51 protein-coding genes, 1 tRNA gene, 2 pseudogenes and 1 riboswitch (2 of these 55 cut by a window edge) are annotated in these 55272 nt (G+C 62.9%); of the genes and pseudogenes, 25 read left to right on the top strand and 29 right to left on the bottom strand.

Annotated elements, in window-relative coordinates:
- From ACTJLC_RS03275 to ribB, 3 genes are all read left to right on the top strand, one after another.
- Window positions 1–1077, top strand: the 3' portion of a protein-coding gene (locus ACTJLC_RS03275; protein ID WP_073429075.1) for an MFS transporter. It extends 90 nt beyond the left edge of the window; 1077 of the gene's 1167 nt are visible here — the last part of the coding sequence; its start codon lies beyond the left edge, outside the window; the stop codon is at window positions 1075–1077.
- Window positions 1078–1263: 186 nt separating this feature from the next.
- Complete coding sequence (locus ACTJLC_RS03270; RefSeq protein WP_073429074.1) at window positions 1264–1953, top strand: helix-turn-helix domain-containing protein; 690 nt, start codon at window positions 1264–1266, stop codon at window positions 1951–1953.
- A gap of 126 nt (window positions 1954–2079) precedes the next feature.
- Window positions 2080–2264: riboswitch (FMN riboswitch) on the top strand.
- Between the two features lie 147 nt (window positions 2265–2411).
- Window positions 2412–3128 (top strand): 3,4-dihydroxy-2-butanone-4-phosphate synthase, encoded by a 717-nt coding sequence (gene ribB, locus ACTJLC_RS03265; protein ID WP_083083199.1) that lies wholly within the window; start codon window positions 2412–2414, stop codon window positions 3126–3128.
- Between the two features lie 105 nt (window positions 3129–3233).
- Here the strand turns inward: ribB and ACTJLC_RS03260 are convergent, their stop codons facing one another.
- The 4 genes from ACTJLC_RS03260 to glpD all read right to left on the bottom strand — a co-directional run bounded on the left by ACTJLC_RS03260 (window position 3234) and on the right by glpD (window position 8155).
- On the bottom strand, window positions 3234–3920 hold the full coding sequence (locus ACTJLC_RS03260; RefSeq protein WP_310131770.1) for an HAD family hydrolase: 687 nt from the start codon (window positions 3918–3920) through the stop codon (window positions 3234–3236).
- A gap of 191 nt (window positions 3921–4111) precedes the next feature.
- Window positions 4112–4825 carry an MIP/aquaporin family protein gene (locus ACTJLC_RS03255; protein WP_154874250.1) on the bottom strand — a complete coding sequence of 238 codons (714 nt, stop codon included), beginning with the start codon at window positions 4823–4825 and terminating at the stop codon, window positions 4112–4114.
- Window positions 4826–4934: 109 nt separating this feature from the next.
- Complete coding sequence (gene glpK, locus ACTJLC_RS03250; protein ID WP_310131773.1) at window positions 4935–6434, bottom strand: glycerol kinase GlpK; 1500 nt, start codon at window positions 6432–6434, stop codon at window positions 4935–4937.
- A gap of 182 nt (window positions 6435–6616) precedes the next feature.
- Window positions 6617–8155, bottom strand: a complete 1539-nt coding sequence (glpD, locus tag ACTJLC_RS03245; RefSeq protein WP_073429070.1) for a glycerol-3-phosphate dehydrogenase — start codon at window positions 8153–8155, stop codon at window positions 6617–6619.
- A gap of 200 nt (window positions 8156–8355) precedes the next feature.
- On the opposite strand from glpD, the gene ACTJLC_RS03240 reads away from it, so the two are divergent.
- A complete protein-coding gene (locus ACTJLC_RS03240; protein ID WP_176035727.1) occupies window positions 8356–8730 on the top strand; it encodes a hypothetical protein in 375 nt (124 codons plus the stop codon).
- A 260-nt stretch (window positions 8731–8990) separates the two neighbouring features.
- Here the strand turns inward: ACTJLC_RS03240 and ACTJLC_RS03235 are convergent, their stop codons facing one another.
- The 3 genes from ACTJLC_RS03235 to ACTJLC_RS03225 form a co-directional block, all read right to left on the bottom strand.
- Window positions 8991–9188, bottom strand: a complete 198-nt coding sequence (locus tag ACTJLC_RS03235; RefSeq protein ID WP_073429069.1) for a hypothetical protein — start codon at window positions 9186–9188, stop codon at window positions 8991–8993.
- 308 nt (window positions 9189–9496) lie between these two features.
- The gene (locus tag ACTJLC_RS03230; RefSeq protein WP_083083208.1) at window positions 9497–10276 is read right to left on the bottom strand and encodes a DeoR/GlpR family DNA-binding transcription regulator; all 780 of its coding nucleotides are present in this window, start codon (window positions 10274–10276) and stop codon (window positions 9497–9499) included.
- 48 nt (window positions 10277–10324) lie between these two features.
- On the bottom strand, window positions 10325–10558 hold the full coding sequence (locus tag ACTJLC_RS03225) for a hypothetical protein (RefSeq protein ID WP_310131777.1): 234 nt from the start codon (window positions 10556–10558) through the stop codon (window positions 10325–10327).
- Window positions 10559–10590: 32 nt separating this feature from the next.
- Here ACTJLC_RS03225 and ACTJLC_RS03220 point away from each other — a divergent pair, with 32 nt between their 5' ends.
- The 3 genes from ACTJLC_RS03220 to ACTJLC_RS03210 all read left to right on the top strand — a co-directional run bounded on the left by ACTJLC_RS03220 (window position 10591) and on the right by ACTJLC_RS03210 (window position 14034).
- Window positions 10591–12234, top strand: coding sequence for a gamma-glutamyltransferase family protein (locus ACTJLC_RS03220; protein WP_310131780.1), 1644 nt, complete (start codon window positions 10591–10593; stop codon window positions 12232–12234).
- Window positions 12235–12579: 345 nt separating this feature from the next.
- Window positions 12580–13407, top strand: a complete 828-nt coding sequence (locus ACTJLC_RS03215; RefSeq protein ID WP_073429149.1) for a ferritin-like domain-containing protein — start codon at window positions 12580–12582, stop codon at window positions 13405–13407.
- Between the two features lie 105 nt (window positions 13408–13512).
- Window positions 13513–14034, top strand: coding sequence for a pyridoxamine 5'-phosphate oxidase family protein (locus ACTJLC_RS03210; RefSeq protein WP_073429066.1), 522 nt, complete (start codon window positions 13513–13515; stop codon window positions 14032–14034).
- Window positions 14035–14080: 46 nt separating this feature from the next.
- On the opposite strand, the gene ACTJLC_RS03205 is transcribed toward ACTJLC_RS03210, so the two are convergent.
- The 4 genes from ACTJLC_RS03205 to ACTJLC_RS03190 all read right to left on the bottom strand — a co-directional run bounded on the left by ACTJLC_RS03205 (window position 14081) and on the right by ACTJLC_RS03190 (window position 18634).
- Window positions 14081–15628, bottom strand: coding sequence for a DEAD/DEAH box helicase (locus ACTJLC_RS03205; protein ID WP_073429065.1), 1548 nt, complete (start codon window positions 15626–15628; stop codon window positions 14081–14083).
- Window positions 15629–15839: 211 nt separating this feature from the next.
- Window positions 15840–16460: a PAQR family membrane homeostasis protein TrhA gene (gene trhA, locus ACTJLC_RS03200; protein WP_073429064.1), complete on the bottom strand. Its 621-nt coding sequence runs from the start codon at window positions 16458–16460 to the stop codon at window positions 15840–15842.
- A gap of 122 nt (window positions 16461–16582) precedes the next feature.
- A complete protein-coding gene (locus tag ACTJLC_RS03195) occupies window positions 16583–17881 on the bottom strand; it encodes a c-type cytochrome (protein WP_073429063.1) in 1299 nt (432 codons plus the stop codon).
- Between the two features lie 21 nt (window positions 17882–17902).
- The gene (locus ACTJLC_RS03190; RefSeq protein WP_073429062.1) at window positions 17903–18634 is read right to left on the bottom strand and encodes a c-type cytochrome; all 732 of its coding nucleotides are present in this window, start codon (window positions 18632–18634) and stop codon (window positions 17903–17905) included.
- Window positions 18635–19004: 370 nt separating this feature from the next.
- Here ACTJLC_RS03190 and copC point away from each other — a divergent pair, with 370 nt between their 5' ends.
- Together copC and ACTJLC_RS03180 are read left to right on the top strand one after the other, a co-directional pair.
- The gene (gene copC / locus ACTJLC_RS03185; protein WP_073429061.1) at window positions 19005–19382 is read left to right on the top strand and encodes a copper homeostasis periplasmic binding protein CopC; all 378 of its coding nucleotides are present in this window, start codon (window positions 19005–19007) and stop codon (window positions 19380–19382) included.
- Complete coding sequence (locus tag ACTJLC_RS03180; protein ID WP_440843250.1) at window positions 19379–20308, top strand: CopD family protein; 930 nt, start codon at window positions 19379–19381, stop codon at window positions 20306–20308. The genes copC and ACTJLC_RS03180 overlap by 4 nt, the downstream gene beginning before the upstream one ends.
- Window positions 20309–20508: 200 nt before the next feature.
- Here the strand turns inward: ACTJLC_RS03180 and dgoD are convergent, their stop codons facing one another.
- A complete protein-coding gene (gene dgoD, locus ACTJLC_RS03175) occupies window positions 20509–21657 on the bottom strand; it encodes a galactonate dehydratase (RefSeq protein WP_310131789.1) in 1149 nt (382 codons plus the stop codon).
- 198 nt (window positions 21658–21855) lie between these two features.
- Between dgoD and ACTJLC_RS03170 the strand changes: the two genes are divergently transcribed.
- Window positions 21856–22569 (top strand): FadR/GntR family transcriptional regulator, encoded by a 714-nt coding sequence (locus ACTJLC_RS03170; RefSeq protein ID WP_310131791.1) that lies wholly within the window; start codon window positions 21856–21858, stop codon window positions 22567–22569.
- Between the two features lie 83 nt (window positions 22570–22652).
- On the opposite strand, the gene ACTJLC_RS03165 is transcribed toward ACTJLC_RS03170, so the two are convergent.
- Together ACTJLC_RS03165 and ACTJLC_RS03160 are read right to left on the bottom strand one after the other, a co-directional pair.
- Complete coding sequence (locus ACTJLC_RS03165; RefSeq protein WP_310121073.1) at window positions 22653–23003, bottom strand: hypothetical protein; 351 nt, start codon at window positions 23001–23003, stop codon at window positions 22653–22655.
- A 349-nt stretch (window positions 23004–23352) separates the two neighbouring features.
- A complete protein-coding gene (locus tag ACTJLC_RS03160; RefSeq protein WP_083083217.1) occupies window positions 23353–23685 on the bottom strand; it encodes a hypothetical protein in 333 nt (110 codons plus the stop codon).
- A gap of 508 nt (window positions 23686–24193) precedes the next feature.
- On the opposite strand from ACTJLC_RS03160, the gene ACTJLC_RS03155 reads away from it, so the two are divergent.
- The 6 genes and pseudogenes from ACTJLC_RS03155 (at window position 24194) to ACTJLC_RS03130 (ending at window position 32057) form a co-directional block, all read left to right on the top strand.
- On the top strand, window positions 24194–27028 hold the full coding sequence (locus ACTJLC_RS03155; protein WP_310131795.1) for a type VI secretion system Vgr family protein: 2835 nt from the start codon (window positions 24194–24196) through the stop codon (window positions 27026–27028).
- Window positions 27025–28539, top strand: coding sequence for a hypothetical protein (locus tag ACTJLC_RS03150; protein ID WP_440843249.1), 1515 nt, complete (start codon window positions 27025–27027; stop codon window positions 28537–28539). The genes ACTJLC_RS03155 and ACTJLC_RS03150 overlap by 4 nt, the downstream gene beginning before the upstream one ends.
- Before the next feature lie 8 nt (window positions 28540–28547).
- On the top strand, window positions 28548–29552 hold the full coding sequence (locus ACTJLC_RS03145) for a PoNe immunity protein domain-containing protein (protein ID WP_310131800.1): 1005 nt from the start codon (window positions 28548–28550) through the stop codon (window positions 29550–29552).
- Window positions 29553–29771: 219 nt separating this feature from the next.
- Window positions 29772–30035 (top strand): annotated as a pseudogene (locus ACTJLC_RS03140) (hypothetical protein); the annotation flags it as partial.
- A 331-nt stretch (window positions 30036–30366) separates the two neighbouring features.
- On the top strand, window positions 30367–30705 hold the full coding sequence (locus ACTJLC_RS03135; protein WP_114163158.1) for a hypothetical protein: 339 nt from the start codon (window positions 30367–30369) through the stop codon (window positions 30703–30705).
- Between the two features lie 338 nt (window positions 30706–31043).
- Window positions 31044–32057 carry a phage integrase gene (locus tag ACTJLC_RS03130; RefSeq protein ID WP_440843248.1) on the top strand — a complete coding sequence of 338 codons (1014 nt, stop codon included), beginning with the start codon at window positions 31044–31046 and terminating at the stop codon, window positions 32055–32057.
- Between the two features lie 60 nt (window positions 32058–32117).
- On the opposite strand, the gene ACTJLC_RS03125 is transcribed toward ACTJLC_RS03130, so the two are convergent.
- From ACTJLC_RS03125 to ACTJLC_RS03100, 6 genes are all read right to left on the bottom strand, one after another.
- The gene (locus ACTJLC_RS03125; RefSeq protein ID WP_310129887.1) at window positions 32118–32609 is read right to left on the bottom strand and encodes a hypothetical protein; all 492 of its coding nucleotides are present in this window, start codon (window positions 32607–32609) and stop codon (window positions 32118–32120) included.
- Window positions 32609–33346, bottom strand: a complete 738-nt coding sequence (locus ACTJLC_RS03120; RefSeq protein WP_310129889.1) for an MFS transporter — start codon at window positions 33344–33346, stop codon at window positions 32609–32611. The genes ACTJLC_RS03125 and ACTJLC_RS03120 overlap by 1 nt, the downstream gene beginning before the upstream one ends.
- 145 nt (window positions 33347–33491) lie before the next feature.
- Window positions 33492–33568 (bottom strand) — tRNA-Met (locus ACTJLC_RS03115).
- Between the two features lie 86 nt (window positions 33569–33654).
- Window positions 33655–35313: an MFS transporter gene (locus ACTJLC_RS03110; protein WP_073429051.1), complete on the bottom strand. Its 1659-nt coding sequence runs from the start codon at window positions 35311–35313 to the stop codon at window positions 33655–33657.
- Window positions 35314–35540: 227 nt separating this feature from the next.
- Window positions 35541–37079 carry a sensor histidine kinase gene (locus ACTJLC_RS03105; protein ID WP_073429050.1) on the bottom strand — a complete coding sequence of 513 codons (1539 nt, stop codon included), beginning with the start codon at window positions 37077–37079 and terminating at the stop codon, window positions 35541–35543.
- Between the two features lie 10 nt (window positions 37080–37089).
- Window positions 37090–37872, bottom strand: coding sequence for a response regulator transcription factor (locus ACTJLC_RS03100; RefSeq protein ID WP_073429049.1), 783 nt, complete (start codon window positions 37870–37872; stop codon window positions 37090–37092).
- A 232-nt stretch (window positions 37873–38104) separates the two neighbouring features.
- Here ACTJLC_RS03100 and recA point away from each other — a divergent pair, with 232 nt between their 5' ends.
- From recA to ACTJLC_RS03060, 8 genes are all read left to right on the top strand, one after another.
- Entirely contained in the window at window positions 38105–39181 is a 1077-nt protein-coding gene (gene recA / locus ACTJLC_RS03095; protein WP_073429048.1) for a recombinase RecA, read from the top strand.
- A 7-nt stretch (window positions 39182–39188) separates the two neighbouring features.
- Window positions 39189–39944 carry a recombination regulator RecX gene (gene recX / locus ACTJLC_RS03090; protein WP_310129893.1) on the top strand — a complete coding sequence of 252 codons (756 nt, stop codon included), beginning with the start codon at window positions 39189–39191 and terminating at the stop codon, window positions 39942–39944.
- Between the two features lie 117 nt (window positions 39945–40061).
- Window positions 40062–40799: a DUF2889 domain-containing protein gene (locus ACTJLC_RS03085; RefSeq protein ID WP_073429046.1), complete on the top strand. Its 738-nt coding sequence runs from the start codon at window positions 40062–40064 to the stop codon at window positions 40797–40799.
- Complete coding sequence (gene sucC, locus ACTJLC_RS03080; protein WP_073429045.1) at window positions 40796–41965, top strand: ADP-forming succinate--CoA ligase subunit beta; 1170 nt, start codon at window positions 40796–40798, stop codon at window positions 41963–41965. The genes ACTJLC_RS03085 and sucC overlap by 4 nt, the downstream gene beginning before the upstream one ends.
- 126 nt (window positions 41966–42091) lie before the next feature.
- Window positions 42092–42973 (top strand): succinate--CoA ligase subunit alpha, encoded by an 882-nt coding sequence (gene sucD / locus ACTJLC_RS03075; protein ID WP_073429044.1) that lies wholly within the window; start codon window positions 42092–42094, stop codon window positions 42971–42973.
- 146 nt (window positions 42974–43119) lie between these two features.
- Complete coding sequence (locus ACTJLC_RS03070) at window positions 43120–43824, top strand: TerC family protein (protein WP_073429043.1); 705 nt, start codon at window positions 43120–43122, stop codon at window positions 43822–43824.
- Between the two features lie 179 nt (window positions 43825–44003).
- Entirely contained in the window at window positions 44004–44627 is a 624-nt protein-coding gene (locus ACTJLC_RS03065) for a pilin (RefSeq protein WP_310129895.1), read from the top strand.
- A gap of 137 nt (window positions 44628–44764) precedes the next feature.
- Complete coding sequence (locus ACTJLC_RS03060; protein ID WP_440843247.1) at window positions 44765–46549, top strand: PglL family O-oligosaccharyltransferase; 1785 nt, start codon at window positions 44765–44767, stop codon at window positions 46547–46549.
- A gap of 43 nt (window positions 46550–46592) precedes the next feature.
- Here ACTJLC_RS03060 and moaC (ACTJLC_RS03055) read toward each other — a convergent pair.
- The 3 genes and pseudogenes from moaC (ACTJLC_RS03055) to moaC (ACTJLC_RS03045) form a co-directional block, all read right to left on the bottom strand.
- A pseudogene (gene moaC, locus ACTJLC_RS03055) lies at window positions 46593–46685 on the bottom strand (cyclic pyranopterin monophosphate synthase MoaC); the annotation flags it as partial.
- A 281-nt stretch (window positions 46686–46966) separates the two neighbouring features.
- Complete coding sequence (locus ACTJLC_RS03050; RefSeq protein WP_310129900.1) at window positions 46967–47905, bottom strand: restriction endonuclease; 939 nt, start codon at window positions 47903–47905, stop codon at window positions 46967–46969.
- Window positions 47906–48076: 171 nt separating this feature from the next.
- Complete coding sequence (gene moaC, locus ACTJLC_RS03045; protein ID WP_310129902.1) at window positions 48077–48556, bottom strand: cyclic pyranopterin monophosphate synthase MoaC; 480 nt, start codon at window positions 48554–48556, stop codon at window positions 48077–48079.
- A 188-nt stretch (window positions 48557–48744) separates the two neighbouring features.
- Between moaC (ACTJLC_RS03045) and ACTJLC_RS03040 the strand changes: the two genes are divergently transcribed.
- Window positions 48745–50472, top strand: coding sequence for a M48 family metalloprotease (locus tag ACTJLC_RS03040; protein WP_310129904.1), 1728 nt, complete (start codon window positions 48745–48747; stop codon window positions 50470–50472).
- A gap of 78 nt (window positions 50473–50550) precedes the next feature.
- On the opposite strand, the gene ACTJLC_RS03035 is transcribed toward ACTJLC_RS03040, so the two are convergent.
- The 6 genes from ACTJLC_RS03035 to ACTJLC_RS03010 form a co-directional block, all read right to left on the bottom strand.
- Window positions 50551–51123 carry a DUF2946 family protein gene (locus ACTJLC_RS03035; protein ID WP_310129906.1) on the bottom strand — a complete coding sequence of 191 codons (573 nt, stop codon included), beginning with the start codon at window positions 51121–51123 and terminating at the stop codon, window positions 50551–50553.
- A complete protein-coding gene (locus ACTJLC_RS03030) occupies window positions 51116–52243 on the bottom strand; it encodes a YheT family hydrolase (protein WP_310129908.1) in 1128 nt (375 codons plus the stop codon). The genes ACTJLC_RS03035 and ACTJLC_RS03030 overlap by 8 nt, the downstream gene beginning before the upstream one ends.
- Window positions 52244–52283: 40 nt before the next feature.
- The gene (locus ACTJLC_RS03025) at window positions 52284–52730 is read right to left on the bottom strand and encodes a nuclear transport factor 2 family protein (RefSeq protein ID WP_073429037.1); all 447 of its coding nucleotides are present in this window, start codon (window positions 52728–52730) and stop codon (window positions 52284–52286) included.
- A gap of 167 nt (window positions 52731–52897) precedes the next feature.
- The gene (gene waaF / locus ACTJLC_RS03020) at window positions 52898–53923 is read right to left on the bottom strand and encodes a lipopolysaccharide heptosyltransferase II (RefSeq protein ID WP_310129909.1); all 1026 of its coding nucleotides are present in this window, start codon (window positions 53921–53923) and stop codon (window positions 52898–52900) included.
- Window positions 53924–54355: 432 nt separating this feature from the next.
- A complete protein-coding gene (locus ACTJLC_RS03015) occupies window positions 54356–54550 on the bottom strand; it encodes a zinc-finger domain-containing protein (protein WP_064268765.1) in 195 nt (64 codons plus the stop codon).
- Window positions 54551–54619: 69 nt separating this feature from the next.
- Window positions 54620–55272 carry the 3' portion of a branched-chain amino acid transaminase gene (locus tag ACTJLC_RS03010; RefSeq protein ID WP_083083235.1) on the bottom strand. 271 nt of this gene lie beyond the right edge of the window, so 653 of the gene's 924 nt are visible here — the last part of the coding sequence; its start codon lies beyond the right edge, outside the window — the gene reads right to left on this strand; its stop codon occupies window positions 54620–54622.

Raw genomic sequence — 55272 nt, 5'->3', positions numbered from 1 at the left:
CACGACCTGGCCGTGTCGATTCCATCGGCCGGCTTGCTCGTGAGCGGCTATGCGCTGGGCGTCGCGGTCGGCGCGCCGCTGCTCGCGGTGCTCACCAGCAAGATGCCGCGCAAGCTGGCGTTGCAGTTGCTGATGGGCGTGTTCATCGTCGGCAATACGCTGTGCGCAATCGCGTCCAGTTATTCGGTGCTGATGATCGCGCGCGTGGTGACGTCGTTCGCGCACGGCTCGTTCTTCGGCATCGGCGCGGTGGTCGCGGCTTCGCTCGTGCCCGCCGAGAAGCGCGCGAGCGCGATTGCGCTGATGTTCACCGGCCTGACGCTGGCGAATGTGCTGGGCGTGCCGTTCGGCACGTTCATCGGCCAGCAATTCGGCTGGCGCGCGGCGTTCTGGATCGTCAGCGCATTGGGCGTGCTGTCGCTGGCGGGCGTGACGGCGCTGGTGCCGAATCGTCACGATGCCGGGCCGCTCGGTCTCGGTCATGAAGTGCGCGTGCTGAAAGACCCGCAAGTCTGGACCGCGCTCGCGATGACGGTGCTCGGCTTCGGCGGCGTGTTCGTCGTGTTCACCTATATCGCGCCGATTCTCGAACAGGTGAGCGGCTTCTCGCCGCGCGGCGTCACGCTGATTCTGGTGCTGTTCGGCGTGGGCCTCACGATCGGCAATACGGTGGGCGGCAAGCTCGCCGACCGCGCGCTGATGCCTTCGCTGATGGGCATCCTGGTCGCGCTCGCGGTGGTGATGGCGATCTTTGCGCGCACCAGCCATTCGCAGGTGGCCGCGGCGATCACGATCTTCGTGTGGGGCATCGCGGCATTCGCGACGGTGCCGCCGCTGCAGATGCGCGTGGTCGAGAAGGCGGCTGCGGCGCCGAATCTGGCCTCGACGCTGAACATCGGCGCGTTCAATGTGGGCAATGCGGGCGGCGCGTGGCTCGGCGGTCTCGTGATCGATCACGGCCATTCGCTCGATACGTTGCCGTGGGTCGCGGCGGCGGTGAGCGTGGCCGCGTTGCTGCTGACGTGGTTCGCCGCGCGCATGGATTCGCCGGAAGCGGTGGTGACGCAGCGCGCCTGACCGCGCGTGCGCCGCTCAGCCGCGGCGCTCGGCCCATATAAAAAATTCGCACAAGCTTTGCGGGAAGCGTCCTCCGCAATGCTGATAACAGTGTGAAGATAACTTCGTTGGGCGCGGCTGGACCCGATGCTATCTTGCTTCCACTAACCGCTTGCCCGCCGTCCGGCGGCGCTACAGGAGGCAATCATGCATTCCCCGCTTGCGCTGGTTCGCGATCCCGCCGCCGACCCCGGCACGTCGCCGCGTGCATCCGAACCCTTCGATGCACTGGAGCATCTGGTCGGCGTGAATCTCGCGCGTTTGCGCGCCGAGCGGCAACTCTCGCTCGACGCATTGGCTCGCGCTTCCGGCGTGTCGCGCGCGATGCTCGCGCAGATCGAATCGGCGCGCAGCGTGCCGTCCATCAAGGTGCTGTGCAAGGTGGCGGCGGCGTTGAAGGTGTCGGTGGCGGCGTTCTTGCGGCGGCATGCGACGAACGGCTTCGAGCATCTGCCGGCGGAGCGCTCGTCGCGCGTGGTCAGCTCGAACGGGCGCTATTCGGCGCGGCCGCTCTATCCCGACGCCGAACCGACTGCCGCCGAGTTTCACGAGTTGCGCATCGCGCCGTTGCACACCGAAGCCGGCACGCGCCGCGCGCCGGGCACGACGGTGAATCTGGTGGTGAGCGAAGGCACGCTGGAAGTCAGCGTGCACGATCAACGCCAGTTGCTCGCCACGGGTGACGCGATCGTGTTCGATGCCGATCAGCCGCATAGCCTGCGCAATCCCGGTGACACGGAAGCGCGCGCGTTTCGCGTCACGCTGAAGGCGGAGACGCCGCCGCGTTGGGACGTGCCCGCGCCGCACGAGACGACGCGCGAGGCCGCGCCGGTTTGATGGAATGGTGTGGGCGGACGCGCGCGCCGCGGCGCTGCCCTGGCGATGCCCGTCTGTCCAGTAGGGTTGCGCTGCGAGCCGCGCGCGACTGCTGTATGCTTTGCCAGCCGGTCGATCCGGCAATCAGTGCGTCTTCAGGGCGGGGCGAAATTCCCCACCGGCGGTATGCCGGCAGCGCGAAAGCGTGAGCCGGCGAGCCCGCGAGCGCCCGCGTCGTTCAGGTTCTCAGCGTATCGAAAGCCGTAGCGGGGTCAGCAGATCTGGTGCGAAGCCAGAGCCGACGGTCAGAGTCCGGATGGAAGAAGATGTGCAGATAGTCATCTACGTTTTCCGTGGCGCCGCGAGTCATTCGAGCGGTGCGTGAACGGCGCTTCGGGCGGCGTTCAACGGCGCGTCCTTGTCTGTTTGCAATGCCCTGAAACGTTTCTCGCCCAACTTTTGCGATGAGCGTTTCAATCATGTCTTTTGCTGCTTTTCCCGCACCGTCGACGATTGCACCCGATGCATTCCTCGATCTCCCGCTGCTCGCCACCGAAGCCGTTCCGCCGCGCATCGCCGCCGCCTTGCAAGCCATGCGCGATGGCCGCGCCGTCGTCCTGCAGGACGACCACGACCGCGAGAACGAAGCCGATCTGATCGTGTCCGCCGAGCGTCTTTCCGTCGAAACCATGGCGCTGCTGATCCGCGAATGCAGCGGCATCGTCTGCCTATGCCTGCCCGACGAGAAGATCCGCGCGCTCGAACTGCCGCCGATGGCCGTCAACAACGAAAGCCGTCACGGCACCGCGTTCACCGTGTCGATCGAGGCGCGCGACGGCGTGACCACCGGCGTATCCGCGCTCGATCGCGTGACGACGATTCGCGCCGCGATCGCCGATACGGCGAAGCCCGCCGACATCGTGCGGCCGGGCCACGTGTTCCCGTTGCGGGCGATGCCCGGCGGCGTGCTCGCGCGTCGCGGTCACACCGAGGGGACGGTCGACCTGGCGATTCTCGCGGGTCTGAAGCCGGCCGGCGTGCTGTGCGAACTGATGAACGCGGACGGCACGATGACGCGCGGCGCGGACGTCGAGCGCTTCGCACGGCAACACGATCTGCCGATGCTGACGATCGCCGAACTGGTGGCGTTTCGCGAGGCGCTGGCGGCGGCGCGGGAATGCGTGGCCGAAGCCTGAAGCGCGGCATGTGCGGCGCCGGATGATCCGGCACGCCGCTCAAACGACAAGGCCGACTGTTGCGCAGTCGGCCTTTTTTGTGGCTCGCGCCGCGAAGCGAAACGGCTACGACTGCACGTCTCTGAACTCGCCGCGCACGCCCGCCTCGATCAGCGCGGGCAGTTGATCCATGTGCTTCATGATGCGCGTCATGCCCATGTTGCGCAGCGCGTCCGCGTACCCGTCGGGAATATGGCTCGCGCCGACGAACGCGATCGTCTTCATGCCCGCCGCGCGCGCCGCGTTCAAACCGGCCACGCTGTCTTCCACGACGATGCATCGTGACGGATCCACGCCCAGCGTCTGCGCGGCGAAGCGATAGACATCGGGATAAGGCTTGGGCCGCGCCACCTGTTCGGCGCTGAAGATTCGCTCGCCGAAAATCTGCTGCAAGCCCGCGCGCCGCACCGAGGCATGCACGCGCGCCATCCGGCTATTCGACACGACCGCGGCCGGCAGCGTGACGCGTTGCAATGCGTCGCGCACGCCGTTGATCGGGCTGAGCGATGCGGCGAGCGCGAGTTCGACCTGATGTTCGACGGTCGCGAGAAAGTCCGCGGGCAGCACGATATCGAACGACTTCTCGATGCCTTCGAGAAAGCGCGAGGTTTGCTGGCCAAAGGCCGTTTTGACGACCGCTTCGAAGTCGAGACCGGGGAAGGCGGCGGTCAGCGTTTCGACCATTACGCGGTCGGCGATGATTTCGCTGTCGACGAGCACGCCGTCGCAGTCACAGATGAGGTGGTCGATCATGCCTTGAAACGGAAAGCGGAAAGCGCGTGAGCCAGGCGAAAGCAAGCTCGGGCGCGGATTGAAAAGCGCCATGATACGTGCTTTGGCGCAGCCTGCGCGACGCCGCTGCTTTGCGTTCGCGCGCTTCTTGACCGCGGCTTCGTGCCCGCTCTTTAACCACCGCTTCTTAACCGCATTGCCTGGCCGCAAGGTCAGTGCGTGTGCAGGTACAAATACAGCCCCGCTGCCACCGCGCCGCCCACCAGCGGACCGAACACCGGAATCCACGCATAACGCCAGTCGCTGTCGCGCTTGCCGGGAATCGGCAGCAGCGCGTGCATCAGACGCGGCGACAAGTCGCGCGCCGGGCTCATTGCATAGCCGGTCGGGCCGCCGAGCGAGATGCCGATGCCGAGCACCAGCAGGCCGACCGGCAACGCGTCGAGCGCGCCGAGACCCACTTCGGGCGCAGCCAGATACAGCACGCCGAGAATCAGCACGAACGTCGCGATCATTTCAGTCAACAGGTTGTGCGGCACGCTGCGAATCGCCGGCGACGTGCAGAACACGCCGAGCTTCACATCGGCATCGCCTTCTTTCGCGAAATGCTGGCGATACGCGACCCACACGAGCAGCGCGCCCGCCATGCCGCCGAGCATCTGCGCCGCGATGTAGCCGGGCACCTTGGCCCAGGCGAACTTGCCGGCCAGTGCGAGACTCACCGTCACGACAGGATTCAGGTGCGCCCCGCTAAACGACGCGGTGACGTAGACGGCGATGAACACGGCCATCGCCCAGCCCATCACGATCACGATCAGGTCCGCGCCTTTGCCTTTGGTGCGCGCGAGCAGCACATTGGCGACGGCGCCGTCGCCGAGCAGCACCACCAGCGCCGTGCCGATGAATTCCGCAATGTAAGGAGACATCGAAGGTTGATCCGAAACAGGGTTGTCAGGAAGCCGCCGGATAAGCGGCTTCGTTGCATCGAGAGCTTGGGGTCAAGCGGGTTTGGGCCGCGCGGGTCGGTCAGGACGCTCAGGACGCGTCGGCCCAGGCCTTGGCGGCGCGGATCGCGCGTTGCCAGCCGTCGAGGCACTGCTTGACGTCGGCGTGCGGCAGCGCGGGTGTGAAGCGGCGGTCCAGCTTCCACTGGTTCTGGAGTTCGTCCACGTCCTTCCAATAGCCGACCGCGAGGCCGGCCAGATAGGCCGCGCCCAGCGCGGTCGTTTCGGCAACCTTCGGGCGTACCGCGTCGACGCCGAGAATGTCGGCCTGGAATTGCATCAGCAGATTATTCGCGCAGGCGCCGCCGTCCACGCGCAATTCGCCGATGCGAATGCCGGAATCGGCTTCCATGGCCTTCAGCACGTCGAGCGATTGATAGGCGATCGAGTCGAGCGCTGCGCGTGCGATATGCGCGGAGGTCGTGCCGCGCGTCACGCCGAACAGCGTGCCGCGCGCGCGTGCATTCCAATGCGGCGCGCCGAGCCCGGCGAAGGCCGGCACCAGGTACACGCCGTCGCAATGCGGCACGCTGCGCGCCAGCGTTTCGATTTCCGCCGCGCTCTTGATGATGCCGAGGCCGTCGCGCAACCATTGCACCACCGCGCCGGCAATGAAGATGCTGCCTTCGAGCGCGTAGTTGATCTGATCGCCGATTTGCCAGGCGATCGTGGTGACGAGATTGTTCTTCGACTCGATCGGCTTGTCGCCGGTGTTCATCACGAGGAAGCAGCCCGTGCCGTAGGTGTTCTTCACCATGCCCGACTGCGTGCACATCTGCCCGAACAGCGCGGCGTGCTGATCGCCGGCGATGCCCGCGAGCGGAATCTTCGAGGCGAACACGGTGGTCTTGGTCGGCCCATAGACTTCCGACGATGCCCGCACTTCCGGCAACATGCTGCGCGGAATGTCGAGCGCGTCGAGCAGTTCGTCGTCCCACTTCAGCGTATGGATGTTGAAGAGCATCGTGCGCGATGCGTTGGTCACGTCGGTGACATGCAGGCCGCCCTTGGTGAAATTCCACACCAGCCAGCTATCGACCGTGCCGAATGCGAGGCGGCCTTGCCTCGCCTTTTCGCGCGCGCCTTCGACGTTGTCGAGAATCCAGCGAATCTTGGTGGCCGAGAAGTACGAGTCGATCGGCAGGCCGGTTTTCGCGCGGACCTTTTCCTCCAGACCTCGCTCCTTGAGCTGGTCGCAGAAGTCGGCGGTGCGGCGGTCTTGCCAGACGATCGCGTTATAGACGGGATGGCCGGTTTCGCGGTCCCACACGACCGTGGTTTCGCGTTGATTGGTGATGCCGATCGCGGCGATCGAGGTGCCGTTCATGCCGGCGCGCGTCACGGCTTCGGCGGCGACGCCGGCTTGCGTCGACCAGATTTCCTGCGCATCGTGCTCGACCCAGCCCGGATGCGGATAGATTTGCTGGAATTCCTTCTGAGCGGTCGACACGATATTGCCGAGCCGGTCGAATAGCATCGCACGCGAACTGGTGGTGCCTTGGTCGAGCGCGAGGATGTACTGATCCTGCATTGTCTCTTCTCCATGCGTTTTATGGATCGCCGGACTGCGGACCGGCGACGGGAACGGCTTGTTGTTTTGAGCGGGCCGCAATGGTTTCGTGCGTGCCGGCTTCGTCTAGCCGAGGGGTGAATCGGTCGGGTTCACGTGAGCCGCGAGCGCGGTGCGTTGCGACGGCTGCGTCGAGAGTCTAACTATGCGCTCTGTCGCACCGGTTCGCGTGCGAACCACGCGTCGATGTCGTGCGTGATCGAATCGAGCGTGCCCGGCTCGACATGCAGCCCGAGTTTCGAACGGCGCCATAGCACGTCCTGAGCGCTGCGCGCCCATTCGGTGTCGCGCAGATAAACCAGCTCGGCCTCGTACAGACCCGGCGCGAATGCGCGGCCGAGATCGGCCACCGAGCGCGCGTTGCCGATCACGCGCTCGACGCGCGTGCCGTATGCGCGGGCGAGGCGGTAAGCCAGGTCGGCCGGCAGCCAGGCATGCTGCTGCTTGAATTCGGTGACGAAGCGCTCGAAGTTCGCGTGCGCGATGTCGCCGCCGGGCAAGGGCGCGCCGGCCGTCCACGAGGGTGCGGCGTTCGCGTTGCCGCCCAGCGCTTGCGCGAGTTTGTCGACGGCTTCTTCAGCGAGCTTGCGAAAGGTGGTGATCTTGCCGCCGAACACCGAGAGCAGCGGCGCCTCGTCCGCGGGCGCGTCGAGTTCGAGCGAGTAATCGCGCGTGACCGCCGACGGATTGTCCGCGCCTTCTTCCTCGAGCAGCGGCCGAACGCCCGAATAGGTCCAGCGCACGTCGGCCGGCGAGATCTTTTCCTTGAAGTAGCGGTTGATCGAATCGCACAGGTACTGGATTTCCTCCGCGTTGATCGCCACCTGCGAGGGGTCGCCGCGGTATTCGATATCCGTCGTGCCGATCAGCGTGTAATCGTGCTCGTACGGAATCGCGAAGATGATCCGCTTGTCGGGATTCTGGAAGATGTACGCGTGATCGTGTTCGAACAGGCGCCGCGTGACGATATGGCTGCCTTTCACGAGGCGCACGCTATGCGACGCCTTGCGGCCGAGCGCGCCTTGCAGCAGTTCGCCGACCCACGGGCCCGCGGCGTTGGCGATCGAGGCTGCGCGAACGTCGAGCAGCGTGCCGTCCGCGCGCTTGAGTTGCGCGCGCCATTCGCCGCCCGCGCGCACCGCGCTGACGAGCTTCGTGCGCGTGAGGATTTTCGCGCCGCGCTCCTGGGCATCCAGCGCGTTCAGGACGACGAGCCGCGCGTCGTTGACCCAGCCGTCCGAATACACGAAGCCGCGCTTGATCGAATCGACGAGCGGTGCGCCCGCCGGATGATTGCGCATCACGATGCCGCGCGAACCGGGCAGCAGTTCGCGCCTGGCGAGGTGATCGTAGAGAAACAGGCCGGCGCGAATCAGCCAGGCCGGACGCAGATCGGGCATGTGCGGCATCACGAAGCGCAATGGCCACATAATGTGCGGCGCGGCGCGCAGCAGCGTTTCGCGCTCCTGCAGCGCCTTGCGCACGAGACCGAACTCGCGGTACTCGAGATAGCGCAGGCCGCCGTGAATCAGTTTGGTGCTCGCCGACGACGTGTGCGCCGCGAGGTCGTCCTGTTCGCACAGCAGCACCGACAGGCCGCGGCCCGCCGCGTCGCGAGCAATTCCCGCGCCGTTGATCCCGCCGCCCACGACGAGCAAATCGTATCTCGAGCCTTGCGTCACCTGCTGTGTCCCCTAGGTGTTGTCGGAAATCGTATGGAAAGTCTATCGAACCGCCAGTGTTCGTTTTCGAACTTTAATGAACATATTCGAAAAAGTAAAGTTCGGTTTTCCGGCTCACCTCTTCGTCTCGCGGGTGGAGTGGTGGCGCAACGCGCGGCCACGGACGATACTCTGCGCAGTAGCCATTTGGAGGGGAATTCATGCGTGGACTTTTGATGATCGGCGCCGCTGCGCTTCTCACGGGGTGCGTCGGCACGCCAAGCCTGAACGGGACGATGGGCGCGCCGTCGTTCGCGTCGTTGCAGCAGATGTGCAGCGCCGAGCCGGTCGATTACGGCAACGACGCCCAAGGCGTGTATGCGACGTTATTCGATGCCTATGTGGCGAACCGGCGCGGCAAGCTGTCGAAAGACCAGTACTGCGCGTTTCAGGCCACGATCGCGCAGCGCTATGCAAGTCAAGGCATGAGCGCGGATCCGCAGGTGCGCAACCAGTGGGTCGCGTTCTTCACCGATCAGCGGGCCAGGGCGTTGAGCTGGCGCGCCGCGGTCGATCCGACCTTGCGCAGCGGTTGAGGCTCGGCTTCGGCCGGGGCCGCGGGGCTTTCGCTCGATAAAGCTCGATAAAATTCACGCGGCATTGCGGCGCGACGGCGCGCGCCTAGCTCGGGGCGCGACGAAGCGGCCGCGTCCCACGGCGGCGGCCGGATTACTCGAAGCAAATAGGTGCATCGTCAAGGCGACGCGGGCGCGCCACGTCTGCGGCGCAACCCAAGCTCACGCCTCCGGATGTCGGCTGGCGACTCCGGTGGCTGCAGCCATAACCTGGAACGTAGCTAGGAAAAACGTTTGATGGCCCTCAGTGCGCTATCGCCGCTTTCAGTGACGCGCCATTGTTCATTGCCCGATGCGAGCCGTTCGAGTTGCACCAACTGGCGTTCCAGTAGTGCATCGAGTTCTTCCCGCTCCATGTCGACCTGATTGGGAGCGTCCTTGACGAGCAACAGCGTGGCGAATTCATGCGGACTCAGCATCGTTCTCTCCATGTCAAGCAAACGCGGACGGCCTTGCCGGCAACTGGCCAGAGGCCAGTGAGGTCCGCTACAGGATCAGGCGGGAAGTACGGCTTACGCGACGGGTTCACGCAACCGGCGCTACGCGGAATGCGAAACGAACGTCGGGGAACTGGAGTGTAGTCAACCGCACGTTAAACACCAAAGGAGCCCCAGTAAATTTTCCCTTTGACAATCCAGCGCCGTCGAGGCGGTTCAAGGCAGCGGGCAAATCCTTGAATTCACTCGAAGTTTCGCGTGCGCTGCAACATGGCGGAGAACGCCTGGCCTTACCCGGCGACGTACACCTGGCAATTGGCGGCGGTGAGCGTTTCCATCATTTCGGCGGGCGGCGCGGCGTCGGTGAAAAGGGCGTCGATCTGGTCGAGATGACCTTGGCGAACTAGCGCGGGCCGGCCGAACTTCGAGTTGTCGGCGGCGAGAAAGACGGTGCGCGCATGCTGGATGATCGCCTCGGCCACGCGCACTTCGCGGGTGTCGAAATCGCGCAGCGTGCCGTCCGTTTCGATGCTCGACGTGCCGATGATCGCGAAGTCCACCTTGAACTGGCGGATAAAATCGATCGCCAGTTCGCCGACGATCCCTTTGTCCCACGGCCGCACGATGCCGCCCGTCACCAGCACTTCGCAATCCGGATAACCGCTCATCATGCTGGCGACATTCAGATTGTTGGTGATCACACGCAGGCCGCGATGCCGGTTGAGCGCGCGGGCGACTTCCTCGGTGGTGGTGCCGAGGTTGATGAACAGCGAGGCCTGGTCGGGAATGTGCGTGGCGACCAGCGCCGCGATGCGCCGTTTCTCGTCATGGAACATCCGTTGACGCGCCGTGTAGGACACGTTCTCGGAACTGGTCGGCAAACTGGCGCCACCGTGATAGCGGCGCAGCAGGTTCATGTCGGCGAGCCAGTTGACGTCGCGGCGAATGGTCTGCGGCGTCACGTCGAAGTGAGCCGCGAGGTCGTCCACGGTCACGAAGCCGTCGCGTTGCACCCACTCCAGCAGTTCCTGTTGCCGGGCATTGAGAGTCAGGCGGGGGTCTCGGGTCATGTGTCTCGGGTCGTGGGTTTTTATCGGCGCTGCCCGCCGCCGGCGGGCTCAGCCGGGCCGGAAACGAGCGATGCGTGAACGGGGTGAGCGTATTGTAAGACCATCGCGAGCCGTGTCCGCCATCTCGCGCAAGATGCGTGCGATCGGCGACGATGCGTGACGGCATTCAGCCTCGCCATGCATTGATTCATTTCGCAAATGAATTTGTTTTTTGTGCCGGATCGCGCTGCAATCCGGGGTTCCGCTTTTTTTACCCGTTTCTGTGGCCGCGGCGATGTTCATGCGCCGGGCCGCGCTTTCGAGAGTGTTCGACCATGACTGGCTTCAGCTTCAACTGGCAAAACCCTTATCCAACGCCGCGTTTGCCCGTATTCGCGCGCAACATCGTGTCGACGTCGCATCCGCTTGCCGCGCAGGCGGGGCTGCGCATGCTGTGGAAAGGCGGCAATGCCGTCGACGCGGCGATCGCGGCGGCGGCCGCCATCACGGTGGTCGAGCCGGTGTCGTGCGGCTTGGGCGGCGACGCGTTCGCGTTGGTGTGGGACGGCAAGAAGCTGCACGGCTTGAACGCGTCGGGCGTGTCGCCCTCGGCGTGGAACGTCGACTATTTCAAGCGCAAGTACGGCGAGCAAAACGGCCTCGCGAAGCAGCCCGTGCGCGGCTGGGATGCGGTGACGGTGCCCGGCGTGATCGCGGGCTGGGAAGCGCTGCATCAAAAATTCGGCTCGCTGCCGTTCGCCGATCTGATGGAGCCGGCGATCGAGATCGCCGAGCGCGGTCACGCGGTGGCGAGCATCGTCGCCCATAAGTGGGCGGCGGCCGTGCCCGACCTGAAAGACCAGCCGGGCTTCGCGCAAACCTTCATGCCGCATGGCCGCGCGCCGGAAGTGAGCGAGCTGGTGCGCTTTCCGGGCCACGCGAAGACGCTGCGCAAACTCGCCGAGCAAGGTCCGCGCGCTTACTACGAAGGCGAGATCGCCGAGCGGATCGCCGCATTTTCGCGCGAGGGCGGCGGCGCGCTGACCATCGACGACCTGCGCAACTATCGCGCGGATTGGGTCGAGCCGATCGGCAAGGCATATCGCGGCTACACCGTGCATGAGATTCCGCCGAACGGGCAGGGCATCGCGGCGCTGATCGCGTTGGGCATCCTCGAAAAATTCGATGTGAAGGCGCTCGCGGTCGACAACGTCGAATCGCAGCATTTGCAGATCGAAGCGATGAAGCTCGCGTTCGCCGACGTCTATCGCTACGTGGCCGATCCGCGTTCGATGGAAGTCACGCCCGAGCAGATGCTCGACGACGCCTACCTCACTTCGCGCGCGAAGCTGATCGACCACAAGCGCGCGACGCCGTTCGACTTCGGCATGCCGAAAGCGGGCGGCACGATCTATATGTCGGTGGCCGACGAGCGCGGCATGATGGTCAGCTTCATCCAGTCCAACTATATGGGTTTCGGTTCGGGCATCGTGGTGCCGGACACCGGCATCTCCATGCAGAATCGCGGCTGCGGTTTCTCGATGGACCCGAAGTCGCCGAACGTCGTGGAAGGCGGCAAGCGGCCGTTCCACACGATCATTCCGTCGTTCCTCACGCAGCAGGTGGACGGCAAGCAGGAAGCGGTGATGAGCTTCGGCGTGATGGGCGGCGACATGCAGCCGCAAGGTCATCTGCAATCGATCGTCAGGATGCTCGACTACGGTCAGCAGCCGCAGGCCGCTTGCGATGCGCCGCGCTGGAAGGTCAACCGCGACTTCACGCTCGACGTCGAAGCGACGCTCGATTCGAACACCGCCGCAGCCTTGCAGAAGCTCGGCCACACGATCAAGTCGGTCGACGATCCGTACATGGACTTCGGCTCCGGCCAGTACATCTGGAAGCTCGATCGCAACGATCCCGAGCGCGGCTATGTGGCGGCGAGCGACAGCCGTCGCGACGGCCTGGCCGCCGGGTTCTGAGCGGTTCCATTCGCGAAGCGCGGCGCCGTTCAAGGGGCGCTTCGCATGCGCTATCCGCAGGGCTTTTCATGCAGACTCAAGCCAGCTCGCCGAGCTGGCTTTTTTACGCCTCACGCACGGCGCTCCCGTTCGACGGTGTCATCGACTACCCTGGGATTGAACTGCGACGTTCCGGCATGGTCTGTGCTGGGTTATCTGCAGAGTTGCGAAACACCGGCTAAGATGCAAGATACAAGGGGTTAACTCTAATTCACGACGCTGTATCAGACACGGCGGACCACCTGGCGAGAGCGGGCGGTTGCGAGCATGCTCCACGAGTCGATACAGCTTTCGGAGCAAGACACGATGCACACAGAGCCGAACCACGCCATGCCCTGGCGGATCGAGGATATCGACCTCACCCGCATAGATCGCCAGAAGGCTGTCGCCAACGAAGATTTGCTGTTGCTGCTGTGCGCCGCTTCGTTTATCGAAAGCGGCACCGATCTTTACACGAGTAATCTGAGCACGTTCTTCGACGGCGATCCCGAGGTCTCCGCCTGGCTCAACAACGAGTGGGAGCCGGAGGAAATGCAGCACGGCCGGGCGCTCAAGACGTATATCGCTTACGTCTGGCCCGAGTTCGATTGGGACACCGCGTTCCGCAATTTCATGGACGAGTATTCGCTCACGTGTTCGGTGGAAGATTTCGAAAAGACGCGTGCGCTCGAAATGGTCGCGCGCTGCGTGGTCGAAACCGGCACGGCAACGCTGTATCGTGCGATCGGCGAATGCTCGGACGAACCCGTGCTCAAGCAGATTACCGACAACATCCGCATCGACGAAGTCCGTCACTACAAGCACTTTTTCAAATACTTCAAGAAGTACAACAAGATCGAAGGCAACGGCCGTCTCGCCGTGCTCGGCGCGTTGATGCGCCGGGTAATGGAGATCAAGAACGAAGACTCGGAGATCGCGCTGCGCCACGTGTTCGCAATTCGCTATCCGGAGCGCGTGCACGATTCGCTCTACAACCGCGAGCGCGCGGCGCGCATCAATGCGCTGGTGCGGCGCAATCTGTCGGCCGATATGTGCGTGAAGATGCTGCTCAAGCCGCTCGATCTGCCCGCGAGGATTCAGCCGGGCGTGCATTATCCGCTCGCCAAGATCACGCAGCACGTGTTCTTCCGCTGAGTTTTCAGTTGGCTTGCCGCATGAACGCCAATGGCCCGCTCGTGCGGGCCATTCGCTCTTCGAGGCATTTTTGAGCCTGACCGACTTACTCGACGGATCGACACGATGAGCGACTCTCCCGCACCCCCCCGTCCGCTCGAACAGAACGTGTTCGACGAATGGCCCGATGCCGTGCGCGCGCTGTTCGACGGTTCGTCGCTGGCGAGCAAGACGGGGTTCACCGCCTCGCTGCTGAGCGTCGATACCAATGGTCATGTGCGTACGTCGCTGCTCGGCGTCGGCGAACTGTATGCGCCGGATTCGCGCACGCTGTGCATCGCGTTGTGGCCGCAAGCGAGGGCGACGCGCGCGATCGAGCGCAACGGCCGGGCCGCATTGACCTTTGTTTGCGATGAGGCGTTTTATCAGGTGCAGTTGCGGGTCGCGCCGCTGCCTTGCGTTGAAGGCGACGACAGCGGACTGGTCTATCTGATCTGCTCGATCGACTCGGCGGAGACGCAAAGCGTGCGTTATGCGCGCCTGACGAGCGGCATTACGTTCGAACTGGAAGAAGAGGGGAAGGAGGCGGTGCTCGACCGATGGAAACGGCAGATCGAGCACCTGAAGCGAACGGCGGCCAGCCGTTAGTCCCTTGTTGCGCTAAATCAGGACGACGGCTGGCGAGCCTTGAAGGCTACCGGCCGCGCTGGCCGCTGCGTGTCGGCTGGCCGCCGCGCGGCGCGTCGTTGCGCTGCTTGGTGCCGCCGAGCAAAGCGCCGGGGTTGCCGCCTTGCGGTTTATTGGCCTGCGGCTTGCGCGGCGCATGCTGCGCGCCGTTGCCTTCATGCGCGACAGCGCGCGGCCGGTCGTCTTGACGCTGACCGTCGCGGCGCGGCTGGCCGCCGTTGCCGGCCGGCTTTGCGCCTTGCGGTCTCGGTTGCTGCTGACCGTTCGCCGGGCGCTGACCCGAGCGCTGCGCCGGTTTCGCGGACGAAGCGCCATCGCGCTTCGGCGCACCTTGGCCCTGGCGCGGCGAACGTCCGCCGCCACCGCCACCGCCTTGACCGCGGCGCAGGATCGGCTCCGGCTTCGCAGTCGGATCCGGTTCGAAACCGGCGATCACTTCCTGGGGCACCGCGCGCTTGATCAGCTTCTCGATGTCCTTCAGCAATTGCAGTTCGTCGACGCACACCAGCGAAATCGCTTCGCCCGTCGCGCCCGCGCGACCCGTGCGGCCGATGCGGTGCACGTAGTCTTCCGGCACGTTCGGCAAATCGTAGTTGACCACGTGCGGCAACTGGTCGATATCGATGCCGCGTGCGGCGATGTCGGTGGCGACCAGCACCTGCAGCGTGCCGTCCTTGAACTCGGCGAGCGCGCGCGTACGAGCCGACTGGCTCTTGTTGCCGTGAATCGCCAGTGCGCTGATGCCGTCTTTCGTGAGCTGCTCGGCGAGGCGGTTCGCGCCGTGCTTGGTGCGCGTGAACACCAGCACCTGGAACCAGTTGTGTTGCTTGATCAGGTGCGTAAGCAGTTCGCGCTTCTTGTCGCGATCCACCGGGTGAATCTTTTGCGCGACCGTCTCGGCGGTCGTATTGCGGCGTGCGACTTCGATCAGCGCCGGCGAGTCGAGCAGGTTGTCGGCGAGCGTTTTGATCTCGTCGGAGAACGTGGCCGAGAACAGCAGGTTCTGACGCTTGGGCGGCAACTTTGCGAGCACGCGCTTGATATCGTGGATGAAGCCCATATCGAGCATGCGGTCGGCCTCGTCGAGCACGAGAATCTCGAGATGCGACAGGTCGATGGTTTTCTGCTGCATGTGGTCGAGCAGACGGCCCGGCGTGGCCACGACGATATCGACGCCGCTCCTCAACGCGCCGATCTGCGGATTGATGCCGACGCCGCCGAACATCACGGTCGACTTCAGCTTCAGGTACTTGCCGTAAGCGCGCACGCTTTCTTCGACCTGGGCCGCAAGCTCGCGCGTGGGCGTGAGGATCAGCGCGCGCACCGCGCGCTTGCCCGAAGCCGTGGCGACTCCCGGCATGGTGTTCAGGCGCTGCAGGATCGGCAGCGTGAAGCCGGCGGTCTTGCCGGTGCCGGTCTGCGCGCCGGCCAGCAGATCGCCGCCGTTGAGCACGGCGGGGATCGCTTGTGTCTGGATCGGAGTCGGCGTGGTGTAGCCGAGTTCGTGTACAGCGCGGACCAAGGGTTCGGACAAGCCGAGGGAATCAAAAGACATAAAAACTCTTTGCAATGCAGTATCGCGAACGGCACAACGGGGCCCAAGTGGGCAAAACGCGGCATGAATACGCCTTCGTGGCGTATTCGAGGCCAGAGCCCAGTTCCGGTCGCGGAGAAATCGGCGGCACGCGGGAACGCGTGCCGAATGCTTCAACGCGCTATGCAGACACGTTGACTGGCCTTAAGTTGCATTTCGCCGCCGTGGCGTGTCACGCGACGTAGCGCGCGACACTGACGAATTGACACAGACTGCCCGCCAGTACGAACAGGTGCCAGATACCATGTCCGTGCCGGATGCGCTCGTCGTTGATGAAGAAGTAGATGCCGGCGCTGTAAATGACTCCGCCGGCCACGAGCCAGGCGGTACCCGCGGTCGGTAAAGCCGTGACCAGCGGACGGATGGCAACGAGCGCGAGCCATCCCATCAATACATACAGCACCATCGAAACGCTGCGGGTGCGACGCCCGAGCGTCAGTTCCTGCACGATGCCGAGAGCGGCAAGCCCCCAGCTTACGCCGAATAGCGACCAGCCCCACGGCCCACGCAACGTGACAAGCGTGAACGGAGTGTAACTGCCGGCGATCAGCAAATAGATCGCCGAGTGGTCGCATTTCTGCAAGACAGCTTTCACGCGCGGGTTGCGCACGCTGTGGTACAGCGTCGAGATAGCATACAGCACGAACAGCATCGCACCGTACACGCTGAAGCTGACCACCTTGTACGCGTCGCCCGCGAGCGCGCCCATCGTCACGAGCGTAGCCAGCCCCGCCACCGACAGCACGGCGCCGACGAGGTGGGTAATGCTGTTGAAACGCTCACCGACATGCACGGCTCTTTCCTCCTGCGCGGCGTCATCGAGGCCAATGTGGCCCACATGATACCGGTGCTGAAAAAAACGAAGGGCGCGGCCGCGAGTTTCGCCGGCCGCGCCCAGAGTGCATCTCACGCTGCTTAGTCGAGCGGCGCCGAACGCAGTTCAGCCACTTGCTGCGGCGAGACAGCCGTGCCGTGGTTGCCCCACGACATACGGATGTACGTCACGACGGCGGCCACTTCCTGATTCGACAGCGACTGCGCGAACGGCGGCATGCCGTACGGATGCGGGTTGCCTTCCGTGCTCGGCGGATAACCGCCGTTCAGCACCATGCGGATCGGGTTCACCGCCGACGACATCTGAATCGACTGGTTGTTCGCGAGCGGCGGGAAGGCCGGCGGCATGCCGAGGCCGTTCTCCGCGTGACACTTCGCGCAGTTGTCAGCGTAGATCTTCTGACCTTGCTTCAACAGTTCGCCACCGAACTTTTCCGACGTTTCGAACTGCAGCGGTTCCGGCGCTTCGCTCTTCTGCGGGATCGTCTTCAGGTACGTGGACATTGCGTTGATGTCCGCGTCCGTCATGTACTGCAGGCTGTTGTGAACCACTTCAGCCATCGGACCGAATACCGCGCCGCGGTTCGAGACACCGGTTTTCAGCAGATCGGCGATGTCTTTGGTTTCCCAGTCGCCGAGGCCGGCTTCCTTGTTCGACGTCAGCGACGGTGCGTACCAGTTCTGCAGCGGGATCAGGCCGCCGGCGAACGCAGCCGAACTGACCGGACCGCCCATCGCGTTGATCGAGGTATGGCACATGCCGCAGTGGCCGAGGCCTTCGATCAGATACGCGCCGCGATTCCATTCGACCGACTTGGTCGGATCAGGCTTGTACTCGCCTTCGCGGAAGAACAGCGTACGCCAGCCGATCAGCATGTTGCGCTGATTGAACGGGAACTTCAGTTCGTGCGGACGGCTTGCCACGTTGACCGGCGCGACCGAGCGCAGGTACGCGTAGATCGCATCCGAGTCGGCGCGCGTGACCTTCGTGTAGCTCGTGAACGGGAAGCCCGGATACAGCAGGCTGCCGTCTTTCGAGCGGCCCGTATGCATCGCGCGATAGAAGTCGTCCTGGGTCCACTTGCCGATACCGTACTGGTCGTCAGGCGTGATGTTCGGCGTGAACATCGTGCCGAACGGCGTGGCCATGGGCAGGCCGCCGGCGAACGGTTTGCCGCCGCGCACCGTATGGCAGGCGATACAGTCGCCGGCGCGGGCGAGATACTCGCCCTTCTTGATCAGCGCGGCCTGGTCGGCGGGCGTTGCCGCGACGGCCGTGCCGTTATGCAGGTTGTCGCCGCCCGACCACAGGACGGGAACGAGTGCGGCAGCCGCAACGACGACGACTGCCGAGAGGGCGAACAAAGACTTGCGTTTCATGTGAGTGTCTCTCCTGGTGCCTTATTGCGGTTCGCTGCCGCAGGCAAGCGGAGTCTTCATCGAGCGGGCCGGAGCCGGCACGGGGTTTTGTGGGGCCTGTTGCGTGGAAAGCCATGCAGCGACGGCGTTCACGTCTTCATCGGTCAGGCGCGTGGCGATGGTCTGCATGCAATCAGGCGCGATGGCGTGGCGCGAACCCGAGCGCCAGGCGCCGAGCTGGGCGCTGATGTAATCGGAGTGCAGGCCGACCAGACCCGGAATAGCGGGTTCCATGCCGGTCAAGCCCTTGCCGTGGCAAGCCGCGCAAGCCGGAATCTGTTTCGATGCGTCGCCCTTCAGCACGATCTGCTGACCGCGCGCGAGCGTGGCCGCCGACACCGTCGGCTTGGCCGGTTGCGGATACGGCGGGCGTTGCTGCGAGAAGTACGTGGCGATCTGATGGAGGTAGTCGTCCGAGAGATACGTGACGAGGTAGTTCATCGGCGGGTACTTGCGGCGACCTTCGCGGAAATTCTGCAACTGGTTGTACAGGTAGTCGGCCGGCTTGCCGGCGAGACGCGGGAAGTAGTCGTTATCAGTACCTTGACCATGCGTGCCGTGGCAGGCCGTGCAACCTTGCACGCGCGCTTCCATCGTATCGGGGGCCTTCGGTTGAGTCTGCGCTTTCGCAGCGCTATAGACACCCGCGGAGCCGATCAGCAGAAGGGCAAGCAACGGGCGGAAAATGCGTCTTGAAGACACGCGTAACTCCATCAAAATCGGGGACCTGACCGAACTTCGAGCGGCTCGGTGTGAAGGGCAGCCGGCGCTGCGGCGACGCAGCATTCTATCATCGAAGGCTGATGGTGACTATTTGCCACATTAGAGAAGGTTCCAGTCCTCACAGTCGTGCGACAGTTTGACGCGCAGTGTCGGATCAGGATGAATTTGACGTTGTCCCGCATCAATCCGCGCGATCGCGGACGCCGGCGTTGTACCCGGCGTCTCGCGTGATAAAGCAGGTTGAACCGAGCCGCGAGGGCGGCATCGAAGCGTACACTTGCGGGCTCGCAGGCGTCCCCGTGACTCAGACCGCGCTGGTTCCGCCTCCATCGTTTTCCTGTTTATCCGCTATCGGCCTTACATGAAGCTATCCAATTTCTCCCGCCCGAGGCTGCTTGTGTTGACGCTCGGCGCCACGGCGCTGCTTGCGACGTCCACGGCTTTCGCGCATGCGCATCTGGTGTCGAGCGAGCCGGCGGCGAACGCCGAAGTGGCCGCGCCCACGCAAGTGACGATCCGCTTCACCGAGCCGCTCGAACCGGCTTTCAGCAAGATTGCGCTCGCCGACGCGAGCGGCAAGTCGGCCGCACCGGCTGCGTCGCAGGTCGACAGCCAGGATGCGAAGGTCTTGCACCTGCCGCTGCCGCAGTTGAGCGCGGGCCGCTACGCGGTGCATTGGACGGCGGTCGCCACGGACGGCCACCGTACCCAGGGCGACTTTGCGTTTACCGTCAAATGAGCATGGACGGACTCTGGATCGGGCAGGTCGCCATGGCCGCGCTCATGAACGTCGCGTTTGCGTTTGCCATCGGGTCGGCGTTGTTCGGCGCCTGGCTCGCGAAAGATGCCCAAGCCAAGATCGCACCCGCGCGGCCAGGCTGGTTGCGCGCCCAACGGGCGATGTTGACGGCCACCGTCGTGCTGGTGCTCGCGGATCTGGGCTGGCTGCTGTATCAGGCGGCCTCGATGAGCGGTGTGGGGCTGGCTGCCGCGATCGGCGTGGTGCCGACGGTGCTCACGCAAACGCATGTCGGATATGGCTGGATTGTTGCGTTCGCGGGTGCCCTCGTATTGCTCGGCACGGCGATGGCGGGTCATACGGGCATGCTGCGCAATGCGCTGCTGTGGTTCGCGGTGGTCGCGATCGCGGCGGGCAAGGCATCGCTCGGTCATGCGGCCGACGCCGGGCTCGCATCCGCGGCAATCGCCATGCAAACACTGCACGTGCTCGTGACGAGCGTGTGGGGCGGGCTCGCGATGGCGGGCGGGCTTTCGGTGATGCCCGCGCTCGGCACGTCGACCGCGCGAGGAATGCTGATCCGCACGGCGACGCAGATGTCGAATGTCTCGGTGGTGGCGGTCGTGCTCGTGCTGTTTTCAGGCGTATTCAATGCGGTGCGCGGGTCGGGCGGCTCATTCGAAGCGCTCGAATTCAGCGCGTGGGGTCACGTGCTGATGCTCAAGCTTGCGCTTGTCGCGCTGGCGCTCGTGCTCGGCGGGCTCAACCGCTTCGTGGCGCTGCCGCGCCTGCGTCGCACGGCCGCGACAATCGACGCGCATACTTTCGCAAACATCCTGTATCTGGAAGCGCTGGCGATCATAGGCGTGTTCGTCGCGGCGGCGGCGTTGTCGCATAGCGTGCCGGCGTTTGCCGCGCTGGGCTGAGGCCGGGCCGATCGCGATGTAAGGGCCTTTGTTGCGTAAAGCTCTGCGGAGCAGGGGCCGCGCGGCGGAACGGCCGGAAAAACACGTGTTCCGACCCGTGTTGCGGCGTGTCGCGTGACGGTCGCCGCGCGTGCGTCCCGTCACCGTAACGTGCCCGCTAATACGACAACGCCGCCCGCGGGCGGCGTTGCTTCACGCAATCACCATTCGGCGACGCTGCCATCTTCGTGGCGCCACACCGGGTTGCGCCAGCGGTGCCCGACCTTCGCCATCTCGCGCACCTTCTCTTCGTTCACTTCGATGCCGAGACCGGGGCCTTGCGGAATCGACACGAAACCGTCTTCGTATTTGAAGACTTCCGGATTCTTGATGTAGTCGAGCAAATCGTTGCCCTGGTTGTAGTGGATGCCGAGGCTCTGCTCCTGGATGAACGCGTTGTAGCTCACCGCGTCGATCTGCAGACAGGTGGCCAATGCAATCGGGCCGAGCGGGCAATGCAGCGCGAGCGCGACGTCGTAGGCTTCGGCCATCGACGCGATCTTGCGGCACTCGGTAATGCCGCCCGCGTGCGACGCGTCCGGCTGGATGATGTCGACGTAGCCGCCCGCCAGAATGTGCTTGAAGTCCCAGCGGGAATACAGGCGTTCACCCAGCGCGATCGGCGTGTTGGTCTGATTGACGATGTCGCGCAATGCTTCCGCGTTTTCCGAGAGCACCGGCTCTTCGATGAAGAGCAGCTTGTACGGATCGAGTTCCTGCGCCAGCACCTTGGCCATCGGCTTATGCACGCGGCCATGGAAGTCCACGCCGATGCCGATGTTCGGCCCCACCGCCTCGCGCACCGCCGCGACGTTGTTGATCACGCCTTGCACCTTGTCGAAGGTGTCGATGATCTGCAGCTCTTCCGAGCCGTTCATCTTCACCGCCTTGAAGCCGCGTTCGACCACGGCGCGCGCGTTGTTCGCGACGTCGCTCGGCCGGTCGCCGCCGATCCACGAATACACCTTGATCCTGTCGCGCACCTGGCCGCCGAGCAGCGCATGAACCGGCACGCCGTGATGCTTGCCCTTGATGTCCCACAGCGCCTGGTCGACGCCGGCAATCGCGCTCATCGTGATCGGGCCGCCGCGGTAGAAGCCCGCGCGGTACATGACCTGCCAGTGGTCTTCGATCAGCAGCGGATCCTTGCCGATCAGATAGTCGGACAGTTCCTCGACGGCTGCCGCGACCGTATGCGCGCGGCCTTCGACCACCGGCTCGCCCCAGCCGACGATGCCTTCGTCGGTCTCGATCTTCAGGAAGCACCAGCGCGGCGGAACGATGAAGGTTTCGAGCTTGGTGATTTTCATGGTGTGCGTCTCCTTGCGGCTTGCGCGTCTGCTGACGATTCGGGGGATCCACATGCTACAACAAAAGCGCGCGTCAGTACTATTAATAGTACTATTTGCCACATAGTGGCGAAGCGCTGGTCGTTGCGGCACGCACCGGGCCGAAGCAGTGCTGGTGAGCCTCGAAGTGCCGGCTGATCTCGAACGCTCCGCCTGCCGATGTCGATAGAGCCGCAAGGCCGTTTGGAGAAACCTATTCAGCACGATCTGCATGGGCGCGTTGCCCATATGCTGGCGACCGCGATTTTGCGCGGCGACTACGCGCCCGATTCGATCCTGCCGCGCGAAGCGGAATTGATGGACACCTTCGGTGTGAGCCGCACGGTGTTGCGCGAGGCGCTGCGCACGCTGACCTCGAAAGGACTGATCGAATCGCGTCCGCGGGTCGGCACGCGCGTGCGGCCGAAGCACGCGTGGAATCTGCTCGATGTCGATGTACTCGACTGGTACTCGCGAGTCGCCGAGCCCGTTGCCTTCGCGCTCAAATTGCAGGAGATGCGCGAGATGATCGAGCCGTATGCGGCGGCGCTCGCGGCGGCGTCGCGCACTGACGAGGCTTTCAATGCGCTCGCGGCGGCTCATGCGGCGATGGTGGCGGCGCGCAACGTCGACGAATGGGTGCGTGCCGATCTGCAATTTCATTTGAGCGTGCTGATCGCGTGCAGCAACGAATTGCTGATCCCGCTCGGCACGCTGATCGAGCGCACGCTCGAAGCGCAGTTACGCCTGAATGCCAAGCGCGCGGCGGTGTTCAATGCGTCGCTGAGTGAACATACGGCGGTGTTCGAGGCCATTCGCGATCGCGACGCCGCCGCGGCGCGCGAGGCGATGGCGGGTTTGCTCGGCGTAACGCGCGGGCGGATCGAGGCGTGAGTCTCGGCTTGCGGAAGGTTGAGCGGAGCGCGAGCGTGGGTTGAGCGCGCAACCGCTCTTGCGCCGCTCACGCACTGACGCGCTTACTTTGCTTCGGAAGCCGCGGCCGCTCCCGACGGCGGCACCAGTTCGAAGCACCCTGGCGGCGTCGACGACGGTTTCGCCTTGGCGTCCGGCTGCTGTGAGTCGATACATTTGAAGGCGCTCTGGTCGCGCTGAACGAAGATCGTATCGGCCGGACCGGCAGCGCCTTGCGCACCGTTGACGACCGCAACGATGCGGTAGCCGTTCTGCAGCAAGGTGGGGAGTGTCATCGAACTCGGACGCCATTGGCTGTCGGACGGCGTCTGCGCGTGAGCCGTAAGCGCGCAAGCGCTGCCTGCGAGCGCGATGGAAGCGGTGGCCGCGGCAAGCGCGGCAGTGCGGAACGTCATCAAGAAACCTCCTTGAAGTTGCTGTTTGGAAGGCCAAAACAGGAAAGCCGCTGAACCTTGCGGATCAGCGGCTTTTTCTTGCAACTGGTGGCGAATCAGGGACTCGCGGCAGATGGCCGGTGACCCTTGTCCGGCTTGGCTTCGCGGCTACCATCGTTCTCAAGATAGCAGCTTCGGGTAGCCGTTGCGCCTGGTTTTACAATCGGTTTCAGGGACGGCTCTAGCGTCGCCTCGATTTGGTTAGGTGTCTTCGCCGGCTGTAGTGATGTCAGTTCGTCGGACTCCGCGCGCGGTGTCCGCAGCGTTTCTGCAGAGCCGCGCGTGAGCGCTACGGGATCGTCCTCGCTGGTCACGGCCCCGCGTCGTGCCAAGGCGTTTTCCGGTCACTCGTTGCGAATCGCAATAGCCGCCTTTGTGCGCCGAGCATGACGCCGACAGGCGTACTCGCCAACTGCTGGTCATGGAGCGCCAGCAGCCGTTCCAGACTTGCCGCATCGTCCGGGCTAACCTGCCAGACATCGGCTGCTGTCGCTCGCGCCGCGCTGCGCTCGAGCGCCTCGGCAGCTTCGTGAAACAGTGCGTGGTCGGCGGTTCCGAAGCCGGCCTCCCGTAGGTACCAGGCCATGTACAGCACGTGTATCAGGTCGCTGAGCAGGTGTCCGTTTCCGTCGCCTGCACGCAATGCCGCGAGCGCCAGGTGATTGCGTAGCGAAACCGAACGGACGGACTCCAGCGTCGCGGGTAAAAGCGTGGCCTTTGCGGATGTCCTATTGGACGCGCAACGAATTCCCTTCCTCTTTCTATTCATTTTGTATAAACGGCGAAATTCGATTGATTCCCGTGCTGGTCCTTGAAATCCGTGTTCGCTGTTTCCGTTTTCAATTTGCGCAGCCTTTGGCTAATGCCAAACTGGAAACGAAGGCAGTATGAAGCGATAACGAAAAGCGGAGCCTCGAATTGCAATATTTAACAATCTGAAGGCGCTGATTGCATGAATACATATGTAATTTAGTGGGCGTCACGTTCGTGAAACGGCTTTTCTGGAAGCTACCGATGGAGCAAATGAATATTGGCTGGAATATGTAATTCACGTGTCACTCGGAGCGCGGCACACGCAGTATTGTGCGATATTCGCGTTCATCATATGATTTCGGACGCTTCGAGATTTGAACTTTCCGGAGACCAGAAAGATGGGTGCGCAGGATCTTGCCGCGGCAATCAACGCGGGCATCAATCAAACCGAAAGGCTGCTGAGGCTGGACACGCCCCTTGGCGCCGACGTTCTGGCGCCTCAACGGGTTATTGGCAAGTCGCGTATCGGCCGAAACTTTGAATTTACGGTCGATGTGGTCTCATTGCGCGATTCGCTTGAACTGAAAACGCTCATTGCCCAGTCTGTCACGCTCTGGATTCAACAGACCGACAAGACTTATCTGCCTCACCACGGTTATGTGCATACCGCACGGCGGCTTGGGTCTGACGGCGGCCTTGTCGGCTACCAACTGGTTTTCTCTTCGTGGTTGCATTTGCTGCGATTCCGGAAAGACGCACGCATATTTCAGGAAAAGACCGCTGAAGACATTCTGATCGAAGTATTCAACGGCCATCCGCAGGCACAAGGCGCATTCCGCTTCGACCTGCAAACGCAGCTTCCTTCGCGCTCGTTCTGTGTCCAGTATGAAGACGACTGGAACTTCGTTCATCGCCTGATGGAGTCCGAGGGTCTGTACGGTTATTTCGAGCAGGCGGCGGACGGCAAGTCGCATATGCTCGTTATCACCGACCGAGTGTTTTCGTTGCCGGCGTTATCACCGCAGAGCGTGCCGTTTTATCGGGCCGGCACAGGCGGCGAGGCGGACGCGTTGGTGCAGTGGAGCGGCACGCGCGCTCTGCAGAGTACGACGCTGACGACTCGCACGTTCGATTACAGGTCACCGCCGACCTCCGGGAACCCGAAAGGTACGAGTGTTCCCACGCTGGACAATCAGGGCAACCTGCCGCAGCAGGCCGAAGTATACGAATACACGGGCGCGTATACCTACGGTGAGCAGCAGCGTGGCGACCAGCTCTCCAAAATCCGCATGGAGGAATGGGAATCGCGGGCAAAGCGTTTTTACGGCGTCGGTGGGTTGCGGCGGGCGGATGCCGGCCGCTGGTTCGAACTGACCGACCATCCGGAACACGACCGGGATAGTGAGGAGGACCGGCAGTTCGTCGTTATCGCGACCGCGTGGTTCATCGAGAACAACTTGCCGGTGTCCAGCCAAACACCGGATTTCCCGCATAACCTGAAGCGGGAGCTTGAGACGAAGCGGGCCGTCAAGACCGCGACGACGGATTCGCATCTCGTGCCTCATGCGGACGGCAGCGAGGGATTCTTCCTGGTCGAAATCGAAGCCCAACGCCGCGCCGTGCCGTTTCACAGTCCCCTCGAACACCGTAAGCCGGCTATGTATCTGCAGACGGCAACCGTGGTCGGGCCAGCGAACGAGGAGGTTTATACCGACTCGTTGAATCGCATCAAGGTGCGAATGCACTGGGACCGCCTGAACGATGGCGATGAGAAAGCATCTTGCTGGGTGCGGGCGGCCTATTCGGACACCGGTGGCGGATATGGCGCCGTCCACATTCCGCGCATTGGCGAGGAGGTCGTCATCGACTGGGTCGGGGGCGACTGCGACCGCCCGATTGTGACAGGACGCGTGTACAACGGTGCGACCAGGCCGCAATGGCACTCGAACGGACTGCTCTCAGGCTACCGGTCGAAAGAATACCAGGGTAGCGGTTACAACGAGATAGTCATGGATGACGCGACCGGCCAGAATCGCGTCCGCCTATATTCGTCGAGTACCAACGCACACCTGCATCTGGGCTATCTCATCGAGCAGACCGGAAATACGCGGGGCGGCTATGTCGGCAGCGGCTTCGACCTGAAGTCCGACGCCTACGGCGCCATCCGGGCAGCAAAAGGGCTGTATGTCTCGACGCACCCCGGCACGGGGAGCGCGGTTCAGCAGATCGAAGCGCGGCAGGCGCAACAGCAGTTGGTTAACGCGGAAAGCGTGCTCGAAGCATTGTCGGATGCAAGCACCACCCATCAAGCTGCAAGCCTGAAGGATGGGCGCGATGCGCTGAAGGCATTTACCGAAGCCACGCAGGACAGCGTGTCGGGCGCGACATCGGGCGGCCGGACGGCAGGCGGCGGCACCGGCAATGCGAATGCGTTCAGGCAACCTGTCATGCTGTTCGCCAGCCCGGCCGGCATCGCCCTGTCGACGCAGCAAACCGCCCATATCACTGCTGACGAGCAACTGAATATCGTGAGCGGCCAGAGCGCTCATATTGCGACCGGCAAGTCGCTTATCGCGAGCGTTGCCGAGCGCATCAGTCTTTTTGCACAGCATGCTGGGATGAAGCTCTTTGCCGCGAAGGGCAAGGTCGAGATTCGGGCCCATGCCGACAATGTCGAGTTGACCGCGCAGAAGACGGTCAAGCTCTTGTCCGCGACCGAAAAAATCGAAATGGCGGCGAAGCAGGACATCCTGCTGACTTCGGGCGGCGCTTACATCCGCATCTCGGGCGGAAACATCGAAATTCACGCCCCCGGAAAGATTGACATCAAGGGTAGCCAGCATTCGTTCAATGGTCCGACGCAGGGCAATTACGACATGCCTGTGCTGCCGAAGGGGGACTTGCACAACAGGCTTGAACTGAATCTCGCCGACGATTCGCTGAAACCCGTACCGAATGCGCCGTACAAGGTGATGTTCGAAAACGGTGGGGTGATGTCCGGCAAGCTCGATGCGAATGGCTATGCAGTGCTGCACGATGTACCGCCGGGCCCCGTGAAGGCATTCTTCGGTGAGGATGCGCGTCCCTTCACCCGGGCACCGCTTCCGGCGGCAACGGAGCTTGCGCCGGACGACGTTCTGAAGGAACTCCACGCAGCGGGCCATGACGGAATCACTCACGAGAATCTCGCAAGTCTTTTTAACCGTTTCTCTGGCCGGCCGGACGTGCAATGAGCGATAACGACCAACAGGCGATCGAGGACGCGGTCGAGCAGATTGGCCTGTCGATGGCTTCGAATGCGTTTCCGCTCTTCTACGTCGCACAGAACGTGTACGACACGAGCGAGAGTGTCTGGACAGTGTGGAACAGTCGTGACAGCACCGACGAGATGGTCAAGGTCGAGGCGGGCATCGACCTCGTGTTTGCCGTGGTCGGATGGGTGCCGGTGGTCGGCGCCGGCGTGAAGCGCACCTTCCGCCTCGTCAATCACAAGTCCGACATCTACGGACCGCTGCTCTTCGATGTCCTCCGGCTGGTGCTGCAGCGCGCGGGCGTTCACACGGGCCCGGAAGAACTGGTCGACAAGCTGTTCGACGCGTCGGGCCTGAAGACCGTACTGACCGGTGCGCGTGAGCACATCGAGAAATCCTGGTTGTTCAGGGAGATGCCGGTCGCGGCGCAGGCTACGTTCAGGCAGGCGCTCCTATGGGTGGAAACTAACCTGCCGTACTGGCTGACGCAGTTCCTCGAGCGCAAGCTCCTTCATTGGAAGAAGAAGCAGCCGAACTCGTCGGCGCAGACGACGCTCGAGCGTCGCAAGGAAACTGACAAGCCGGGGAAAGTGGGGGTCGAGGCTGAAGAGGGGCATAACCGGCCATCGTCATCGTCGGGTCCGGGTGTGGTGAACGCAAAGCTCGCGGTGGCCGACATCACAAACGGAGTCACCGGCATCCTCGGCGAGCATATTGCTGACTATTATTGCTATGAGACTCTGGGATGGGGTAGCGACTGGGAAACGCATGACCAGGGACTGATGGGCCGGTGGTCGCGCGAACCTGCCGCCGAGACGCCAGGTAAGTTGAATGACCACGGCAAGCTGAACAAGCTCTTTGACCTGCGCCCTCGAGGCAAAGGCATCGACGGAGTCTGGCGAGCGAAACCGGCGACCAACGAGGGCAAGCCCTATGCCATTGTCGAGGCGAAGTCATCCAAGGTAGACCGGCCATTAAAGAATCCGGACGGCAAGCGGAACATCACGCCGAAGCTTGGAACCGCCATGTCTCGTGTAAAGGATGTGGTGCGTCCCGACGCGGAGGAGTTGCTGGAGCCGCCGGCGGCGCAGACAGCATCCGCCGCTTCTGCCGCGTCCGGCAAGCCGTCGGGCGGAAAACGTCCTCACGGTAAGCAGACTCCCGCGCCGACAGACCGGGTTGGCAACACAACGCCAGATGGTCGCGGCGGTGGTGTCATCGTACAGATGAGCGATGACTGGATTCGTCGGAATTTGTCCAGCGCGGTGGGCGATGTACTGTCGAGGGATATTCAGTCGTCAGGATATGCACGGCATATCCTCTATGTCCCGTTTTACCTGCCCAGCGCGGTTGCCCACGAAACTGCGTTGATTCAGGGCGACGAGCACGGGCATCATGACCACGACGTCCCCGCAACGCACCACTATCGTGACGAGGAAGTTGCAGTTGCGGTCAAGCGGAAAGCGATAGCGGTTAACAAGAGAACTTTGTGAGTGCGCGTATGAATGATTTTTCGACAAGTCGACGACAGCGCTTTCTGAGTGAAGGGTACTTTCGCTGGTTGAAGGACTTCCTCAGAGAATCGGTCGATTACTGGAGCCGCACACTTCCTGCCAATGGGACTGAGCCGGAGCGGCGCGCGGGTGCAGCTTGGTCGCGCGCCTCGGACAGGTTCAGAGGGTTACTGCTCCGATACACCGGCGGCGAAAACATTCAGCCAATGCGGACGGAACTGGAAGATGTCGTGGGCGCATACGAAGAGTACACGGCGTTGCGGCGCATTGCCGATGATGATTCGACGTCTCCCCCGTTCATGTTTGGCGAAATTGGAGACTATGAACAGGCCATGCAATTAATCGGCTTGTGTCACCTTCTCCATCGGCGAGATCTGTTGCCGCGAATAGCCGGGATGTTGGACCCGTCGTATTGCGCTCAAGATACCTTGTACGAGGACCTTCTCGCCTATGGTATCGACGGAAGATTCGACGTGGATAAGTGGTTTCAGGATAAACCGTATCGCACTCTCATCAACAGCTTCTATCGCGATACAGACGGCGAAAGCATTGCAGATATCTCGGCATATCTTGAAGACTGGTATCCAGCCTTGAAGGATGCTCCCGGCTACCGAGATGGCCATCTGAACCAGTCCGAAACTGGTGGGAGCTACGTTGGCTATTGGGCGATGGAGGCTGCCGCGGCAGCATATCTTCTCGAACTCGACGACTCGCCTTTTCGCGACCACGTCGCCTACCCGAAGGACCTCGTTGACTTCGCACGGGATTTCGATGCACGCCAACAGTCCCAGCCGACCTCGCTGGACACTGGGCCTGTGACAGTACGTACCGGTCAGATTTGCCCCGAAACCGGTATCTGGAAGGCACAAGGCCACAATGTCCCCGGCGTGCTAGTGCGCCAGGGAGAGCGTATGCCAGATGTTTTCGCCCCGGACCGGAATGGGACTCTCCGTCAACAGCCGGCACTATGGGAATTCGAGCGCAAGGCGTAAATCTCTCACGGTCAGCGGCGAGCGACATGTTCTCGGACGTTCTTCGTCAGATCCACATCCGCAAGTAGCATTCGCAATACGACGGATACGTCTACGCGACACGAACCCACCACCGGCCGACCTATCGATGGTGATGGGCTATTACACCGCCGACGCGCTGCCTGTTTATGATTTTTCGCAAGGAATTTCACCGTTTGCGATAGCTGGTTTGCGCCGCTCCCGACGGGCACCCAGGCCAATCGCTTGATGGCAATGGCAGGCGAGCGTGCGATTAGCGACAACATGTCTGGTTTTCTTCCGGAGCAGTCGCGGGTTTACGATTGGCTTACCACGAACGGCGCACGTGGGTGCGTCTTCTGTCTCACGATCGACTGGCTTCTCTGCATGCGCACAGGCCTTTCGTCGCGTCGCGCTAAAGGTGCAACAGGACCATCCGGAGCTGCTATCGTCACCGAACTGGGCAGACCTCGCGAGCTTCGTTGAAACGTACAAAGGCGGGTCGTGACTGGCTCGAAGTCTCCAACCGCACAGCGGCGGATGTTCTCGCATGGCGAATCGCGCCGACGCGAATAGCGCGGGGCCGTACCGCCGCTGCGTGATTCCGAGCGGGGACGCGGATCACGTATGCTCGCATGAACACGACGCCGCCGCAGTCATCATCGGATGATGCACGGTCCCGGTGAGATGTAAGCCTGACTGGCAGCCGAGCCATGCGCTGCATCACTGTCGGTTAGGACGGAAGCGGGCCACCCGCCTGTCAGTGGAAAAAAGACACGAGCCGCTCACATGGCCCAAACGGCCGAAGGAGTTCAAAGTGACAGACGATATTGGCTTAGCGAACGCTTATGGCGCAGACGTGCCGGAATCGCTGCGAATTCTCGCCGGGTATCTTGAGCGCGCACTCGATAGCGCGACAAGCATCGTGATGATGCGACACACGGTCGATGCGTGTACCGTCTATTTGGGCGACCCAGCAGGTTTGCCCGAGGACCTGAAGCAGATTGGCACGATCGCAACTTCGCTTGCAAACGACATGCTCGAGCTAACCTCCTCGGGCGGGAACCAGATTCATATCGATAGCCAAGCCTATCGCTTTGTCCGAAGCTTCACGGAAGTCGGCGATACCGCAGCCGTGGTCTTTGCTGCCGATTAGAACAGACGTCGCCAGCAGTCCGCACCTGCAACGTTGGTTAGCACCTGATTGCTTTTCCCTTGTTCTTTCGCGAGACGCCTGGGCCGCTTCGCTGCCCCGGCGCCAAGCGTCGCGTTATTGGTTGACTCGCTTTGCAAACGTTGAGATCGCATCAGCCATCGCTTTGGGCTGCTCGGGCGCCATCGCGTGTCCCGCATTCGGCAATACGACTATGAGATCGGTCAGTCACCGGAGCTCGAAGCCATACTCGACCTGATTCGCTACAACCATGATGAGGCCGCATTACTCCGGCTGGTCCATGAGTACCGCGAGCAACGCGACGGCAGATGGAAGGACTGATGGCGATCAAAAAGACTGATGCTGGATGGTTGGCAGATTTGCAACCAGGAGGACGGGGAGGGAAGCGCTTCCGGAAAACATTCAAAACGCAAGCCGAGGCGAAAGCGTGGGAGGCTTGGCTTACCACACAAATTAACCAGAAGTCCGATTGGACGCCGGAACGGAGAGACACGCGCAAGCTCTCCGAGTTGATTGCGCTGTGGTTTTCCCATCATGGCTCAGGACTTCGTTCGGCCGGCGATACATTACGCCGACTGAAGGCTATGGCGACTGCCATGGGTGACCCAGTTGCAGATCGTTTCACCGCGGAAGTCTTTGCGGAATACCGGACCAAACGACTCGCAGCGGGAATCACCGCGAACAACTTGAACCGAGAACAGGCCTACATGAGCGCCATGTTCAACGAGCTGACCTGGCTCGGAGCGTGGACGCGCGAAAACCCGCTGGCAAAGATACGTCAATTTAAGATACAAGAATCCGAACTGAGCTATCTCACCACTAGCCAGATAAGAGCCTTGTTAGCCGCGCTAGCGGACGCCCGTCACCCGCACGTTCGGTTGATCACCAAAGTATGCCTCGCGACCGGAGCGCGATGGAGTGAGGTCGAAGAAATGCGAATCTCACAATTCAGAAATGGGCTAATCCAGTTTGCAAGAACGAAGTCAGGAAGGGTCCGAGCAGTGCCGATATCTGACGAACTCGCCCAACAGATGCAAGAGCACTACCGTGAAAACGGCAACGGCGAGCGGATATTCGGCTACGCGTGGTCGGCCTTTCGAGAAGGCATAGCACGAGCGGGAATCTCGCTGCCAGACGGCCAAATGACCCACGCGCTACGCCACACGTTCGCTAGCCACTTCATGATGAATGGAGGAAACATTTTGACGTTGCAGCGCATTCTTGGCCACCAAAGCCTGACGATGACGATGCGTTACGCGCACCTTGCCCCGGAGCATTTGCAGGAGGCTAAGATGCTGAACCCACTTCGACAGTTCGAAGTTGAGGATGCCTGAAACGGATTGCTGGTTACGTAGCCCGACAGGATTCTCGCATGCGAGAATCGCCCTACGTACCTACGTCTGGACGCCGAGGTCGAGTTGGCCTTGCGCTCTGGACGGATCCTCAGGCAGTTCATCCGAAGACACGGCATTCATTCCGACAGAACGGGCAAAATTACGCAGCCCCTTGTCGTCTGAGTAAATACACGTTGCAACACGGCTGCGCGCAATCGCCACAATTTGGTGATCGAATTTGACCTTACTCCAAACCGCGTTTTGCTTCCCCTTCTTGTTGCCGGAAGATAGCGCCGCCCGAATACTAAGCGAACACTCGATCGCTGCGCGTTGGTCAAACGGCACAACTTCAAAAACCGATGATCGACTGAATTCGTCCGCCAGATCGGGAGCGTGGACAAGCAACTCCGACAACGCTGGCGTAGGAATAAGGATCTTAGTCCGCGCTTGACGGAGAGTCTGCACGAGAAAATCCAAGCGCTCTTTTTTGTGTCGCTCTGTTGTGCGAGGCGTCAGGAGACTGATGAGAATTCCAGCATCAAATACGACCATTAATCGCTTCCCCGGATCCTTTGGTGTTCTTTTATCGGGTCATCGAGTCCCGCCCATCCGTTTCCCGGATGCGACGCGAGCTTGGCGAACACCTCGTCAGCGGGCGTGTCATCAAGCTCCTCAAAATGCGCGATATGAAAGCTCATTAGATTCCAGCCACCTTCGCTTGAGCGCTCCCAAACTCCTTGCCCGTGAACGCGAACTGGCTTGCCAAGGTAATGGGCAACAAGCGCTCTTGCCGTCTCCGGCGTTGTCTCGATTCCCTTGTAGATCGTCTGTTCGTCCAGCGACTGCAGCCACACGGGTATCGTGCGGTCCGTGCCGCCAATTCGAATGACAGTGCCGTCTAGACAGCCGGCTTCACGTAACCGGTACGGCTTTTCATCGGGAATGTCACGGCCGAGAAACTTAATGTAGACAATGTTCCCCGCCTTCAGCGTCGCCTTCGCATTGTCTGCCTTCAGGAGGCGATTGATCGCCTCAAACGGCTTCCGAATGTCATCCGGTGCGTCTACTGAGTGTGCAAGTTGCAGGCGTGCTTGGACCTTAGGTATCGCTGGATAGTCGACCTTGGCTTGCGGAATCGCACTTCCCTTTTTCACGCTCGTGAAATGCACGTGCTCGTGACTGCCGAGTAGGTCGGCAAGCTGACCCAAATACTCCGCCAGCCGCGACATCGGGAGAGTGTCCGGCGTAAAAGCGTCGATTCGAAATTGGATGAGTTCGGTCTTGTCCATGGCATGGCCTTCGCTCTGATTATAAGGGGAAGACCGCCAGCAAGCCTACTGACCGTTGCGTCGTCAGTGTCAAACGGGGTTGACACTTCGTTGACAGTCGCCAGAAATGACAAAGGGTTAGCCGAAGCTAACCCTTTGATAACACTGGTGGCGAATCAGGGACTCGAACCCCGGACCTGCGGATTATGATTCCGTCGCTCTAACCAACTGAGCTAATTCGCCGAAAGAAGCGAGATTATGGGGATAGCGCCGGAGGCTGTCAACCCCCGGCGCGCTACTTTTTCAAAGCAGCCCCGGACACCCCGTGTTCAGTCTCTCGCGTAGATGTCCGAGTCCTTGGTCTCCTTGACGAACAGAATGCCGATCACGAACGTAATGAGCGCGATCACGATCGGATACCACAACCCCGAGTAAATGTTGCCCTTCGCCGCGACGATCGCGAACGCGGTCGCCGGCAGGAAGCCCCCGAACCAGCCATTGCCGATGTGATACGGCAGCGACATCGACGTATAGCGAATGCGCGTCGGGAACATCTCGACCAGCATCGCCGCAATCGGCCCGTACACCATCGTCACGTAGATCACGAGGATCGTCAGGATCGCCACGGTCATCGGCCAGTTGATCTGCGAAGGATCGGCCTTCGGCGGATAGCCGGCCGTCTTCAGCGTCGTCGCGAGCGTCTTGTCGAACGTCTTGCCTTGCTCCTTGGCGTCGGCGGCTTTGCCGTCATACGTGTTGATCACCGTGTCGCCGACCTTGATCTGCGCGAGCGCGCCCGCCGGCGCCGCGACGTTCTCGTAGTTCAAGCCCGACTTCGAGAGCGCGCTCTTGGCGATGTCGCACGAACTCGTGAACTTCGCCGTGCCGACCGGGTTGAACTGGAACGAGCATTCGTCCGGATTCGCGATCACGACGATCGGCGATTTCAGCGTGGCGGTTTCCAGCGCCGGATTCGCGTAATGCGTGAGCGCCTTGAACAGCGGGAAGTACGTGCACGCGGCGATCAGCAACCCCGCCATGATAATCGGCTTGCGGCCGATGCGATCCGACAGCGAGCCGAAAAACAGAAAGAACGGCGTGCCGATGAGGAGAGCGATCGCGATCAGGATGTTGGCGCTCGCGCCGTCGACCTTCAGCGTCTGCGTCAGGAAGAACAGGGTGTAGAACTGACCCGTGTACCAGACCACGGCCTGGCCGGCTGTCAGGCCGATCAGCGCGAGGATCACGACCTTCAGGTTCTTCCACTGGCCGAATGCTTCCGAGAGCGGCGCCTTGGAGGTCTTGCCTTCGGCCTTGATGCGCTCGAACACCGGCGACTCATGCAGTTGCAAGCGAATCCACACCGACACGGCCAGCAGCGCGATCGACGCGATAAACGGAATGCGCCAGCCCCATACGCCGAACGCGTCCTCGCCCATCGCCGTGCGCACGCCGAGAATCACCAACAGCGACAGGAACAGGCCGAGCGTGGCGGTGGTCTGGATCCATGCGGTGTAGAAGCCGCGGCGTCCCGCCGGCGCATGTTCTGCGACGTAAGTGGCGGCACCGCCGTATTCGCCGCCGAGCGCGAGACCCTGGAGCATGCGCATCGCGATGAAGATCACTGGCGAAGCCATGCCGATCGCCGCGTAGCCGGGCAGGAAGCCGACGAGGAACGTCGACAGACCCATGATCACGATCGTGACGAGGAACGTGTACTTGCGCCCGACCATATCGCCGAGGCGCCCGAACACGATCGCGCCGAACGGCCGCACCGCGAAACCCGCGGCAAAGCTGAGAAGCGTGAAAATGAAGGCGGCGGTCGGATTGACGCCGGAGAAAAAGCTCTTGCTGATGAAAGCCGCGAGCGAACCGGCCAGATAGAAGTCGTACCACTCGAAAATCGTACCCAGCGACGATGCGAAGATCACCCGCTTCTCTTCTCGCGTCATCGGCGTATGCGAGAGTTGCCCGCCAACGGTAGCCATATGTCGTCTCCAATATTGATATGCACGCGGTTCGCCGGCAAGGCGTCCCCGTGGAACCGATTATTGGAATGGAAACTTACGGGCTACTGACGTGGCGGGGTGAACAGGGTTGCGTCGTTCATGCGGCGAATTTTGGCTAACGCCGTTCAATATTGGTCTAAAACACGCAAACGCGCGGCTAACGCGTCTCAATAATTGCCGCCGTCCGGTTCGGCGTTCAGGCAGCGTTAGGGTAAGTCCCGTGCCGGTTCGTGCGCTTGCAAGCTGACACGCACCAGCGTTCCGGCAAGCCGCGGCGAGGTTTGATAGACGTTGTCCTCGATCGTCAGTTCGCCGCCGTGCATCGTGGCGATCTCGCGGACGATCGCAAGCCCAAGGCCGCTGCCGTCGCCTTCGCGGCCGAGAATCCGGTAGAAGCGCTCGATCACCCGCGAGCGCTCGGCCGCCGGAATGCCCATGCCGGTGTCCTCGACTTCGAGATGGACGCGCCGCGCTGCCGCTTCATGCCGCACCCTCACGGTAATGCGCCCGCCCGCCGGGGTGTAGCGGATCGCGTTGTCGATCAGATTCGACAGCATTTCGCGCAGCATCACCGGATTGCCGTCCACTTCGACCGGTTCCTCGGGCGCTTCGTAACCGAGGTCCATCTGCTTGGCGAGCGCGGCTTGAACCCAGTCGCGCACGGCATGGCGCGCGACCTCGGTGACCTCCACGGTGGTGAAAATCTGCCCCGACATGCGGTTCTCGGCGCGCGCCAGCGCCAGCAACTGCGTGACGAGCCGCGCCGCGTGCTCGGAACTGGTGGCGATCTGTTCGAGCGAGCGATGAACTTCCGCCGAGACGTCCTGGCGCAACGCCAGTTCCGCCTGGGTGCGCAGGCCGGCCAGCGGCGTTTTCATCTGATGCGCGGCATCGGCGATGAAGCGCTTCTGCAATTCCATGTTCTGTTCGAGGCGCGTGAGCAGATCGTTGAACGACGTGACCAGCGGCTCGATCTCGGGCGGCGCGCGGCGTGCTTCCAGCGGCGACAGATCGTCGGGGCGGCGCGCGCGGATGTGGTCCTGCAGCGCATGCAGCGGCGCGAGTCCGCGCGACAGGCCGAACCACACCAGCAGGATCGCGAGCGGCAGGATCACGAACTGCGGCAGGATCACGCCCTTGATGATGTCGTTGGCGAGCTGGCTGCGCTTGTCGAGCGTTTCGGCGACCTGCACCAGCACCGGCTGCGCGCCGGGCGTCTGCGGAAACTCGACGGTCGTATAGGCGACGCGGATGTCGTTGCCGTGCAGCACGTCGTCGCGGAATTCGACGAGGCCGGGCGGCGGGCGATCGTCCTCGTGCGGCAACGGCATGTCGCGCTCGCCGCCGACCAGTTCGCCGCGCGTGCCGAGCACCTGATAGAACAGGCTGTCGACATTGTCGGTGCGTAGAAAATCGCGCGTGGAATCGGGCAGCGACAGCTCCGCCACGCCATTCACCGGATGAATCTGGCGCGCGAGCACATAGGCGTCGGTTTCGAGCGCGCGGTCGAACGGCCCGTTGGCGATCGACTTGGCGACCAGATAGGTGACGGCGAGGCTCATCGGCCACAGCAGCAGGAGCGGCGCCAGCATCCAGTCGAGAATCTCGCCGAATAGCGAGCGCGGGCGCGCCGCGGCGGCGGCTTCGGTCTCGTCGGGCGGGGCGAACGGATTGGCGTACCGCTCGTCGCGCGCTTCGTCGAGGTCCGCCGCGTGCGCCGTGGGGCGATCTGCGCGAGCGGCCATGGGGCGTTCCCTATTTGAAATGGTGGCTCGCCGGCATCGGGCCCGACGGCGGCTCGGGTTCGGGCCCGGCGGGGGGCGGCGGCGCGCCCTCGCTCTCGCCGGCGTGGGCGTTCACGTTCGCGGGCGACGCCGCCTTCTCGAGGCAATATCCCAGGCCCCGCACAGTGATGATGCGCACGCCGCTCGGCTCGATCTTCTTGCGCAGCCGGTGCACGTAGACTTCGATCGCGTTGTTGCTGACCTCCTCGCCCCATTCGCACAGATGGTCGACAAGTTGTTCTTTCGAGACCAGGCGGCCGATGCGCTGCAGCAGCACCTCGAGCAAGCCCAGCTCGCGCGCCGACAGGTCGATCACCTGTTCGTTGACATAGGCGATGCGGCCAACCTGGTCGAACGACAGCGAGCCGTGCCGCACGACGGTCGGGCCGCCGCCCGCGCCGCGCCGGGTCAGCGCCCGCACGCGCGCCTCGAGTTCGTTCAGCGCGAAGGGTTTGGCCATGTAGTCGTCGGCGCCGAGGTCGAGGCCCTTGACGCGTTCGTCGACGCTGTCCGCGGCGGTCAGGATCAACACCGGCAGGTTCGAATTGCGCGCGCGCAGTCGGCGCAGCACCTCGAGTCCGGACATGCGCGGCAGGCCGAGATCGAGGATCAGCAGGTCGAAGGTTTGCATCGACAGGGCGGTGTCGGCCTCGACGCCGCTCTTCACGTGATCGACGGCATAGGCCGATTGGCGGAGTGATCGAACCAGACCGTCCGCGAGTATGCTGTCGTCTTCGGCAATCAGAATTCGCATGGTGCGCCAGCTTTGGCCTTGCCGGCACCTTGGGTGTCCCCGCGGCGCACAGCGGTCTCCGAAAATTATTGTGGGTGGTGGGGTAGCGCGAGAGTAAATATGCGCGTTCGCATGGAATCGTGCTTGCCAAAACCACTGTTTTTTTATACAGTGTCTGGGTTTCGTGCGCCGTTCGTTGAAAACGCGCTGCGCACCTGCCTCAGACGCCGTTCATCATAGCAAAGGACGATTCATGGAAGAAAGCAAGAAAGGCTCGGCTGGACTGACTGCTGAAAAGAGCAAGGCACTCGCTGCCGCACTCGCGCAGATCGAAAAGCAGTTCGGCAAAGGGTCGGTCATGCGGCTCGGCGCAGGTGAGGCAGTCGAAGACATCCAGGTGGTCTCAACCGGATCGCTCGGTCTCGACATCGCACTGGGCGTCGGCGGTTTGCCGCGTGGCCGTGTGGTCGAAATCTATGGCCCGGAGTCATCCGGTAAAACCACGCTGACGCTGCAGGTCATCGCCGAAATGCAGAAGATCGGCGGCACGGCGGCGTTTATCGACGCGGAACACGCGCTGGATATTCAGTACGCGGGCAAGCTCGGCGTAAATGTGAACGACCTGCTGGTCTCCCAGCCGGACACCGGCGAGCAGGCGCTCGAAATCGCCGACGCGCTGGTGCGCTCGGGCTCGATCGACATGATCGTGATCGATTCGGTCGCGGCCCTCGTGCCGAAGGCCGAAATCGAAGGCGAAATGGGCGACTCGCTGCCAGGTCTGCAAGCGCGCCTGATGTCACAGGCGCTGCGCAAGCTCACCGGCACGATCAAGCGCACGAACTGCCTCGTGATCTTCATCAACCAGATCCGCATGAAGATCGGCGTGATGTTCGGCAATCCGGAAACCACCACGGGCGGCAATGCGCTGAAGTTCTACGCGTCGGTGCGCCTGGACATTCGCCGCATCGGTTCGATCAAGAAGAACGACGAAGTGATCGGCAATGAAACGCGCGTGAAGGTCGTCAAGAACAAGGTGGCGCCGCCGTTCCGCGAAGCGATTTTCGACATTCTGTATGGCGAGGGTATCTCGCGCCAGGGCGAGATCATCGACCTCGGCGTGCAGGCGAAGATCGTCGACAAGGCCGGTGCCTGGTACAGCTACAGCGGCGAACGTATCGGTCAGGGCAAGGACAACGCGCGCGAATTCCTGCGCGAGAATCCTGATATCGCTCGTGAAATTGAAAACCGTATCCGCGAATCGCTGGGTGTGAACGCCATGGCCGAAGCAGTGACCGGGGCGGGCGCCGAAGTCGCGGGCGAAGAAGAGTAACCATCACGTGATACGCAAGGGCCGGCCGTTGTCCAATGCTGGACGCAACGCGGGCGGCCCGCGTGACGGTAACGGCGATTCGAACGATCCGTTCGACCCGTCCGAATCGTTCGACGCACATGATCGCGCCGCGGGCCGTCGCTCGCGGCGCGCGCAGTTTGACTCCTTCCCACGTGTTACTTCTGATCCTTCCGGAAGCCCCTCGGGTTCTTCTGAAGCCGCTTCAGTCACCGAAACCACCTACACCCGCTCGCGTCGCGCGCCTGGCGAAGCGAAGCCGGATCAAGACGAAACGAAGAAATCCCAACGCCCGGCCCGTTCGCTAAAAGGGCGCGCGCTCGGCTATTTGTCTCGCCGTGAATACAGCCGCGCCGAGCTCGCGCGCAAGCTGAAACCGTTCGTCGAGGAAACCGATTCGCTCGACACCTTGCTCGATTCACTGGAAACGGAAAACTGGCTGTCCGATTCACGCTTCGCCGAAAGTCTGGTTCATCGGCGCTCGTCGCGGTTGGGCGCGAGCCGGATCGTCGGCGAATTGAAGCAACACGCGGTCGACCCGGCGCTCGTCGAGGAAGCCGGCGCGCAATTGCGCGAAACCGAACTCGCGCGAGCTCGGGCCGTTTGGCAAAAGAAATTCGGCCAGCTTCCCGAAACGCCCGCCGAACGCGCGAAGCAGGCGCGTTTTCTGGCGTCGCGCGGTTTTTCGGGCGCGACGATCGGCAAGATCCTCAAAGGTATCGACGAGGAGTGGAGCGGCGAGTAGCCAGCGGGCGCTGCTCGCTCGCCCCGGCCCGCTGGGCGTCGCCGCGCATTCCGACCTGTCTCAAATACCCAGTATGCTAAAATTCACCGGTTTTCCAATCCGGCCTTTCCTTTCCGCATGCCGCTCTCCCCGCCAGTGTCCCGTCAGTTGCGCCACCGTCGCGCAATCAGAGCGGAAGCCTACGAGCGAGCCGATGGCCTGTGGGATGTGGAAGCGTGCTTGACCGACGAAAAACCGCGCGACGTGGTGCTTGCGTCGGGCGTCCGGCCTCATGGTCAGCCGATTCATGAACTCTGGCTTCGCATCACCATCGATCGCAAGCTCAATGTCGTCGACGCCGAGGCGTCGTCCGACTGGGTGCCCTATCCCGGTCTGTGCCAAGCCAGCAATCCCGCCTACCGTGCCCTCATCGGGCTCAATCTGTTCCGCAACTTCCGTCGTGATGCCGCCCGTTTGCTGGCCGGCACGGCCGGCTGCACGCATCTCACCGAGTTGTGCGCGCTCCTGCCGACCGTCGCGATCCAGGCGTTCGCCGGCGACGTGTGGAACATCAACGAGGGTGCGCCGGGCGCTAGCGCCAGTTCAGAACGCGCATCGTCCAGCGGCGCGGGCGAGCATTCCAACGACAAACCGCCATTCCAGTTGGGACGCTGCCACGCGCTGCGTTTCGACGGCGAGGCGGTGCAGCAGTTTTATCCGCGCTGGTATGTCCGCGCTCCGTATACAGCGGATCGCGGCGCATCGTCAGATGGAGCGGCCCGCCACGAGGGCGAGGGCGGCAACGCGTCCGGCATGAACGGCGGCGACGGAAACGAAGTTCAATCCAACTCTCAGACTGAAGGGAATCACGCATGAAGATTCACGAGTACCAGGGTAAGGAAATCCTGCGGAAATTCGGCGTCGCGGTACCGCGCGGCAAGCCGGTCTTCTCGGTGGATGATGCGGTCAAGGCCGCGGAAGAGCTCGGCGGCCCGGTGTGGGTCGTGAAGGCTCAGATCCATGCGGGCGGCCGTGGCAAGGGCGGCGGCGTGAAGGTTGCCAAGACGCTGGAACAGGTTCGCGAGTACTCGAACCAGATCCTCGGCATGCAGCTCGTCACGCACCAGACCGGCGCGGAAGGCCAGAAGGTGAATCGCCTGCTGATCGAAGAAGGCGCTGACATCAAGAAGGAACTGTATGTCGGCCTCGTGATCGATCGCGTTTCGCAGAAGATCGTCGTGATGGCATCGAGCGAAGGCGGCATGGACGTCGAGGAAGTCGCGGAAAAGACGCCCGAGCTGATCCACAAGGTTGCGGTCGACCCGTCGACCGGCCTGAAAGACGCCGAAGCCGACGACCTCGCGAAGAAAATCGGCGTGCCCGACGCATCGATCCCGCAAGCGCGCGCGATCCTGCAAGGTCTGTACAAGGCATTCTGGGAAACCGACGCATCGCTCGCCGAAATCAACCCGCTGATCCTGACCGGCGACGGCAAGGTCATCGCGCTGGACGCGAAATTCAACTTCGATTCGAACGCACTGTTCCGTCATCCGGAAATCGTCGCGTATCGCGATCTGGACGAAGAAGATCCGGCTGAAGTCGAAGCGTCGAAGTTCGACCTCGCGTACATCTCGCTCGACGGCAACATCGGCTGCCTCGTGAACGGCGCGGGCCTCGCCATGGCAACGATGGACACCATCAAGCTGTTCGGCGGCGAACCGGCGAACTTCCTCGACGTGGGCGGTGGCGCCACGACCGAGAAGGTCACGGAAGCGTTCAAGATCATGCTGAAAAACCCGAACCTGACGGCGATTCTGGTCAACATTTTCGGCGGCATCATGCGTTGCGACGTGATCGCGGAAGGCGTGATCGCGGCGTCGAAGGCCGTGTCGCTGAAGGTGCCGCTCGTCGTCCGCATGAAGGGCACGAACGAAGACCTCGGCAAGAAGATGCTCGCTGAATCCGGTCTGCCGATCATCGCGGCGGACAGCATGGAAGAAGCGGCTCAGAAGGTCGTCGCGGCCGCTTCGGGCAAGGCGTAAGCCTTAGTCCACGGTTTTTTGCCAGGATTAACCAGGATTACGAATGGCGGCGCGTAAGCGACGCGGGCGGAGAACATCCCGCCTCGTGGCGCCACCGCGCGGCGCCAAACGAACAGAGGTCAATACATGTCGATTCTGATTAACAAAGACACCAAGGTCATCACGCAGGGCATCACCGGCAAGACCGGTCAGTTCCATACGCGTGCTTGCCGTGAATACGCAAACGGCCGCGAAGCGTTCGTTGCGGGCGTGAACCCGAAGAAGGCCGGCGAAGATTTCGAAGGCATTCCCATCTACGCGAGCGTCGCTGAAGCCAAGGCTGAAACGGGCGCGACCGTGTCGGTGATTTACGTGCCGCCGGCAGGCGCCGCGGCTGCGATCTGGGAAGCCGTCGAGGCCGATCTGGATCTGGCGATCTGCATCACGGAAGGCATTCCCGTGCGCGACATGATCGAGATCAAGGACCGCATGCGTCGCGAAAATCGCAAGACGCTGCTGCTCGGACCGAACTGCCCCGGCACGATCACGCCGGACGAACTGAAGATCGGCATCATGCCGGGTCACATCCACCGCAAGGGCCGTATCGGCGTCGTGTCGCGTTCGGGCACGCTCACGTATGAAGCAGTCGGCCAACTGACGGCGATCGGCCTCGGCCAGTCGTCGGCGGTCGGTATCGGCGGCGACCCGATCAACGGTCTGAAGCACATCGACGTGATGAAGATGTTCAACGACGATCCGGATACGGACGCCGTGATCATGATCGGCGAGATCGGCGGTCCGGACGAAGCGAACGCGGCGTACTGGATCAAGGACAACATGAAGAAGCCGGTGGTCGGCTTCATCGCCGGTGTCACGGCGCCTCCGGGCAAGCGCATGGGCCACGCCGGCGCGCTCATCTCGGGCGGTGCCGATACGGCCGAAGCGAAGCTGGAAATCATGGACGCTTGCGGCATCAAGGTCACGAAGAACCCGTCGGAAATGGCGCGTCTTCTGAAGGCGATGCTGTAAGTCGAAATTCGCCTGCAATGCCGGCGTGTTTTTGATACGCTTACGGAGTCCTTTCGTCAGCGTGCGGTTCTAAGAAGCGGGGGAGTTTTTAGACTCCTCCGCTTTTTTATTGGCTCCGTGTCCGATTTCTTCTTATTCTTTTACTCATGCTCGAGTTTTTCGCCACGCTCCATTGGGGCGCAGTCATACAGATCATCGTCATCGACATTCTGCTCGGCGGCGACAATGCCGTCGTGATCGCGCTGGCTTGCCGCAACTTGCCGCCGGCACAGCGCACGAAGGGCGTGTTGTGGGGCACGGTCGGCGCCATTCTGTTGCGCGTGGCGCTGATCGCGTTCGCGGTGGCGCTGCTCGACGTGCCGTTGCTGAAGTTTACCGGCGGCCTCCTGTTGCTGTGGATCGGCGTGCGCCTGATGGCGCCCGCGCATGACCCCCACGAGAACGTCAAGCCGGCCGACAAGCTGATGTCGGCGATCAAGACGATCATCGTCGCGGACGCGGTGATGAGCCTCGACAACGTGATCGCGATTGCGGGCGCGGCTGAGGCGGCCGATCCGGAGCACCGTCTCGCGCTGGTGATTTTCGGCCTCGTGGTGAGCATTCCGCTGATCGTGTGGGGCAGCCAGGTGGTGCTCAAGCTGCTCGACCGCTTTCCGATCGTCATCACGCTCGGCGCCGCGTTGCTCGGCTGGATCGCGGGCGGCCTCATCATCAACGACCCGGCGGGCGACCGTTGGCCGATCCTCGATACGCCCGCAGCCGAGTACGGCATGTGCATCGCGGGCGCTTTGTTCGTCGTGATCGTCGGTTATCTGTTCAAGCGCCGCAATGCTCATCGCGCGGCGGCTTGAGGTTCGATCTCGAGCGGAGTGAAACGCGCGGCGTCTTGTGGTGAGCGCGGCCCGCGCCGCCGCGCCGGCCCAACGTTAGCCATTCGGCCGACTGGGTGAAACAAGCGCTGCTGGCTACGATTGAAACGCCTGTTCCCGATTCGCGGGGCAGGCGTTTTTTTCGTTTCAGGAGCTTGCAGATGATCGTTACCTTGCCGTATTCCCCTTATTCCCACGCCGTGCCGCGCTCGCGTTCCACGTTCGTGCGAGCGCGTTGGTCCGCGCGGCTCACGCGCGCATTCCGCCGCGTCGGCTTCGGTTTCACGCTGATCGAACTGATGATCGTGCTGGCGATTGTCGGTGTGATTGCCGCCTATGCGATTCCCGCGTACCAGGACTATCTGGCTCGCAGCCGTGTGGGCGAGGGGCTGTCGCTCGCCGCATCGGCGCGGCTCGCGGTGGCCGAAAACGCTGCGAGCGGCAATGCGTTCGGCGGCGGTTATGCGTCGCCGCCGGCCACGCGCAACGTGGAGTCCGTTCGCGTCGACGAAGATACCGGCCAGATCACCGTCGCCTTCACGACGCGCGTTGCGCCGGCCGGCTCGAACACGCTCGCGCTCGTACCATCTGTTCCGGACAACGCGGATGCGCCGACCGCGCGCGTCGCGTTGAGCAAGGGCGCCATGCAGGCGGGCTCGCTCACGTGGGAGTGCTTCACCGGCGGTAAAGCCGCGTCGTCGCTGCCGGCTCCGGGCGCCGGTCCCGCACCCGCTGAAGCGCCCACCTTGCCGTCGAATCTCGCCCCGCCGGAATGCCGCTCGTGACCGGCGGCGCGAATCGGATGGATGAGTGAGCACATCGACGTAAAACGCTGATTTTTGGCATATTTCAGCTCGGCCGGCGCACAGCGGGAGGATTTTTTTGTATAGTGCGCCGGTTGCTGACGCCCACCGGTTACTCGATGCCCACCCCATTCGCGCGCTACCTCTCTCTCGTTCTGCTGGCTCTCGCGTTGGTGCTGCCGTATGCAGTTGTCAACCACACGTATCCGATTCCGACGTTCTACGCTGAATTCACCGCGCTCGCGCTGTATCTGCTGACCGGCGCGGGTGTCGTGCTCCTGTTCGTCAGCGCGACACCGCGCATTTCGTTCGCATCGCCCGTCGTCGCGCTCGTACCGTTGCTGTTCGGGCTGCTGCTGGTGGCGCAATCGGTGTTGCTGCCGGTCGCGCAGCCGTCGATGAACTGGCTCGGCGGCGGCTTCCTGCTCGCCGCATTCATGGCGACGCATGCGGGCTACGGTTTCACGCGCGCGAAGCTCAATGAGACGGCGCTGCGCTGGGCGGCCGGGGCATTGATCGTGGGCGGTCTGTTCGCGGTGTTCTGTCAGCTGATCCAGTTGTTTCATCTCGAGGTGCGCGTGTCGCCGTTCGTCGTCGCCTATAACGTGACCACCGAGCGCCGGCCGTTCGGCAATATGGCGCAGGCGAACCACCTCGCCACCTACATCGCGTTTGCGATGGCGGGGGCGCTGTATCTCGTGCAGACGCGGCGCATCGCCGTCGGCATCTGGCTGCTGGTGTCGACGATTTTCGCGGTTGGACTCGCGTTGACCGTCTCGCGTGGTCCGTGGCTGCAGATGGGCGTGCTCGTGGTGGCGGGTTTCTGGATGGCGTTCGCACAGACGCGCGATCCCGCCCAGTTACGCCGCGGCAACCGCGAATGGATCATCCCGATCGTGCTGGCGGTGCTGTTCTTTGCGATCAATGCTTTGATCCGCTGGGCCAATGTGCGCTATCACCTGGAGCTCGGGCAATCCGCGGCCGACCGCTTCAAGGACGCCGGCCAGATCGCGCCGCGCCTCGCGTTGTGGAAGTACGGCTGGACGATGTTCAAGACGCATCCGCTGCTAGGCGTGGGCTGGGGCGAATTCCCGAGCTATCAGTACGAGTTCGCGAAGACGCTGGGCGGCGTCGAGATCGCCAACAACTCGCATGACATTTTCATCGACCTGCTCGCCAAGACCGGCTTGATCGGCCTCGCGATCGTGCTGTTCGGCCTCGTCACGTGGCTCGTGCGTGTGGTGCGAGCGCCGCAAACTGCCGCGCGCGTGTTCGGCATCGCGCTGATCGGCGTGCTGGTGATGCATGCGCTAGTCGAATATCCGCAGCAGTACATGTTCTTTCTGCTGCCGGCGATGTTCGTGTTCGGCTTGCTGGAGACGCGGCCGTTGCGGCTCGTGCCCGGGCGTCTGTCGTTCGGCGCGTTTGTGGTGGTGGTATTCGGCGGCCTCGCGGCGCTCTATCCGGTGTATCGCGACTACGCGCGCGCCGAGGTGCTGTATTACGGCGCGCGTCCCGCCGAGCAGTATCGCGCGGACCCGTCGTTCCTCTTTCGGGCGTGGGGCGATTACGGTCTCGCGACACTGTTGCCGATGAATTCGATGGACTTGCAGCACAAGCTCGCCATGCACAGGCAGGCGATGGCGCTCTTGCCGGGCGAAACGGTGCTGCGCCGCTATGCGGTATTGCAGGCGCTGAGCGGCGATACGGCGGCGGCATTCGACACCGTTGAACGCCTGAAAATCTTCGCCGAGGAATTGAAGGACTGGCCGTCGCAATTGAGCTATCTGTACGAACTGTGCGACGAGCAGAAGACGCTGACCGGCTTCAAGGCGGAATTGATGAAGCGCTACGGCATGCCGCCGCACGACGTCAATCAGGACGACGAGAGCGAGGAGGATTGAGCCGCGCTGTCGTTCATACGCCGCAGAGGTGAGCGGGGCGTCGTCACCCCCCCGCCACCCAATCCCCCGATTTCCCACCATGCTTTTCCATCACCTTCACATCGGTGATCGTCATCCCGCGATCGACCGCCTTGCAGGCCCATGAGCCGTTCGGAGCCAGCTAATGGTCGTTAAAATCAGCGGCTTGCTGTTTACGCTTGCGTAGATATTGAACGATTTCGTTGGTTAATTTGTACAGTATTTGGCTGCGGTTCACGCGCCGGCACGCGACTGCTAGTTTGCGTTGTTGCGCCTGCCCATCGAACCTGACGATGCGGACCAAGCCGCGCAGTACTGCTGCAATTGCAAACCTCACGTGGCCGATGATGCCAACGACATTGAAAATCGAGAGTCGCGCTGACGCGACACCTATTACGGTCAAACGGCATCCCCTTCGAAATAGTCAGAGTCGATCTTCTTTATGTGGAAGGTACTGATAGTTGAAACACCGACGTTATGATCCACCATCAACTTGACGAGTTGATCGCCATCCACGAGGATAATTTTAGACGCGATTACGCCTGCATAGTCTTTCGCGTCGCGGGTGAATGTGGAGGTAGTGATGAAGACACCTTTGTTTGCTCGTTGTCCCTGTAAGGCTCCCGCGAATTTCTGTATTTCTGGACGACCTACCGTGTCTTCCCATCGCTTTGCTTGAACGTAGATCACATCTAAACCGAGTTTGTCTTCCTTGATCGTGCCGTCAATGCCGCCGTCCCCGCTACGCCCGATAACGCTTCCTGCGTCTTGGCGGGAACCGCCGTATCCCATCGCCACCAGTAGATCAATCACCAACCTTTCGAAAAAGCTAGGCGTCGAAGATCTGACTTGGTCCAGCAACTCAGTTTCGAGGTTAATCCGCAGTCGCTCGTACGCCTGTGCAAACGATTCTTCGGGAGTTGACTCAGCGACTTCTGCGGTCGGCACATCGAGTTGTGACGCGGGCACTATCGTGGCCTGTACTTCACTGGTCTTCTTCTGCCGGAACGCGATGAATTCCGGGTACTGATCGAGGGTGCTGTTGTCGATTCGGTCGGGATTTTGCGCAAGTAAAGATTTACCGCGTTCGGTGATATTGAAATAACCGCGCTTTCTTGATTCCACTACACCCGCTTGCTTCAAATACGTTCGCGCCCAACCTACCCGATTATCGAACAACGGAGCAGTACCGCTAGGAAGAAGTGTGTTGCGCTCTTCGTCGGTAAGTTGATACGCGTCGGCGAGGGTCTCAACTACGTTTCGGAATCGATATTCTTGACCATCGGCGACTGCACGCAGGACGGATAGCATCAGGGTTTGGTAATCTGGTATGGGCATGACTGTGTCTAATTGTTCCCAAGTTCGCGTTGCATGCTACCGGGCCGCGAGTAAATTTTCAGCTTTCCAGCTAACACGGTGCACCTGTCTGAAACTGAATTAAGTTGCAAGCCACATTCCTCGTTGCCGAACAACGCCAAGTGCGTCTAGGGGAAAGGTCAAAACAATAGATCACCCCCTCGCCACCCAATCCCCCGATTTCCCGCCGTGCTTTTCCAGCACCTTCACATCGGTGATCGTCATGCCGCGATCGACCGCCTTGCACATGTCGTACACCGTCAGCAGCCCAACCTGAACGGCGGTCAGCGCTTCCATCTCCACACCCGTTCGTCCGAGTGTTTCCACCTGAACCGTGCAATGCACGCCGGGTAGCGTGTGGTCGAGTTCGAAGTCCACCTTGACGCGCGTCAGCGCAAGCGGATGACAGAGCGGGATGAGATCGGCGGTGCGCTTCGAGCCTTGAATCGCGGCGATGCGCGCGATGCCGATGACGTCGCCTTTTTTCGCGTTGCCGTCGCGGATCAGCGCGAACGTCTCCGGCAACATGCGGATCGAGCCGCGCGCGATGGCGATGCGCTTGGTCTCCTGCTTGCCGCCGACGTCCACCATATGCGCCTGGCCGGCAGCGTCGAAATGAGTGAGTTCAGGCATGGTTGGGCTCCTTCAGAGGGCGCCTATCATAGCAGCGCGCGGGGGCGGGGATTCGTCGCGAGGTGTCTGCGGCCCGGATCAGCCAAACTGTCCGAAGCACTGCGGCGACTGACTACAATGACCCCATGCCCGCTATCTTAGTCCGAGCGGCGGGCGTCGCTTTTCGACTTCGTCATACCGATCTCGCGATGCGTCTCAAACGCTTTCTTGCCGCGTTGTTGTCCGTTGCGCTCGCCGCGCCGCCGGGTGCGTTCGCGCAATCGCATGCCGCGTCCCATGTCACGCCCGGCACCACGGAGTCCGCGGAATCGCCGTTGGTGAGCGGCCCGGCCGATTCTTATGCGGACCCGATCGTGCCGCCCGGCATCGCGCAAGGCGTGTTCGGCGTATATGGCGGCGCGCGGAGCCGCTTTTCCCAACGGGACTTCCTTCGGGGCGGCGGTTCAAACACCGGCTGGCGCGCGCCGATCGTCGCGCAGCAATTGCCCGACCTCGGCAGCGGCGGTTCAGACTCGCTGACGCCGCAGGCCGAGCGCAAACTCGGCGAACGCGTGATGCGCGAAGTGCGCCGCGATCCCGACTATCTCGATGACTGGCTGGTGCGCGACTACCTCAACTCGGTCGCCGCGAAACTCGCCGCGGCGGCGAGCACGCTCTACATCGGCGGCTATCGTCCGGACTTCGATCTGTTCGCGGTGCGTGATGCGCAGATCAACGCGTTCTCGTTGCCGGGCGGTTTTATCGGCGTCAACACCGGCTTGATCGTGGCGACGCAAACCGAGTCCGAGCTTGCGTCCGTCGTCGGCCACGAGATGGGCCACGTCTTGCAGCGGCACATTTCGCGGATGCTCACGGCCGGCGAGCGCAGCACCTACGCCGCGCTCGCCGGCATGCTGTTCGGCGTCCTGGCGGGCGTGCTCGCGCACAGCGGCGACCTGGGCAGCGCGATCGCGATAGGCGGCCAGGCGTATGCCATCGACAACCAGTTGCGTTTCTCGCGTTCCGCCGAGCACGAGGCGGACCGCGTCGGCTTCCTGCTGCTCGCCGGCGCCGGTTACGACCCGTATGCGATGACGAGCTTCTTCGGCCGCCTCGATCGCGCGTCAATGAGCGACACGGGCATCCCGGCCTATGCGCGCACGCACCCGCTGACCGGCGAACGGATCGCCGACATGGAAGACCGCGCGCGCCGCGCGCCGTACCGGCAGCCGCATCAAGCGTCCGAATATGGTTTCGTGCGAGCGCGGGCGCGCTTGCTGCAGGATCGCTCGCGCGGCGAATACGCGGACGAAATTTCGCGCTTGCGCTCGGAGATCGAGGACCGGACAGCGGTGAATGTCGCCGCGAACTGGTACGGCATCGCGTATGGACAGATGCTGCTGGACCGTTACGACGACGCGGCGGCGTCGCTGGCTGCCTCGCGCGCGGCGTTTGCCGTGAGCGAGCGAGGAGCAGGGGAGCCCGCGCGCAGTTCGCCGAGCCTCGACGTGCTGGCCGCCGATATCGCGCGGCGCGCCGGTCGCAACGACGAAGCCGCTCGTCTCGCCGAGTTCGCGCAAAAGCGCTGGCCGCAGTCGAATGCCGCGATCGACATGCATATCCGCACACTGCTGACGTTGCGGCGTTTTACCGATGCGCAGGCCCTGGCCCGCCAGGAGACGCGTGCTCAACCGGACCAGCCGGCCTGGTGGATGTATCTCGCGCAGGCCAGCGCCGGCAGCGGCGATGCGTTGACACAGCATCGCGCAATGGCGGAAAAGTTCGCGCTCGAGGGGGCGTGGCCATCGGCCATCCGTCAACTGAAGGACGCGCGCGATTTGAAGGCGATTGGCTACTACGACCTCGCAACCGTCGATGCGAGGCTGCATGAGATGGAGAGCCGCTATAAGGAGGAGCGGCTCGATGAGAAGAGCTAGCGGCGTGTTGGCATCGTTACCGCTCAACGGCGGAGCCGCGATACAGCTCGCGCGGAGCAAACAGCCGGAGCCGAGACCCTAGATTCGCGCCGCCGGACTGGCAACAAAGCCGAACCGCGCGGCGACTTCCGCTCGCCGCACCGGTTGCAAGGGCAAGACCAGCCCATTGTTCCAGCGCAACTCGCCGCCCGTCGAATCGTCTGTCAGCGTGGCGTGATCGGCGAAAATTTCCAGATCGTGATCATGCAAAACCGCGACCTTCGGCGGCGCGGAGCCATCGACGAACACGATCCCGCCTTCATCGTCGACGAATACCGCCGAGGGTTCGAACGCGCCGCCGGCCTGATCCGTCAGCGAAAGCGCGCCGGCGGCATCGAGCGACAACCTCACCACCCACGGCGTATAACCCAGCTCGACGTAAACCCGCTGCGGGCCGTTCTGAAAGAACCACTGTCCGTGTTCGTCGGCGTCGTAGTTCCGATTGATGAATCCGAGCAGCGCCTCATGCCGGATCGGCTCACCGGGCAAGCCGCTCGCCTGCGCCGCCTCGTCCCGCATGCGCCAGTTGCCGCGCCGGTCCAGCATCAGCCACCCTGTGCAACCCGGCACATTGGGCCACTTGGCGAGGGCCTGCCTGACGATGTCATCCATGATCGACGTGCCGCTCCAGGTAGCCGAACACGCGCCGCGACAGCCAGTCGATGCGGCCAGGGAACGGCCCCGTCATGAAGCCGGCGTGGCCGCCGTGCCTCGGTTGATCGAGTTCGACTGCAGCCGACACGTCGTGCCGCGACGGCAACGCCGCAGCCGGCAGGAACGGATCGTTGCGCGCGTTCAGCACCAGCGTCGGCACCTGAATGTGCGGCAGCAGCGGCCGCGTGGTCGCGCTGCTCCAGTAGTGGTCGGTATCGCGAAAGCCGTGCAGCGGCGCAGTCACGACGTTGTCGAACTCGTACATCGTGCGGCTCGCGAGCATCGCGTCACGGTCGAACAGGCCCGGAAACTGGAGCAGCTTCTGTTCGGCCTTCTGCTTCAACGTCTTCAGAAAACTGCGCGTGTAGACCATGCCGAAGCCCTGCGACAGCGCGCGTCCGCCGGCGTGCACGTCGATCGGCGTGGAAATGGCCGCCGCGGCCGAGACAACCGGCGCCGCATCGTCGCGTTGCTCGCCGAGCCAGCGCAGCAACACATTGCCGCCGAGCGACACGCCCGCCACGACGATCGGCCCGCGATGCGCGGCCCGCAAGCGCCGCAGAATCCAATCGACTTCGTTGCTGTCGGCGAGATGGTAGAAGCGCGGCAACAGATTCAACGCCCCGCTGCAACTGCGAAAGTGCGGCACGACGCCATGCCAGCCGTATTCGCGCGCGGCCGACATCAGCGTGGCCGCGTAGTGCGACGCCGAACTGCCTTCCAGGCCGTGAAACAGCACGAAGAGCGGGGCGTCGGCGGCAGGCGCCCGAGGGGCGGAAGCGGCGTTGCCGGCAGGATCGTGCACGACCCAATCGAGGTCGATGAAGTCGCCGTCGGGCGTGTCCCAGCGCTCGCGGCGGAACGTCACCGCCGGGCGGCGCGCGAACAGCGACGGAACGATGGTCTGCGCATGGCGGTTCGGCAGCCAGAGCGGTGCGCGATAGAGCAGTTCGACAGCAGCGTCGACAGCGACCGCGGCGCGGGCCGCGACGGAAGCGGCGGATTGATCGTGCGTCGCCGCCCAACTCCCCAAGGGGGCTGCCTTCGGGGCGGGGGACTTCGTGCGGGGCGTGCTCATTCCGGCGTCGAACAGGAGATGAAACGGAACAAGGCGCGCGTCAGTGCAGCGAGCCCTGGCCATGCCGCATTTTCGTGGCGAACTGGCTGGCGGCCTCGTTCGGCATCGGGCTTGCGTGAATGTGCGCGATGCGCCATTCGCCGCGCTCGTGGACCATCACGTAAGTGGTGAACACCATGGCGGGCGTGGCGGTAGGATCGGCCGGGCGATGCGCTTCGGCGATCGCGTAGACGACCGTGCCGAGGCTGTCGTAGACGCGGATATCGAGCGGTTCGATGGAAACGGGCGCGGCTTCGAGCTGGATCTGCAAGCCGGCGCGAATGCTGTCGAGACCGTGCAGATGCGAGCCGTCGGCGCAGATGCAACTGACGAACTCCTCATCGATCCACAGGCCCATCAAGCTGTCGATATTGACCTCGGCGACGGCCTGATAGTAGGCATTCAGCGTATCGGCGGCGGCTTCGAAGATATGGGCAAAACGTGGCATGGCTCGTCAGTCTCTTGTGCGCGGCGCGCGGTTGCGGGGCAGCGGTCAGCGGGACAGTCCGGCGCACCGGACGATCGCACCCGAGCGCCAGAATGCCCGCGCCGCAAGGCGCGAACGTGACGCGACGCGCTCAGGGCGTGCGGTGTTGCGTGCGAGTGTCAGTGGGCTCAGCGTTGCGCGAGCAGCATGCCGCGCAAATCGCCGAAGACCTGCTCGGCGCTCAACTGCTTCAGGCAGTTCAGATGGCCGAGCGGACACTCGCGCTGAAAACAGGGGCTGCATTCGAGATGAAGCCATTGTACCTTCGCAAGCTCCGACAAGGGCGGCGTGTGGCGCGGATCGGTGGAACCGTACACCGCCACCAGCGGCCGGCGCAGAGCGGCCGCCACGTGCATCAAACCGGAATCGTTGGTGACGACCGCGCCGGCCCGCGAGATCAACGCGCACGCTTCGCCCAGCGCGGTCTGGCCGCACAGGTTGCGCACGTTCGGCGCTTTTTCGGCGATCGCCTGGGCCAACGGCGCATCTTTCGGCGAACCGAGCGCGACGATCTGCGTGTACGGGAACGACTGGCCGACCATTTGCGCGAGCGCCGCGAAATGCTCGGGCGGCCAGCGCTTGGCGGGACCGTACTCGGCGCCGGGGCAGAACACCAGCAGCGGCACGCGGGTATCGAGATTGAAGCGCGCGGAGACGCGCGCCGCTTCGTTCGGATCGGCGTCGAGCCGCGGCATCGGCAGATCGCCGGGGACCTTCGCGCCGGGCGCGTAGGCGAGGGCGGCGTATTGGTCGACCATCGGCGGGCGCTCGTCCTTGCGCGGATTGGCGTGGCGCACGTTCAACAGGCCGTAGCGGCTTTCGCCGGTATAGCCGATGCGCAAGCGGATGCCCGCCATCCACGGAATCAGCGCCGACTTGAGCGAGTTCGGCAGCACGTAGGCGGCGTCGTAGCCGACGTCGCGCAAGTCGCTCGCCAGTTGCCAGCGGCGCAGCATTTGCAGCTTGCCGTGCGCGAGGTCGGTGGCGTAGACGTCGCGGATTTCCGGCATGCGTTCGAGCACGGGCGCGACCCAGGAGGGCGCGACCGCGTCGATGAGCATGCGCGGGTGCAATTTCGCGAGGCGCGCAAACAGCGGCTGCGCCATCAATGCGTCACCGATCCAGTTCGGTGCGATAACCAACGCGCGACGCATCAGAGTGAGTGTCCGGTGTTCAGTCGAAGCGCCGCGCGAGCCATGCGCGCGGCGTTCGGATAGGTAAAAGGGAAATTGCCGCGAGCTGCCTGGCGCTCGTTCCGCAAAGCCGGATGCGCAGTGGCGGCGGCTTGCGTCCCGCGCGCCCGGTGTGGCGCTCGTAGCTGCGTTTGCCTCTGCCTTGGCTGCCGCCTAACGTTCGCCGCTGCCCGCTGAAAGGCCACGCGCGGCTCGCCGAACGGCGAACCGGGCAGTGGAATCCGCAATGGATCAGGCGGTAGATCGGGCGGTGAATCAGCCGACAGCAACTCAGCCGACAGCAAATCAGCAGACAGCAACTCAGCAAGCGGAAAGCCCGGCTGCCATCCCGCGAGGGACCAGCCAGGCGCGCCGCGCCGCCAGCGCCCGCTGCTCAGTGGGTAGCGTTCGGTCTTAATGACCTTTGACCACTTCGCCGTCGCGCAGCTTGTAACGCGTGCTGCAATACGGGCAGCGCGCCTCGCCGTGCGTGACGTCGATGAAAACGCGCGGATGCGCGCTCCAGCGCGGCATGGCCGGGTTCGGGCAGTACGCCGGCAAATCTTTCGCCGACAGTTCGACCAGCGGCATTTCCTTGATTTCGCTCATGAGACTTTCTCGTTGTATGCAGGGTGCGGGCGTTGCGCCGTTAAACAGCCGAAGCCAGGGCAACGCGCGTTAAATCTTGGTGAGCCAGTGCGCGTACTTCTCGCTCCTGCCGTTCACGATGTCGAAGAAGCCCGACTGCAGCTTCTCGGTGATCGGGCCGCGTGCGCCAGCGCCGATCGTGCGGTTGTCGAGCTCGCGGATCGGCGTGACTTCGGCGGCCGTGCCGGTGAAGAACGCTTCGTCGCAGGTGTAGACCTCGTCGCGCGTGATGCGCTTTTCGATCACCGGAATGCCCAGGTCGCGCGCCAGCGTGATGACCGTGTCGCGCGTGATGCCGTCGAGGCACGACGACAGATCGGGCGTGTACAGCTTGCCGTTGTTGACGAGGAAGAAGTTCTCGCCCGAGCCTTCCGACACGTAGCCGTCGACGTCGAGCAGCAGCGCTTCGTCGTAGCCGTCGGCGATCGCTTCCTGGTTGGCGAGGATCGAGTTCACGTACCAGCCCGACGCCTTCGCGCGCACCATCGACACGTTCACGTGATGGCGCGTGAACGACGAGGTCTTGACGCGGATGCCCTTGGCGATGCCGTCTTCACCGAGGTAAGCGCCCCACGGCCACGCGGCGATCGCCACGTGGATCGTGTTGCCCTTGGCCGACACCCCGAGCTTTTCCGAGCCGACCCAGATGATGGGGCGCAGATAGCAGGACTCCAGCTTGTTTT

Source organism: Paraburkholderia sp. 22099 (assembly GCF_052045835.1).
In the GTDB taxonomy this organism is placed as follows: Bacteria; Pseudomonadota; Gammaproteobacteria; order Burkholderiales; family Burkholderiaceae; genus Paraburkholderia; species Paraburkholderia terricola.
This window is presented reverse-complemented; position numbering and strand designations above follow the sequence as displayed.

What these genes read in the sequence shown, in the direction of transcription:
- ACTJLC_RS03270 (WP_073429074.1), top strand. Translation starts at nt 1,264, where the DNA reads ATGCATTCCCCGCTTGCGCTGGTTCGCGATCCCGCCGCCGACCCCGGC.
- ribB (WP_083083199.1), top strand. Translation starts at nt 2,412, where the DNA reads ATGTCTTTTGCTGCTTTTCCCGCACCGTCGACGATTGCACCCGATGCA.
- ACTJLC_RS03260 (WP_310131770.1), bottom strand. Translation starts at nt 3,920, where the DNA reads ATGATCGACCACCTCATCTGTGACTGCGACGGCGTGCTCGTCGACAGC.
- ACTJLC_RS03255 (WP_154874250.1), bottom strand. Translation starts at nt 4,825, where the DNA reads ATGTCTCCTTACATTGCGGAATTCATCGGCACGGCGCTGGTGGTGCTG.
- glpK (WP_310131773.1), bottom strand. Translation starts at nt 6,434, where the DNA reads ATGCAGGATCAGTACATCCTCGCGCTCGACCAAGGCACCACCAGTTCG.
- ACTJLC_RS03240 (WP_176035727.1), top strand. Translation starts at nt 8,356, where the DNA reads ATGCGTGGACTTTTGATGATCGGCGCCGCTGCGCTTCTCACGGGGTGC.
- ACTJLC_RS03235 (WP_073429069.1), bottom strand. Translation starts at nt 9,188, where the DNA reads ATGCTGAGTCCGCATGAATTCGCCACGCTGTTGCTCGTCAAGGACGCT.
- ACTJLC_RS03230 (WP_083083208.1), bottom strand. Translation starts at nt 10,276, where the DNA reads ATGACCCGAGACCCCCGCCTGACTCTCAATGCCCGGCAACAGGAACTG.
- ACTJLC_RS03225 (WP_310131777.1), bottom strand. Translation starts at nt 10,558, where the DNA reads ATGAACATCGCCGCGGCCACAGAAACGGGTAAAAAAAGCGGAACCCCG.
- ACTJLC_RS03220 (WP_310131780.1), top strand. Translation starts at nt 10,591, where the DNA reads ATGACTGGCTTCAGCTTCAACTGGCAAAACCCTTATCCAACGCCGCGT.
- ACTJLC_RS03215 (WP_073429149.1), top strand. Translation starts at nt 12,580, where the DNA reads ATGCACACAGAGCCGAACCACGCCATGCCCTGGCGGATCGAGGATATC.
- ACTJLC_RS03210 (WP_073429066.1), top strand. Translation starts at nt 13,513, where the DNA reads ATGAGCGACTCTCCCGCACCCCCCCGTCCGCTCGAACAGAACGTGTTC.
- ACTJLC_RS03205 (WP_073429065.1), bottom strand. Translation starts at nt 15,628, where the DNA reads ATGTCTTTTGATTCCCTCGGCTTGTCCGAACCCTTGGTCCGCGCTGTA.
- ACTJLC_RS03195 (WP_073429063.1), bottom strand. Translation starts at nt 17,881, where the DNA reads ATGAAACGCAAGTCTTTGTTCGCCCTCTCGGCAGTCGTCGTCGTTGCG.
- ACTJLC_RS03190 (WP_073429062.1), bottom strand. Translation starts at nt 18,634, where the DNA reads ATGGAGTTACGCGTGTCTTCAAGACGCATTTTCCGCCCGTTGCTTGCC.
- copC (WP_073429061.1), top strand. Translation starts at nt 19,005, where the DNA reads ATGAAGCTATCCAATTTCTCCCGCCCGAGGCTGCTTGTGTTGACGCTC.
- ACTJLC_RS03180 (WP_440843250.1), top strand. Translation starts at nt 19,379, where the DNA reads ATGAGCATGGACGGACTCTGGATCGGGCAGGTCGCCATGGCCGCGCTC.
- dgoD (WP_310131789.1), bottom strand. Translation starts at nt 21,657, where the DNA reads ATGAAAATCACCAAGCTCGAAACCTTCATCGTTCCGCCGCGCTGGTGC.
- ACTJLC_RS03170 (WP_310131791.1), top strand. Translation starts at nt 21,856, where the DNA reads ATGTCGATAGAGCCGCAAGGCCGTTTGGAGAAACCTATTCAGCACGAT.
- ACTJLC_RS03165 (WP_310121073.1), bottom strand. Translation starts at nt 23,003, where the DNA reads ATGACGTTCCGCACTGCCGCGCTTGCCGCGGCCACCGCTTCCATCGCG.
- ACTJLC_RS03155 (WP_310131795.1), top strand. Translation starts at nt 24,194, where the DNA reads ATGGGTGCGCAGGATCTTGCCGCGGCAATCAACGCGGGCATCAATCAA.
- ACTJLC_RS03150 (WP_440843249.1), top strand. Translation starts at nt 27,025, where the DNA reads ATGAGCGATAACGACCAACAGGCGATCGAGGACGCGGTCGAGCAGATT.
- ACTJLC_RS03145 (WP_310131800.1), top strand. Translation starts at nt 28,548, where the DNA reads ATGAATGATTTTTCGACAAGTCGACGACAGCGCTTTCTGAGTGAAGGG.
- ACTJLC_RS03130 (WP_440843248.1), top strand. Translation starts at nt 31,044, where the DNA reads ATGGCGATCAAAAAGACTGATGCTGGATGGTTGGCAGATTTGCAACCA.
- ACTJLC_RS03125 (WP_310129887.1), bottom strand. Translation starts at nt 32,609, where the DNA reads ATGGTCGTATTTGATGCTGGAATTCTCATCAGTCTCCTGACGCCTCGC.
- ACTJLC_RS03120 (WP_310129889.1), bottom strand. Translation starts at nt 33,346, where the DNA reads ATGGACAAGACCGAACTCATCCAATTTCGAATCGACGCTTTTACGCCG.
- ACTJLC_RS03110 (WP_073429051.1), bottom strand. Translation starts at nt 35,313, where the DNA reads ATGGCTACCGTTGGCGGGCAACTCTCGCATACGCCGATGACGCGAGAA.
- ACTJLC_RS03105 (WP_073429050.1), bottom strand. Translation starts at nt 37,079, where the DNA reads ATGGCCGCTCGCGCAGATCGCCCCACGGCGCACGCGGCGGACCTCGAC.
- ACTJLC_RS03100 (WP_073429049.1), bottom strand. Translation starts at nt 37,872, where the DNA reads ATGCGAATTCTGATTGCCGAAGACGACAGCATACTCGCGGACGGTCTG.
- recA (WP_073429048.1), top strand. Translation starts at nt 38,105, where the DNA reads ATGGAAGAAAGCAAGAAAGGCTCGGCTGGACTGACTGCTGAAAAGAGC.
- ACTJLC_RS03085 (WP_073429046.1), top strand. Translation starts at nt 40,062, where the DNA reads ATGCCGCTCTCCCCGCCAGTGTCCCGTCAGTTGCGCCACCGTCGCGCA.
- sucC (WP_073429045.1), top strand. Translation starts at nt 40,796, where the DNA reads ATGAAGATTCACGAGTACCAGGGTAAGGAAATCCTGCGGAAATTCGGC.
- sucD (WP_073429044.1), top strand. Translation starts at nt 42,092, where the DNA reads ATGTCGATTCTGATTAACAAAGACACCAAGGTCATCACGCAGGGCATC.
- ACTJLC_RS03070 (WP_073429043.1), top strand. Translation starts at nt 43,120, where the DNA reads ATGCTCGAGTTTTTCGCCACGCTCCATTGGGGCGCAGTCATACAGATC.
- ACTJLC_RS03065 (WP_310129895.1), top strand. Translation starts at nt 44,004, where the DNA reads ATGATCGTTACCTTGCCGTATTCCCCTTATTCCCACGCCGTGCCGCGC.
- ACTJLC_RS03060 (WP_440843247.1), top strand. Translation starts at nt 44,765, where the DNA reads ATGCCCACCCCATTCGCGCGCTACCTCTCTCTCGTTCTGCTGGCTCTC.
- ACTJLC_RS03050 (WP_310129900.1), bottom strand. Translation starts at nt 47,905, where the DNA reads ATGCCCATACCAGATTACCAAACCCTGATGCTATCCGTCCTGCGTGCA.
- moaC (WP_310129902.1), bottom strand. Translation starts at nt 48,556, where the DNA reads ATGCCTGAACTCACTCATTTCGACGCTGCCGGCCAGGCGCATATGGTG.
- ACTJLC_RS03040 (WP_310129904.1), top strand. Translation starts at nt 48,745, where the DNA reads ATGCGTCTCAAACGCTTTCTTGCCGCGTTGTTGTCCGTTGCGCTCGCC.
- ACTJLC_RS03035 (WP_310129906.1), bottom strand. Translation starts at nt 51,123, where the DNA reads ATGGATGACATCGTCAGGCAGGCCCTCGCCAAGTGGCCCAATGTGCCG.
- ACTJLC_RS03030 (WP_310129908.1), bottom strand. Translation starts at nt 52,243, where the DNA reads ATGAGCACGCCCCGCACGAAGTCCCCCGCCCCGAAGGCAGCCCCCTTG.
- ACTJLC_RS03025 (WP_073429037.1), bottom strand. Translation starts at nt 52,730, where the DNA reads ATGCCACGTTTTGCCCATATCTTCGAAGCCGCCGCCGATACGCTGAAT.
- waaF (WP_310129909.1), bottom strand. Translation starts at nt 53,923, where the DNA reads ATGCGTCGCGCGTTGGTTATCGCACCGAACTGGATCGGTGACGCATTG.
- ACTJLC_RS03015 (WP_064268765.1), bottom strand. Translation starts at nt 54,550, where the DNA reads ATGAGCGAAATCAAGGAAATGCCGCTGGTCGAACTGTCGGCGAAAGAT.